This window comes from Novacetimonas maltaceti (assembly GCF_002906255.1).
Lineage (GTDB): Bacteria > Pseudomonadota > Alphaproteobacteria > Acetobacterales > Acetobacteraceae > Novacetimonas > Novacetimonas maltaceti.
The window spans coordinates 55006-112676 of sequence record NZ_POTC01000003.1 but is presented as its reverse complement, the minus strand read 5'-3'; the positions used below and the strand labels follow the sequence as shown (position 1 = coordinate 112676).

The 57671-nt window shown below is 63.7% G+C and carries 45 protein-coding genes (2 of these 45 only partly in view); 34 read left to right on the top strand and 11 right to left on the bottom strand.

Going from position 1 to position 57671, the window contains the following annotated elements; genetic code table 11:
- Together KMAL_RS02400 and KMAL_RS02395 are read left to right on the top strand one after the other, a co-directional pair.
- Window positions 1-677, top strand: partial view of a beta-N-acetylhexosaminidase gene (locus tag KMAL_RS02400; RefSeq protein WP_338043477.1) — the 3' end only. The gene continues 1537 nt to the left of window position 1, outside the view; the window shows 677 of its 2214 coding nt (coding positions 1538-2214); the start codon falls outside the window, past its left edge; it ends in the stop codon at window positions 675-677.
- A 24-nt stretch (window positions 678-701) separates the two neighbouring features.
- On the top strand, window positions 702-1985 hold the full coding sequence (locus KMAL_RS02395) for an exo-beta-N-acetylmuramidase NamZ family protein (protein WP_110094162.1): 1284 nt from the start codon (window positions 702-704) through the stop codon (window positions 1983-1985).
- A gap of 9 nt (window positions 1986-1994) precedes the next feature.
- On the opposite strand, the gene KMAL_RS02390 is transcribed toward KMAL_RS02395, so the two are convergent.
- Window positions 1995-3140: an ROK family transcriptional regulator gene (locus tag KMAL_RS02390; protein ID WP_110094161.1), complete on the bottom strand. Its 1146-nt coding sequence runs from the start codon at window positions 3138-3140 to the stop codon at window positions 1995-1997.
- Between the two features lie 187 nt (window positions 3141-3327).
- On the opposite strand from KMAL_RS02390, the gene KMAL_RS02385 reads away from it, so the two are divergent.
- The 8 genes from KMAL_RS02385 (at window position 3328) to KMAL_RS02350 (ending at window position 14679) form a co-directional block, all read left to right on the top strand.
- A complete protein-coding gene (locus KMAL_RS02385) occupies window positions 3328-4215 on the top strand; it encodes an ROK family protein (protein WP_167400087.1) in 888 nt (295 codons plus the stop codon).
- Window positions 4216-4667: 452 nt separating this feature from the next.
- Entirely contained in the window at window positions 4668-7034 is a 2367-nt protein-coding gene (locus KMAL_RS02380; RefSeq protein WP_239019904.1) for a TonB-dependent receptor, read from the top strand.
- 58 nt (window positions 7035-7092) lie between these two features.
- Complete coding sequence (gluP, locus tag KMAL_RS02375) at window positions 7093-8406, top strand: glucose/galactose MFS transporter (protein ID WP_110094159.1); 1314 nt, start codon at window positions 7093-7095, stop codon at window positions 8404-8406.
- Window positions 8403-9605, top strand: coding sequence for a hypothetical protein (locus tag KMAL_RS02370; RefSeq protein WP_146044135.1), 1203 nt, complete (start codon window positions 8403-8405; stop codon window positions 9603-9605). Before gluP ends, KMAL_RS02370 begins: the two co-directional genes overlap by 4 nt.
- Window positions 9606-9636: 31 nt before the next feature.
- Entirely contained in the window at window positions 9637-10428 is a 792-nt protein-coding gene (gene nagB / locus KMAL_RS02365) for a glucosamine-6-phosphate deaminase (RefSeq protein WP_110094185.1), read from the top strand.
- A gap of 30 nt (window positions 10429-10458) precedes the next feature.
- Window positions 10459-11427 (top strand): N-acetylglucosamine kinase, encoded by a 969-nt coding sequence (locus KMAL_RS02360; protein ID WP_110094157.1) that lies wholly within the window; start codon window positions 10459-10461, stop codon window positions 11425-11427.
- 49 nt (window positions 11428-11476) lie between these two features.
- Window positions 11477-12580, top strand: a complete 1104-nt coding sequence (gene nagA, locus KMAL_RS02355) for an N-acetylglucosamine-6-phosphate deacetylase (protein ID WP_110094156.1) — start codon at window positions 11477-11479, stop codon at window positions 12578-12580.
- Window positions 12581-12612: 32 nt separating this feature from the next.
- Window positions 12613-14679 (top strand): beta-N-acetylhexosaminidase, encoded by a 2067-nt coding sequence (locus KMAL_RS02350; RefSeq protein ID WP_239019903.1) that lies wholly within the window; start codon window positions 12613-12615, stop codon window positions 14677-14679.
- Here the strand turns inward: KMAL_RS02350 and KMAL_RS02345 are convergent.
- From KMAL_RS02345 to KMAL_RS02335, 3 genes are read right to left on the bottom strand one after another with little or no spacing between them, the layout of a single operon-like run.
- Window positions 14654-15412, bottom strand: coding sequence for a GntR family transcriptional regulator (locus KMAL_RS02345; RefSeq protein WP_239019902.1), 759 nt, complete (start codon window positions 15410-15412; stop codon window positions 14654-14656). The genes KMAL_RS02350 and KMAL_RS02345 overlap by 26 nt on opposite strands.
- A 5-nt stretch (window positions 15413-15417) precedes the next feature.
- Window positions 15418-16350, bottom strand: coding sequence for an N-acetylmuramic acid 6-phosphate etherase (locus KMAL_RS02340; RefSeq protein ID WP_110094154.1), 933 nt, complete (start codon window positions 16348-16350; stop codon window positions 15418-15420).
- A gap of 33 nt (window positions 16351-16383) precedes the next feature.
- Window positions 16384-17565, bottom strand: a complete 1182-nt coding sequence (locus KMAL_RS02335) for a serine hydrolase domain-containing protein (RefSeq protein ID WP_110094153.1) — start codon at window positions 17563-17565, stop codon at window positions 16384-16386.
- A gap of 288 nt (window positions 17566-17853) precedes the next feature.
- Here KMAL_RS02335 and KMAL_RS02330 point away from each other — a divergent pair, with 288 nt between their 5' ends.
- The 3 genes from KMAL_RS02330 to KMAL_RS02320 all read left to right on the top strand — a co-directional run bounded on the left by KMAL_RS02330 (window position 17854) and on the right by KMAL_RS02320 (window position 21224).
- A complete protein-coding gene (locus KMAL_RS02330; protein WP_110094152.1) occupies window positions 17854-19317 on the top strand; it encodes a sodium:solute symporter in 1464 nt (487 codons plus the stop codon).
- A 179-nt stretch (window positions 19318-19496) separates the two neighbouring features.
- Window positions 19497-20711 (top strand): NADP-dependent isocitrate dehydrogenase, encoded by a 1215-nt coding sequence (locus KMAL_RS02325; protein ID WP_110094151.1) that lies wholly within the window; start codon window positions 19497-19499, stop codon window positions 20709-20711.
- A gap of 282 nt (window positions 20712-20993) precedes the next feature.
- The gene (locus tag KMAL_RS02320) at window positions 20994-21224 is read left to right on the top strand and encodes a (2Fe-2S)-binding protein (RefSeq protein ID WP_110094183.1); all 231 of its coding nucleotides are present in this window, start codon (window positions 20994-20996) and stop codon (window positions 21222-21224) included.
- Between the two features lie 87 nt (window positions 21225-21311).
- On the opposite strand, the gene bfr is transcribed toward KMAL_RS02320, so the two are convergent.
- Window positions 21312-21794 carry a bacterioferritin gene (gene bfr, locus KMAL_RS02315; RefSeq protein ID WP_110094150.1) on the bottom strand — a complete coding sequence of 161 codons (483 nt, stop codon included), beginning with the start codon at window positions 21792-21794 and terminating at the stop codon, window positions 21312-21314.
- Between the two features lie 451 nt (window positions 21795-22245).
- Here bfr and ppdK point away from each other — a divergent pair, with 451 nt between their 5' ends.
- The 5 genes from ppdK to KMAL_RS02290 all read left to right on the top strand — a co-directional run bounded on the left by ppdK (window position 22246) and on the right by KMAL_RS02290 (window position 28701).
- Window positions 22246-24918, top strand: coding sequence for a pyruvate, phosphate dikinase (ppdK, locus tag KMAL_RS02310; RefSeq protein WP_110094149.1), 2673 nt, complete (start codon window positions 22246-22248; stop codon window positions 24916-24918).
- A gap of 57 nt (window positions 24919-24975) precedes the next feature.
- Window positions 24976-25878, top strand: a complete 903-nt coding sequence (locus tag KMAL_RS02305) for a pyruvate, water dikinase regulatory protein (RefSeq protein ID WP_110094148.1) — start codon at window positions 24976-24978, stop codon at window positions 25876-25878.
- Window positions 25879-26166: 288 nt separating this feature from the next.
- A complete protein-coding gene (locus KMAL_RS02300) occupies window positions 26167-26652 on the top strand; it encodes an RrF2 family transcriptional regulator (protein ID WP_110094147.1) in 486 nt (161 codons plus the stop codon).
- A 184-nt stretch (window positions 26653-26836) separates the two neighbouring features.
- A complete protein-coding gene (locus KMAL_RS02295) occupies window positions 26837-28093 on the top strand; it encodes a DUF763 domain-containing protein (protein ID WP_110094182.1) in 1257 nt (418 codons plus the stop codon).
- Entirely contained in the window at window positions 28090-28701 is a 612-nt protein-coding gene (locus KMAL_RS02290) for a DNA-3-methyladenine glycosylase I (protein ID WP_110094146.1), read from the top strand. The genes KMAL_RS02295 and KMAL_RS02290 overlap by 4 nt, the downstream gene beginning before the upstream one ends.
- Here the strand turns inward: KMAL_RS02290 and KMAL_RS02285 are convergent.
- Entirely contained in the window at window positions 28644-30782 is a 2139-nt protein-coding gene (locus tag KMAL_RS02285; protein ID WP_110094145.1) for an FUSC family protein, read from the bottom strand. The genes KMAL_RS02290 and KMAL_RS02285 overlap by 58 nt on opposite strands.
- Before the next feature lie 273 nt (window positions 30783-31055).
- Here KMAL_RS02285 and KMAL_RS02280 point away from each other — a divergent pair, with 273 nt between their 5' ends.
- The 8 genes from KMAL_RS02280 (at window position 31056) to KMAL_RS02245 (ending at window position 42541) form a co-directional block, all read left to right on the top strand.
- Window positions 31056-31592, top strand: coding sequence for a MarR family winged helix-turn-helix transcriptional regulator (locus tag KMAL_RS02280; RefSeq protein ID WP_239019901.1), 537 nt, complete (start codon window positions 31056-31058; stop codon window positions 31590-31592).
- Between the two features lie 241 nt (window positions 31593-31833).
- On the top strand, window positions 31834-32817 hold the full coding sequence (locus KMAL_RS02275; RefSeq protein ID WP_110094180.1) for an HlyD family secretion protein: 984 nt from the start codon (window positions 31834-31836) through the stop codon (window positions 32815-32817).
- A 2-nt stretch (window positions 32818-32819) separates the two neighbouring features.
- Complete coding sequence (rbbA, locus tag KMAL_RS02270) at window positions 32820-35555, top strand: ribosome-associated ATPase/putative transporter RbbA (RefSeq protein WP_110094179.1); 2736 nt, start codon at window positions 32820-32822, stop codon at window positions 35553-35555.
- A 7-nt stretch (window positions 35556-35562) separates the two neighbouring features.
- Window positions 35563-36690 carry an ABC transporter permease gene (locus KMAL_RS02265; RefSeq protein ID WP_110094144.1) on the top strand — a complete coding sequence of 376 codons (1128 nt, stop codon included), beginning with the start codon at window positions 35563-35565 and terminating at the stop codon, window positions 36688-36690.
- Window positions 36690-38168 (top strand): TolC family protein, encoded by a 1479-nt coding sequence (locus KMAL_RS02260; protein ID WP_110094143.1) that lies wholly within the window; start codon window positions 36690-36692, stop codon window positions 38166-38168. Before KMAL_RS02265 ends, KMAL_RS02260 begins: the two co-directional genes overlap by 1 nt.
- Window positions 38169-38199: 31 nt before the next feature.
- Complete coding sequence (locus tag KMAL_RS02255; RefSeq protein WP_110094142.1) at window positions 38200-39543, top strand: GntT/GntP/DsdX family permease; 1344 nt, start codon at window positions 38200-38202, stop codon at window positions 39541-39543.
- A 141-nt stretch (window positions 39544-39684) separates the two neighbouring features.
- Window positions 39685-41244: an ArnT family glycosyltransferase gene (locus tag KMAL_RS02250; RefSeq protein WP_110094141.1), complete on the top strand. Its 1560-nt coding sequence runs from the start codon at window positions 39685-39687 to the stop codon at window positions 41242-41244.
- 154 nt (window positions 41245-41398) lie between these two features.
- A complete protein-coding gene (locus KMAL_RS02245; RefSeq protein ID WP_180999720.1) occupies window positions 41399-42541 on the top strand; it encodes a glycosyltransferase in 1143 nt (380 codons plus the stop codon).
- 84 nt (window positions 42542-42625) lie between these two features.
- Here KMAL_RS02245 and KMAL_RS02240 read toward each other — a convergent pair whose 3' ends face one another.
- Together KMAL_RS02240 and alr are read right to left on the bottom strand one after the other, a co-directional pair.
- Complete coding sequence (locus tag KMAL_RS02240; RefSeq protein WP_110094139.1) at window positions 42626-43882, bottom strand: D-amino acid dehydrogenase; 1257 nt, start codon at window positions 43880-43882, stop codon at window positions 42626-42628.
- A 45-nt stretch (window positions 43883-43927) separates the two neighbouring features.
- The gene (gene alr / locus KMAL_RS02235) at window positions 43928-45070 is read right to left on the bottom strand and encodes an alanine racemase (RefSeq protein ID WP_167400085.1); all 1143 of its coding nucleotides are present in this window, start codon (window positions 45068-45070) and stop codon (window positions 43928-43930) included.
- A gap of 141 nt (window positions 45071-45211) precedes the next feature.
- Here alr and KMAL_RS02230 point away from each other — a divergent pair, with 141 nt between their 5' ends.
- Window positions 45212-45661 (top strand): Lrp/AsnC family transcriptional regulator, encoded by a 450-nt coding sequence (locus KMAL_RS02230; RefSeq protein WP_110094178.1) that lies wholly within the window; start codon window positions 45212-45214, stop codon window positions 45659-45661.
- A 47-nt stretch (window positions 45662-45708) separates the two neighbouring features.
- Here the strand turns inward: KMAL_RS02230 and KMAL_RS02225 are convergent, their stop codons facing one another.
- Window positions 45709-46560, bottom strand: a complete 852-nt coding sequence (locus tag KMAL_RS02225) for an MIP/aquaporin family protein (protein ID WP_110094137.1) — start codon at window positions 46558-46560, stop codon at window positions 45709-45711.
- 431 nt (window positions 46561-46991) lie between these two features.
- On the opposite strand from KMAL_RS02225, the gene glpD reads away from it, so the two are divergent.
- The 5 genes from glpD (at window position 46992) to KMAL_RS02200 (ending at window position 53224) form a co-directional block, all read left to right on the top strand.
- The gene (gene glpD / locus KMAL_RS02220; protein WP_110094136.1) at window positions 46992-48554 is read left to right on the top strand and encodes a glycerol-3-phosphate dehydrogenase; all 1563 of its coding nucleotides are present in this window, start codon (window positions 46992-46994) and stop codon (window positions 48552-48554) included.
- Between the two features lie 69 nt (window positions 48555-48623).
- Window positions 48624-50123: a glycerol kinase GlpK gene (gene glpK / locus KMAL_RS02215; protein WP_110094135.1), complete on the top strand. Its 1500-nt coding sequence runs from the start codon at window positions 48624-48626 to the stop codon at window positions 50121-50123.
- A 37-nt stretch (window positions 50124-50160) separates the two neighbouring features.
- Window positions 50161-51147, top strand: a complete 987-nt coding sequence (gene glpX / locus KMAL_RS02210; protein ID WP_110094134.1) for a class II fructose-bisphosphatase — start codon at window positions 50161-50163, stop codon at window positions 51145-51147.
- A 32-nt stretch (window positions 51148-51179) separates the two neighbouring features.
- Window positions 51180-52268, top strand: coding sequence for a class II fructose-bisphosphate aldolase (fbaA, locus tag KMAL_RS02205; protein ID WP_110094133.1), 1089 nt, complete (start codon window positions 51180-51182; stop codon window positions 52266-52268).
- A gap of 155 nt (window positions 52269-52423) precedes the next feature.
- Entirely contained in the window at window positions 52424-53224 is an 801-nt protein-coding gene (locus KMAL_RS02200) for a DeoR/GlpR family DNA-binding transcription regulator (protein WP_180999719.1), read from the top strand.
- Between the two features lie 180 nt (window positions 53225-53404).
- On the opposite strand, the gene KMAL_RS02195 is transcribed toward KMAL_RS02200, so the two are convergent.
- On the bottom strand, window positions 53405-53962 hold the full coding sequence (locus KMAL_RS02195; protein WP_110094132.1) for a hypothetical protein: 558 nt from the start codon (window positions 53960-53962) through the stop codon (window positions 53405-53407).
- A gap of 347 nt (window positions 53963-54309) precedes the next feature.
- On the opposite strand from KMAL_RS02195, the gene KMAL_RS02190 reads away from it, so the two are divergent.
- Window positions 54310-55590, top strand: a complete 1281-nt coding sequence (locus KMAL_RS02190; protein ID WP_110094131.1) for an NAD(P)/FAD-dependent oxidoreductase — start codon at window positions 54310-54312, stop codon at window positions 55588-55590.
- A gap of 67 nt (window positions 55591-55657) precedes the next feature.
- Entirely contained in the window at window positions 55658-56335 is a 678-nt protein-coding gene (locus tag KMAL_RS02185) for a FadR/GntR family transcriptional regulator (protein ID WP_239019900.1), read from the top strand.
- Window positions 56336-56412: 77 nt separating this feature from the next.
- Here the strand turns inward: KMAL_RS02185 and KMAL_RS02180 are convergent, their stop codons facing one another.
- On the bottom strand, window positions 56413-57671 hold the 3' portion of the coding sequence (locus KMAL_RS02180; RefSeq protein ID WP_239019899.1) for a glycosyltransferase family 9 protein. The gene runs 352 nt beyond the window's last position; 1259 of the gene's 1611 nt are visible here — the last part of the coding sequence; the start codon falls outside the window, past its right edge — the gene reads right to left on this strand; its stop codon occupies window positions 56413-56415.

The window sequence follows — 57671 nt, the reverse complement described above, 5'->3', positions numbered from 1 at the left end:
CGCGTTCGGCCGCGATTGCCGAACGGTTCTGGTCCGATGCCTCGGTGCGGGACGTGGCGGACATGGAAAAGCGCCTGCCCCTGATCCAGCATGAACTCGAGGCGACAGGCCTGCAGGCCAGCGCGCATGAGAACGCCATGATCGCGCGCCTGACGCCGGGCAATGTCGGCCCGCTGAAGGTGCTGACATCGGTGACAAGCCCCGTGCGCAATTACGCCATGAACCGGCTGGCATCGCACAGTGGCGACGCCATGCTGAACGCCCCGGGCGCCATTGCCGCCCCGGACAGTTTCGAGGCCAACAGGTTCAATGACATGGCCGCGCGTTATGTCGCCGGGGAAAAGGACCTTGCCGCCCCGCTGACGCAGATGCTGAAGCTGTATCTGGCCAATGATGCCGGATATGCCACGGTTGCGACGACGCCGCTGCTGCAGGATGCGCGGCCGGTGTCGCAGCAGCTTGCGGCCGTGGCGCGTGTCGGGCTGGAGGCGATCAGAAAGCATCGCAGCCATGGCCGTCACTGGCACAGGCGCGTCAACAGGCTGCTGGCCGCGCAGGACGCCACCTTTGCCGGGTGCGCGAATGCCGTCGCGTCCTATACGCATGACCAGCCTCCTTCGGGCCTGCTGATCGATATCCTGCCGGGCCTGCATGCACTGGTGGACCACGCACACTGATCACCCGATGAAAGGGGCGTTTTCATGAAGCTGACACGCAGGGCGGTCATGGGGGGCGGGATCGCCCTGTGTGGGGGGGCATTTGCGGGCGCCAGTGGTGCGTTTGCGAAAAATCCTGCCTGCGACGGCAATGTCGTGCATGCGGTCCGGACAGGGTTCGAGGGGCTGCGTGCCGATGGCTATGGGATGCTGCAGGGGCGCAAGGTCGGGCTGGTCGCCAACCCGACCAGCGTCGGGCGCAACCTGCATCATATCGCCGATATCATCCATGCCGATGCCAGCATCAACCTGCAGGCCATCTTCGGCCCCGAACACGGTTTCCGCGGCTCCGCCCCCGCGGGGGCATCCGAAGCAAAGGCCCGTGACGCGAATACCGGCGTCATGGTCTATGACATCTATAATGTTTCCGGATCGCGTCTGGATGCCATCATCCGCAGTTCCGGCATCGATACGATGGTCTTTGACATCCAGGACGTGGGGGCGCGGTTCTATACCTACATCTCCACCCTCCATGACACGATGGCAGCCTGCGCGCGTCTGGGGATCGACTATGTCGTGCTCGACCGTCCCAATCCCATATCGGGAACCCGCGTGGGCGGCCCGGTTCTCGACCCGCGCTTTGCCTCGTTCGTCGGGCGGCAGGCCATTCCCATCCAGCATGGCATGACGGTCTGTGAACTTGCCGGCCTGTTCAACGCATGTTTCATTCCTGCCGTGTCCGGTCGCCCCGTGCAACTGCGCCATGTCGGCATGAAGGGATGGACGCGCGACCTGTTCTTTGACCAGACGGACCTGCCATGGGTGCCCCCCAGCCCGAACATGCCGACAGTGCAGACGGCGATCGTCTATCCCGGGACGTGCCTGTTCGAAGGGACGGACCTGTCGGTTGGTCGTGGGACGGCGATGCCGTTCCTCTATCTTGGCGGTCCGCGCCTTGATGCGACGGCATGGCGTGACCGCATGGAACAGTCCGGGCTGCCCGGTGTCGCGTTCCGTGATGTCGCCTTTGCCCCTGTGGCCTTTGTGGACAAGGGGGCGATGGACCATGGATTGCAGGTTCTTGTTACGGATCGCGAACGATTTGACGCCGTGCGCACGGGGCTGACACTGCTGTCCACCCTGCGCGCCGTGACGGGGGCGGTGCCGTGGCGCGGAAAGGATGCACGGACGTTCGATATCCTTATGGGAACGGACACGGTCCGGCATCAGCTTGACCAGGGCATGGCACCTGATGCGATCATCCGGTCATGGCAGCCGGGACTTGCGAAGTTCATGGAAACGCGGAAGAAATATATGCTTTATTCCTGAAACGGCCCGTCATTCACTGAACAGGAACTGACGGGTCGCAATGCCTGCCGCCCCGGTGGCCCAGTCGGTATGCCGTGTTTCACGCAGGGTCAGGGTCGTTTCCCAGTCGGGGCGGGGCATGACGTTGGTTTCCATTGTCTGGCGCATCACCGCGCCAAACACGCCTTCGCGGAACGGTTCGTCCAGCAGCACGACCACCTGGCTCGGGTCGAACAGCTGTACCAACTGCGCCACGGCCAGTCCCATGGCCCCGCCCGCCGTATGAAGGATGCCAAGCGCGTCGGCATGTCCGTCGCGTGCCAGCATTTCCAGTTCCGCCGGTGATCCGGGCAATCCCCGCTGCTGCGCCATGGACCGTATGGCCTGCAGCGAGGATACGGTGTCCAGGCATCCCCGCTTGCCACAACTGCATGGACGGTCCGGTTCGCGTCCATCGGGCCAGAAAACGGTCGTGTGGGAAATTTCGCCCGCACCGCCGTGGAAGCCACGATGCAGTTTCCCATCGACGATATGCGCGCAGCCAATGCCCCCGTCGCCCACGATGATCATGCTGAAATCCGGGCAGTCGCGCAGGATGCCGAACAGATGTTCGCCCTGTACCAGGGCATTTGCATCATTTTCAGCAAAGACCGGTACTTTCATCCGGTCTTTCAGGGGCGTGACAATATCGACATTGCGCCATCCCAGCGCGGTGGAGCGCAGGCACACGCGCCTGTCGCGCGCGACAAAGCCGGGAATGGCGATGCCGATGCCACCCAGCGGGCCGGCCCTGTCGCCCGCCTGTACCAGAAGGTCGTGTATGCCGGTGGCGATCTGGTCCACGCACAGGTCGGGGTCGCATATGCGCGGCAGGTCCATCTGGACAAGGATTTCGCCATGCAGGTCCGTCAGCAGGATCTGCCCGGGGTCCGATTGCAGGGAAACCCCCGCAAAACAGGCGGAGACGGCGTTCAGCCCCAGCAGGATGGCGGGGCGTCCCTGCCCGAACACCAGTTCACGTTCGGACAGGATGTTGCGGTCAAGGAGTTCGCGCGTCAGGGTCGAGACCGTGGCCTTGCTCAGGCCCGTGATATCCACAAGCTGTGTCCTGCTGATATTGCCCATCGTGCTGATGGCGCGCAGCACCCGATATTGCCCTGAGGTAAACATCTGCATCCTGACTGGCTGTCCCGTTGGATTGTTTTTAATTGATACGAAGCCGGAAGACAATTAGTATGAATGTTGAACTTAGTGAGTTAGTTGAATGATTCCGGATGCTTTTCCGTGGGCACGGCCTGCCACCGATACAGGTTCTGCGTATCGAGATCAGCCCGTCATACATAACCATGCAGGAGAAGATCCGGTGATACTTTGCGCCGATATCGGTGGATCCTATATCGATTTTGCGGAAGCCGACCCCAGCCATCACCTGGCGCACCGGCAACGCCTGCCGACACCGACTTCTGACCTGGAGGGGTTTGTTTCGGCGCTGAATGTCATGACCGCCGGGTACGATCCCGCCATTCCCCTGCACATGGCGATTGCCGGCGTGTGCGCGCCCGATACGGGGCGGACGCGCACCGCCAACATTCCGTGCGTCAATGACGTGCCGATGCGTGAACTGCTGACCCGGCGTCTGGGGCGGCATGTGCTGGTGGCCAATGACGCGCACTGCTTTGCGCTGAGCGAGGCCATGCAGGGCGTGGGGAAGGGGCATGAAATCGTCTTCGGCGTCATCCTGGGAACGGGGGTCGGCGGTGGCCTCATCATCCATGGCCGCCCTGTCATCGGCCGTGGCGGCCTGGGTGGGGAATGGGGGCATGGCCCCTTCATCGCGCAGGCCACTGGCGCGGATGCCATCCCGTGCCTGCCGTGCCAGTGCGGGCAGCATGGTTGCCTCGATACGATTGGCGGCGCACGCGGGATCGAACGGCTGCATCGGCATCTGGGCAATGAGGCGCTGCATGCCCGCGACCTCCTTGCCAACTGGCAGTCAGGGGAGGCCGCGGCGCGGCGCACCGTCGATGTCTGGCTCGATCGCATGTCTGCCGGTCTGGCAATGGTCGCCAACGTAACGGGGGCTTCCATCATGCCGGTTGGCGGCGGCCTTGCGCATCAGGTGGAATTGATCGGCGCGCTGGACCGCATGGTGCGCGGGCGCATCCTGCGCCAGCAGGAAAGTGCGCTGGTTGTCCCGGCCAGCCTGCCTGCGGATTCCGGCCTGATCGGGGCGTCATGGCTCAGGGATTGAGGGCAGGGCGGCACTTTTCCTGATTGTCTGGAAACAGAATTAACGCAGGTCCGCTGTCTTTCTTGCCCCCATTGCAGGCACCCATAGGAATTGTGACAAAAATGCTACGATCCTGGGGGTGTGCCAGTCCCGATGTATTGGGAAAATAATACATCTAAAACAATGACTTGATAAGGTTCCGTAGTATTTTTGGACCATTTTCATGGCTGAAATGCACTGAAAAATACTCCATCCACTTTGTTTTCATTCCAAAACTATCATTGGACGGTTTCCGAACTATTGCTTTGGTTTCGATAGGTCTGTCATTATCCATTAACGGAACAAAACGTTTGTTTCGCCGCTTTTTCACCTGAATGCAGGGATTCACGTTCATGAACGTTTCGTATCGTAATCTATCCCTCTGTTGTACCGTATTGGCGAGCCTGGTTGTCGTTCCTGCATATGGGCAGGGCGTGGTCACGACACGCGAAGGGGGAGCGAACGCTTCGTTACGTTCTAAGGCAGGGCATGCGCCCGCAACGGCAAAGGCCGCACGGCCAGCACCGGCCGCAACCGATGCGCAGCCACATTCCAACGTGGAACAGATCCGTGTGACCAGTCACGGTATCACGACGTCCAACGGCGTGAACAACCTGACCCCGGGCGGGGGATTGATGCCGACGCAGACGGCCCCGCGTTCACAGAGCGGCGTGACACGTGACTTTATTGCAAAGCAGGCCCCGACAGCCAATATTTCGTCGCTTGTTGCTGAACTTCCGGGTGTCAATTACTCCAGCCAGGACCCGTTTGGCCTGACGGGTAACAACATGACCATGCGCGGCATGACGCAGGCGCAGATCGGTTACCTGTTCGAGGGCGCGCCGATGGCCGACCCGATCAATTACCAGCCCTATACCAGCATGATGGTGGATTCCGAAAACCTTGGTTCGGTAACCGTCTCCCAGGGATCGCCCGACATGGATGCGCCGCTGTACAACGCGGTCGGCGGGCAGATTTCGGCACAGGAAATCAACCCCTCCCACCATCAGGGCGGTTTCGTTGACCTTGCGGGCGGCACGCACAGCGCGAACAAGGAATTCATCCGTTATGAAACAGGCGATATCGGCAATACCGGTATCCGTGGCTTCGTCTCGTTCTCCCACACCAGCTACAATAACTGGCGTGGTCCCGGCGGACTGTTCCGGTATCATATCGACTCAAAGTTCGTGAAGGAATGGGGCGATGGCAACAGCATCTCCGCCATCTTCTCCTATAACCGCCAGCAGCAGACCGCATGGCGTTCGCCCAGCCTGAAGCAGTGGAAGCAGTATGGCGACAGCTTCAACTATGACGGTGATTTCACCCGTGGTGATTCCCTGTTCTATGGACTGGCGATTTCGAACCTGAATTCCCAGACCATCATCCTGCCGTCGCACTTCACGCTGGCGAAAAACCTCAAGCTGCATGTCACGCCCTATTACGAACATCAGTTCGGTCCCTCCAACGGTGGGGAAAACATCCCGACGACCGGTGGGTACATGGGAACACAGCAGTACAACAGCCTTGTCGGCATCCCCAAGGGGACCGGTTCGATCCTGACGGAAAGCATCGATCCGTGGAACCAGAAGAGTTCTTCGCTCAACATGTCGCTTGACTGGACGGCGGGACATAACAAGCTGTCGGTCGGTTACTGGTATAACTATACCACGCATGAAGAACTTTCGACCTTCAACCGTGTGTTCAACAACGGTTCGTATTCCAACAGCCCGATCGTGGTTGCTGATACCGGCCGGATCCTGACCGGGTATGACCTGAACTTCAAGCAGCAGGTCAATACGCTGTTCATTGCCGACACGCTGAAACTGCTGCATGACCGCCTGATCCTGAGTGCCGGTTTCCGCGCCGCGATGGTCAGCAGGACGGGCACCAACAACGTGCCGGGTGCTGATCCGTATTACAAGGCGGGCAACTATTTCGAGCCGCTGCCCCAGTTCTCCGCCAGTTACCGGATCACGAAGCACGACCAGATCTATATCAACGGCACCACGGCTTTCCGTGCGCCGGCATCGGTCGAGGCCTACAGCCAGATCTTCGATCCCAACGCATCGCATGCGGTCGAACAGCCCGGTTCGCTCAAGCCTGAATATTCCATTGGTGAAGAAATCGGGTTCCGTCACTCGGGTTTCTACAATGTTGCGTTCTCGCTGTTCAATCTGAACATGACCAACCACCAGGTTACGTCGCTGAACTATATCCCTGGCACCAACCAGCTGATTTCCGAACCGATCAACATCGGTGGGCAGACATCGCGTGGTGCGCAGATCGAATTCGGCCTGCGTCGCTGGCATCACATCAGCCCGTACCTGTCGGGACAGTACCTGCATGCGACGATGGACAACAACTTCAACGCCGGTGGCGGAAACTACCTGCCCACGGCTGGCAAGGTTGCGGTTGAATCGCCCCGCTTCACGGGTGCCATCGGGCTGAACTATGATGACGGCACGTTCTTCGGAAACTTCGCGCTGCGTTATGTTGACTCCCAGTACACGACCTTCATGAATGACGAGAAGATCCCCTCCTACATCACGTCGGACATTGCGCTGGGTTACCGCATGAAGAAGCTTGGCCCGGCCAAGGCGCCGCAGATCCAGCTCAACATCATGAACATCGGCGACAACCATTACCTGTCCGGTGGTTCGAGCTTCACCACCAACGCCCATCCGACCCGCACGGTCGCAGGCAACATGTACATGAGCAACGGCGTGGCGAAAACGTCTGCCCCTGTCTATCTTGTTGGTGGCGCATTCGCCGCGATGGTTTCCGTATCGGCCGGTTTCTGATAACTGCCTGTCGTGGCGGCAGCCATGCTGTCGCCGCTGTCGGGCCAAGGAGGATTCGTTGTCCGCACCACATCCCGAAAGCCCGGCTGGAGCCTATGGCTGGCGACCGATCATCGTCATTGCGTGTCTGTTTTTCATTATCGGGTTTGTGACGTGGCTTAATGGCCCCCTGATCACCTTTGTTCAGGTGGCGTTCAATCTGAGTACCGTCAGTGCGTTCCTCGTGCCGATGTGTTTCTATCTTTCCTACCTGCTGTTTCCGCTGCCCGCGACCCTGCTGGCGCAGAAGACCGGCCTGCGCAGCGGCCTTGTGGTGGCGCTGGTCATCATGGCCGTGGGAATTGCAATTTTTGGTGAATGCGTCAGCATGCGGTGGTATCCGGGCGCGCTGTCCGGACTGTTCGTGATCGGGGCGGGGCTGTCGCTGCTCCAGATCACGATCAATCCGTATGTGACCTTGCTCGGCCCCACGGAAAAGGCGGCGCAGCGGATCGCGATCATGGGGGTGGCGAACAAGCTGGCGGGCATTGCCGCCCCGATTGTCCTGGCCATGCTGGTGATGCGTAACATCAATGATATCGCATCACGGGTGAAGGCCGCGCCGGATGCCGCCGCGCGTGACCATATCCTTGATCAGTTCGCCCATGCGGTGCAGGTGCCCTACCTCGTCATGGCGGCCATCCTCCTTGTGACGGCGGTGGGGCTTGCGCGCTCTTCCCTGCCGGAGATCGATATTGCCGGGAGCACGCAGGCCGCGCCGCCGCCGCCGTCGGCAGGGCAGTCCGCGTCCCGTGGGCCGACCTACCTGTGGCTTGGTGTCGTGTGCATGTTTGTCTATGTCGGGACCGAGGTCATGGCCGGTGATGCCATCGGGGCGTACGGCGCAAGCCTCGGCCTGCCGCTGGACCAGACGAAGTTCTTTACCTCGCTGACGCTGGCGGCGATGATGGCGGGATACATACTGGGCATGTTCCTCGTGCCGCGTGTCTTTTCCCAGGAACGCTACCTCGGTCTGTCGGCAATCTGCGGCCTGGTGCTGTGCGTGCTGACATGGCTGACGCAGGGTTATGTCTCGGTCATGTGTGTCGCGCTGTTCGGTTTCGCCAATTCCATGATCCTGCCTTCGCTGTTTCCCATTGTCATCCGTGATGTGGAGGAACGCGGCGCGCAGGCGACAGCACTTCTGGTCATGGCGTTTTCGGGGGGGGCGGTCCTGCCGCAGCTGTTCGTGCAGTTCATGCCGGTGCTGGGGGTGCAGAGCGCCTTTGTCGTGCTGATGGCGCCGTCATATGGCCTGATCGTGCTGTATAATATCCTCATCCAGCGACGGAACCGGTCGCGCCCGGTCCCGGTGATGATGGTCGAGTCATGACGTCCGGTCACGGATTGTACATCTATCCGTGGGACATCATGGACCACGACGACCTGCCCGGTTTCGCCGCCGGGCTGAAGGCGCTCGGGATCGGCAGGCTGTGCATGGCCACGGCCTACCATACGGGAAAATTCCTGCGTCCCCACGGCAGGGACGCACGGGTATATTTTCCGCAGGACGGGGCTGTCTACGTACCGACCGATCCCGGCGGGTACGGGGCCATCAGGCCCATCATGGCCGAACGGATGCCGGCGGTGGACATGCTGCGGACATTGCATGACCATGGCCTGGCCATTTCGGCGTGGACGGTCCTGTTTCACAATACCGCCCTTGGCACGCGCCATCCGCAGGCTGCGTGCCATAATGCGTTCGGGGACTGCTATCCCTACAGCCTGTGTCCGTCGAACGCGGACGTGCGGGCCTATGGCGTTGCCCTGTGCCGCGATATCGCGGCGCACCCGTATGTTGATGACCTCATCCTCGAAACCCCGGGATGGCAGCCGTTCCATCACGGGTTCCACCATGAAATGAGCCTCCTGTCCCCCAACGCATGGCCTGATACGCTGCTGGGCCTGTGTTTCTGTGATGCGTGCATGGACGGGGCGACGCGTGCGGGCGTGGATGCGGCGGGATTGCGCCAGCGCGTGCGCGGGCACCTGTCTTCCTACATGGCGCGCGCGTGTGACGGGACGGCTGCGGAAGGAGGGGACAGGCTGGTGCACGCGGTGCTGGGGGATGATGCGCTGCGTGATTTCCTGCGCTGGCGCTGCGGGCAGGTGACGTCACTGGTGCGTGACATCCGTGATGCGGTCGCGGGTGATGCGACGCTCCATGTCATTGCGTCGGTGCAGGCCAACCCGGTCCGCTCCTGGGTCGAGGGCAGTGACCTTGAGGCCCTGTCGCATGTGTGTGACGGGCTGGAGGTCTGCCTGTATGGCCGCGATACGCAGGCCATACAGGCGCGTTTCGACGATGTCCGCGAAATCGTCCCCGCCGATCGCCCCCTGCGTCCGGTCCTGCGTCCGGCCCCGTGCGATTTCCCCGATGCCGGGGCCTTTGTTGCACAGGTCGACTCACTGTCGCGCCGTGGCGTGCGGGAGTTCGCCTTTTACAATTTCGGTCATCTGCGCCGGGAAAACCTCAACTGGATATATCGGGCACTCGATGGCCTGGCCGCCCCTTTTGCGGGGCGGGGATAGCGGCGCCCGCGCGCCGGAACTGGAGAATATCATGAAGGTTGTTATCTGTCCGACTGCCGAACGCGCCACCGCGCTGACAGCACGTGTCATTGAACAGGCCCTGCGTGCCAGGCCCGATATCGCGCTGGGGCTGGCGACCGGTCGCACGATGGAGGCGGTGTATGGCCATCTGGTGAAGGCGCATCGGGACGGTGGGCTGGATTTCTCGGCATGCCGGACGTTCAACCTCGATGAATATGTCGGCATCGCACCGACATCGCCGCGTTCGTACCGCACGTACATGAACACGCACCTGTTCTCCCGGGTGAATGTGCCGCTGGATGCCACGCATGTGCCCGACGGCATGGCCACCGACATGCAGGCGCAGTGCGCGGCGTATGAAAAGGCCATGCGCGACAGTGGCGGACTGGGGCTGCAGCTTCTTGGCCTGGGGGAGAATGGTCATATCGGCTTTAACGAACCCCTGTCCTCCCTGACGTCGCGCACCCGCCTCGTGACACTGGACCCCGCGACGCGGCGGCAGAACGTAGGCATGTTCGATGACGATCTGGAGCAGGTGCCCCATCACGCGGTGACGATGGGGGTGGGCACCATCGCCGACGCCCGGCGCACGCTGATGGTCGTGACCGGGGCGACCAAGGCCGGGATCCTCGCTCGCGTGATCGAGGGACCGGTGACGGCGGGCATCAGCGCGACCATCCTGCAGATGCATCCCGACTGCCTCGTGATCGTGGACGAGGCGGCGGCCGCCAACCTTTCCTGCCGCCCGTATATCGAATATCTGATGCAGCATGACCCTGAACTCAAGGCGCTGCTGTCCTGATGGGACGGGTCGGGACGATGCGGTATCTGCATGGGACGAGATGACGTGACGGACGAGGCAATTCTTGCGGTTGATGGTGGGGGCACCCGCACCCGCGCCGTCGTTGTCGCCCCGGATGGCCGCGTGCTGGAACGTCGCCATGCGGGCGGCAGCAACCCGTATGACAAGGCGGACTGGGCGCAGACGCTGACGGACCTGCTGCATGATGTCAGTCCGGTCCCCCTGCGTGCGGCGACCATCGGGCTTGCGGGCTACAGCGCCCTGCGCCCGTCCTCGCGCATACAGGATGAGGTCATTCGCGACGCCCTTGGCCCGGATGTGGGCATCGTGATGTGTTCGGATGTAGAGATCGCCTGCATCGGCGCGTTTGCCGACGGGCCGGGCATCCTTGCCCTTGCGGGGACCGGTTCTGTCATCTGGGCGGAGGACCGCCGCCATCCCCCCCTGCGGATCGGGGGATGGGGCTTCATGCTGGGCGATCAGGGAAGCGGCTACTGGATCGGGTGCGAGGCGCTGGGGAAGGTGGTGCATTACCTTGACACCCGCCATCCTGACGGGGCCGCGTTCGCGAACCTGATCCTGCGGGCGCTTGGTCTGCCTGTTGATCCCGAACTGGCCGGGGAGGCGCTGCTGGAATGGCAGCGCGTCCAGGACCATCCCCGTTCGGCCATCGCGGCACTGGCGCACGAGGTCAACCGCCTTGCCGATGAAGGCTGCGTCGATGCGGTGGAGATCCTGGAGCGCGCGGCCGGTTTCCTTGCCGCGCAGGTCCAGACCGCGCGCGCGCGCCTGGGGCAGCCCCTGCCGTGGAGCCATAGTGGCAGTGTATTCCTCAGCCGGACCGTGATCGGGACCGTGACCCGCCTGGTCGGGGAGGCGCCGTGCGCCCCACGGTTTTCCGCCATAGGGGGCGGGGCGATGCGTGCGGCGCGGCTTGCGGGGTGGAAGGTCGACGCGGCATGGCTGGAACGGCTGCGCACCGGCCTGTCGCAGGACTGACCCCGGCACGGAGCCAGAGACGGATGAGACTTATGATCGGACGTAACCCATGAATATCAGTGGCCAGCTTGTCCTTGCGGACCGGATCATCGGCGCGTCGATGTCCTTTGACGGCCTGATCGGCGAGATCACGCCCAGCGCGGATGCCCCCGAACGCTATATCCTGCCCGGCTTCATCGACGGCCATGTGCATGGCGGGGACGGGGCGGATACGATGGACGGCGTGGACGCCATCCACCGCCTGTCGCGCTTTCACATGGCGCATGGCACCACGACCATCCTGCCCACCACCATCACGCGCCCCTGGGCCGATGTGATGGAGGCCCTCAACGCCGTGGCGGAAGTCTGCCGCGAGGGGATCCCCGATGGTCCTGTCGTCCATGGCGCGCATCTGGAGGGGCCGTTCGTCAGTCCCCATCGCCTTGGCGCGCAGCCGCCCTTCGCGATCGCCCCCGACCCGGAGCATGTCGCGGACGCGATCGCCACCGGGGTGGTGCGGGTCGTGACCCTTGCCCCGGAACTGGAGCACGCGCAGACCGCGATGGAGGCCTTTGCCCGTGCCGGCGTGCGCGTCAGCCTGGGGCACACGGTCACCGATCATGATGGGGCGGAGCGTGCGATCTGCCGTATCTGCGCGGCGGGCGGGGTGGCTGGCGCCACGCACCTGTTCAACGCGATGGCCCCGATCGAAAGCCGCCGTCCCGGCCCGGTCACGGCGCTGATGTGCAGTGACGTTGCCTATGCCGAGATGATTTTCGACACCCATCATGTCCATCCCGCCACCTTCCGCCTGGCGCATCGCGTCATGGGATCGCGCCTGCTGTTCGTGACCGACGCCATGCGCGGGACCGGCGGTGGCGACGGGGTCAGCCAGTTGGGGGGGCAGACCGTGCATATCAGGGATGGCGTGGCGCGGCTGGATAACGGATCGCTGGCGGGCAGTGTCCTGACGCTCGACGCGGCCGTGCGCAACGCGGTCGGGGCGGGCATGTCCCTGCCCGATGCCGCCGCCCTCGTCAGCACCAACGCCGCGCGGTATCTGGGGCTGCATGACCGTGGCCATCTGGCAAGCGGGTACCGTGCGGACTTTGTGGTCATGAACAGTGCATTGCAGATCGAAGAGGTCTGGGTGGGCGGCCGGCGCCTGCACTGATCGGCGGGCCGCGCCGCATGGGGGAACGGATATTGGCTTTTTCGCATATGCGCCACGCACTCCTTGCCGCTGCGATGCTTGCAGCATCCGGTGTGGCCTCCGGCGTTGCGGCGGGGGCACCCGCGCTCATGCCGATGCCCGCATCCTATGTTCCTGGCGCCCGTCCCGTCGCGCTGACGGGGCGGGTGGAGGTCACATGGCAGGGCCAGCGTTCCCCGCTGCTCGATCATGCCGTGGAACGGTTTGAGAAGCGTCTGGAGGTGCTTTCGGGGCGGGCCTATGCCCCGGAATACGGCCCTGTCGCCCCGCTGCAGCTTCAGGTCGACTGCATGGCGCGTGACCCGCGCATGCTGTCGGTGGACATGCGGGAGCATTATCGCCTGCAGGTGGATGACACTGGCGTCCGGTTGTCGGCGGACGGCCCCGCAGGCGTGATCCGTGGTCTGGCCACGCTGCTGCAACTGGTGGACCATACGGCGGATGGCCCCGTGCTCGACGCCGCCGTGATTGATGACCGGCCACGTTTTGCGTGGCGTGGACTCCTGATCGATGTCAGCCGCCATTTCATGACGCCCGCGACGCTGGAGCGCCAGATCGACGCGATGGAGTTGGCCAGGCTCAATGTCCTGCACCTCCACCTTTCTGACGGGCAGTCATTCCGGGTGGAAAGCCATCGCTATCCGCGCATCCAGAAAGTGGCGGCGCGGGGGGAATATTACACGCAAAAGCAGATCCGCGCCCTTGTGGCCTATGCGGCGGAACGGGCGATCCGCGTCGTGCCCGAATTCGACACGCCGGGCCATTCCTTCGCCCTGCTGACGGCCTATCCGCAGTATGCGGCCCAGACGCCCGACGCAATGGATCAAAGGCAGGTCTATGTTGATGCGTTCGATCCGACCCGTCCCGAAACCTATGTTTTCCTGCGCCGCCTGTATCATGAAATGGCGGGCCTGTTCCCCGACGCCTATTTCCATGCGGGCGGGGACGAGGTGCGCGGGTGGCAATGGACGCAGAACCCCCGTATCGCCGCCTACATGAAGGCGCATGGCTATGCCGATCCGAAGGCGTTGCAGGCGGCGTTCACCGCGCGCATCGCCCGCATGCTGGAACATGATGGCAAGGTCATGATGGGCTGGGACGAAGTCAGCGAGGCCCCGGTGCCGCAAGGCGTGATGGTCGAGGCGTGGCGCGGGCCGAAATATGCGGCCTCCGCCGCGTCGGCGGGCCATCCTGTCGTGGTGTCGGCGGGTTATTACCTCGACCTGTTGCAACCCGCGGCGGAGCATTACCGCGTGGACCCGGCGGATACGCTGTCCGACAGCCAGAAAAGGCAGGTCATCGGGGCGGAGGCGGCGCTGTGGACCGAAACCGTGACGGAAGAAATGCTCGACGCCCGGCTATGGCCCCGCACGGCCGCGATTGCGGAGCGGTTCTGGTCCCCGCAGGACGTGCGCGATCCCGACAGCATGGAAGCGCGCCTGCCGGCCATCCAGAACGAACTGCAGGTTCTGGGCAACCGGGCGCAGGCGAACACGTACCGCATGGCTGCCCGCCTTGCCCCGGCCGATCCGCAACCGCTGCTGTCGCTGCTGTCGGTGACGGGGCCGGTGCGCAATTACGCCCGCAACCATCAGGCCTGGCAGTATCTGCACAAGGTGCCGATCACGCAGCAGCAGTTCGATACGCCCGCGGATATCGCCGCACCCGACAGTTTTGCCGCGCAGGCGTTCAATCGCGATGTCCGCGCCTACCTTGCGGGGCAGCATGCGCTGAAACCCGACCTGCGCGCACGCCTTGTGGCCTGGCGTGACAATGATGTGGCGATGGTGCGCCTGGTGGCGCAGTATCCGGTGCTGCAACCGCTGCTGCCGGTTTCGGCCGAACTGGCGGCACTCGCACGTGCGGGGCTTGCCGCGCTTGACGGGGGGGAGCATGGCTGGCGCGACAGTGCGCGCCATGCAATCGCGCTGGCCCGCCAGCAGGTCGCGGCCTCCGCCACGACAGGGGCGGCGCATACCCTGGCGCAGCCGCCTGCCGACCTCGTGCAGGAGATCGTCCCAGGGATCGAAGCCCTTATGGCGTCGGGTCGGAGGACCTGAGTTCCACGACGAAATCATACATGTCCGCGCGATAGGAGGAATATGTGACCTCCAGCACGCGACCATCGGCGAGGAATGCGCGACGTTCGATCTGCAGGATGGCCGCTGGCTGCTTCAGGTGCAGCCAGAGGGCTTCCTGCTGTGTCGCCAGTCCGGCGCGCAGGCGCTGCAGCGCGCGCACCGCCACGAGGCCGCGCGCCCGCAGCACGGCATAGAAGGAGTCCTGCACCAGATACGGATCAGGCAGGTCGCGCGCCGTCACGATGGCGGTTTCCACCGCCATGGGTTCGCCATTGGCGGTGCGGATGCGCTTGAGGCGGACAATGCGCGTGCCCGGCGCGACCCCAAGCGCCATGGCCTCGTCCGGGCCGGCCATGGCGTGCTGGCGGTCCAGCCAGTGCGAACCGGGGGTGAAGCCGCGGGCACGCATGTCCTGTGAAAAGCCGCTCAGTTCCGAAAGCGGCTGGCTGAAACGCCCCGACACGAACGTGCCGGCCCCGGTCTTCTGGACTACGAGGCCTTCATGCACCAGCTTGGCCATGGCCTTGCGCACGGTCACGCGCGAAACGCCGGTCATGCTGGCCAGTTCGCGCTCCGCCGGGATGGCGTCCCCACGCCGCAACTGGCTGCTTTCGATCATGTGCCGCAACCGTGCCTCCAACTGGAGGTAGAGCGGCATATGGCTGGCGGGATCAAGCCGCAGCGCATCCTCGAACCGTGCGTGATGCTCCACCCGGATCAATCCTCCCTGTTGCCCGTCGCATCCATCTGCGCCTGGATCGTGCGCAGGTTGCCGTCATGCGCCGCCAGCAGGGGATCGATCCGGTCCGCGGCAATGCCCCAGCGCAGCATGACCGCACGCTTGACGTTGAACCCCGTCGCCTTCAGCGCCTCCATGGCCTGTTCCGCCGTGCTGGTGGTCAGGCTTTGCACCATGCGGCAGGCCCGGCGGCGCAGCTTGTCATTGACGACGCGCATGTCCACCATCTGCCCGCGATAGGCGTGGCCCATGCGGATCATCAGCGTGGTGGAAATCAGGTTGAGGGTGGCCTTCTGCGCGGTCCCGGCCTTCAGGCGCGTGGAACCGGAAATGACCTCCGGCCCTGTCACGATCGAAATGCCGACCTCCGCCGCGCCCAGCAGCAGGCACGAGGGATTGCACGCAATGCCGATCGTCAGGCTGCCGGCCGCGCGCGCGGTCGCGATCGCGGCGCAGGTATAGGGGGTGGAACCACTGGCCGCGATGCCGATGACCACGTCGTTCGGCCCCGGATCATGGGCCAGGATTTCCGCGCGGGCGACATCCTCGCGATCTTCCGCGCCCTCGGCAGCCTGATAGATCGCATCGTTGCCCCCCGCCAGCAGCAGGACAAGGCGGTCGGGTTCCCATCCGAAGGTGGGCAGCAGTTCCACGCCGTCCTGCATGCCGATCCGGCCCGATGTCCCCGCGCCGACATAAAACAGCCGCCCCCCCGCCAGAAGGCGGGGCAGGGCGGCATTGACCGCGCGTTCCAGTTCCGGGACGGCGGCGCGCACGGCGGCGACCGCGCTCATCTGTGACTCCGCCAGCGCATCAAGGACCGAGGAGACGGGCCACAGGTCGACATCCGCATAACGCGGGTCCTGTCCTTCGGTCAGGATGGGCAGGGCGGAAGGGGAATTCGGGGTCATGGGCGCACAGGCTCCGGCGGAAGGTGGGAAAGGTCAGGACCGGGGAATGGAAAGGGCGGCGGCAGCGGCGGTTGCGACATCATGGCGCAGCCTGATGACATTGCCATGCCCGTCGGGATGGACACGGTTGGCCAGGATCAGGACATAGGTATTGCTGTCGGGGTCAAGCCACAGCGATGTCCCGGTAAAGCCGGTATGCCCGAATGAACCCACGGGAAACCGCTCGCCCCGGGGGGAGGAGTAGGGCGTGGAAATGTCCCAGCCCAGCCCGCGCAGGTCGGTCTTGCCCTGCGGTTGCTGCGGCGTGGTCATCATCATCAGCGTGCTGGTCTGCAGCGGGAATGCCGATGGCCTGCCCGCGCGCCGGTCGAGCAGCGCCTGCGCATAGACGCACATGTCATCCGCCGTGGAAAACAGCCCGGCATGTCCCGCGACCCCGCCCATGCGCCGGGCGGACGGGTCATGCACCTGCCCGCGCAGCATCTGGCCATTTTCATCGAACTGCGTCGGCGCGATCCGCGCACGCCATGATTCCGGCGGCAGGAAGCCTGACATGCGCATGTTGAGCGGCGTCAGGATATAACGGCTGGCATAGGCATCGAGCGTCATGCCCGACAGTTTTTCCACCAGGAATCCCAGCGTGATGAAGTTGATGTCGCTATAGACGAACCCGCTGCCCGGCGGATGGTCGGGAACGGTGTTCATCGCCAGCGCGAAGGCTGCGTCGCGGCCCTGCCACCTGTCCTGCAGGCCAAGGTCGGGCCGCAGGCCGGAATAATGGGTCAGCAGGTGGCGGATCGTGATGCCGGATTTTCCTTGCGCAGCAAATTGCGGCAGGTAACGGCAGACCGGGTCGTCAAGGTTGAAGCGCCCCTGTTCCCACAACTGCATCATGCATGGCGCGGTGATGACCGCCTTGGTGAGGGAGGCCATGTCGAACGCGGTATCCCATGTCATGGCCTCGCGGGTGGGCGTAATGGAACGCTGCCCTTGGACGGAACGGTACACAACCTTTCCCGCATGCCCGATGGCGCACACGACGCCCGGTGTCGCATGGGTTGCGACAGCCTGTTTGAGCAGGCGGTCCACTTCCGCCATCGGTCGTGTCGTGCGCTGTCCGTGGCCGGTGCGCGCGCATGCGCCAAGCGTGGCGGCCGTGGCGAGCAGCAGGGCATGGCGGCGACGCAGGTGTCGCGTGGCAGGGAATGCGTGCATGGTGCAGGGGGTCCGCTGGCTGAAGGGCGTTGCATTATCTGATACAGGAGTAATACCATTATGAAATCGCAATAACAATGGCATTTCATAATGTTCCCGGCGGACATCCTGACTTGCAGTGTGATGACATGATCGTGAATGTCGCGTTCAATGGCGGCATGAAGGGGGTTTGGCCCCTCATGTCATTGCGGTTGTGAAAGAAAACTGTTTCGGAACCAGATGATTCCCGGCTTTCCTGTGGTATTGCTTTGGTTATATGATCCGCCTCCCTGAAATGATGGAATTGGCATGTCTCCCATCGATCTCTCGATTATCTGCATATATTGCCTGACGCTGCCGTTCATTGCCTTTTCCCTGTCGGGGCGGCAGGATTCGGTATCTGCCTATGTCGGTGGGGGGCATGACCTGCCGTGGTGGGTGATCTGCCTGTCGCTGGTCGCGACCGAAACCTCCACCCTTACGGTCATCAGCATCCCCGGCATCGCCTATGGGAACGGACTGGTCTTTGTCGGGCTTGCGATCGGCTATGTCATCGGTCGCACGCTGGTCGCATGGCTGTTCCTGCCGCACTATTTCTCCGGGCAGTTCAGCAGTGTCTACCAGTACCTGGGGCAGCGTTTCGGCACGTCAATGGAACGTACGGTCTCCGTCACGTTCCTGCTGATGCGCGTCCTGGCCGAAGGGATAAGGATGTTCGCCGGGATGCTGCCGGTCGCGGCCATCCTGGCGGCCATGCATTTCCCGCTGCCGCATGCCGTGGTGATGCTGGCCATTGTCGGGCTGACGCTGTTCTATACGCTTTTTGGCGGCCTGCGCGCGGTGGTCTGGTCGGATGCGATCCAGCTTGCCGTCTATGTCACGGGGGCCGCAGCCTGTGTCCTCCTGCTGTACCATCACCAGACGGCAGGGCAGACGCATATGCTGGTGCATTCGTCGCGTTTCCACCTGTTCCAGAAATCCAGCCTGTTTTTCCTCAATCCCTATACGCCGTTCGCCGCCATCATCGGCGGGGCGATCATGTCCATGGCATCGCACGGGACCGACCAGTTGATGGTGCAGCGCATCCTCGCCGCGCGGAACCTGTCCGATGCGCGCAAGGCGCTGATCGGCAGCGGCTTCATGGTGGGGGGACTGTTTGCGCTGCTGTCGCTGGTGGGCATCCTGCTGTGGGCGCGCAATGGCGGACGCCCCTTGGCGGATGTCGGGTTGGGGGCATCGGACGAACTGTTTCCCGACTTCATCGTCCATGGCCTGCCCCACGGGTTGGCCGGGCTGCTGATCGCGGGGTTGCTGAGTGCGACCATGGGATCGCTGTCGGCCACGCTCAATTCCATGACCAGTGCGACGCTGCTTGATTTTTCAGCATTCTGCGCATGGGTGACCAGGCGCCTGCGCATCGGCCCGATGGCGTTCGCGCGACTGGTCACGCTGGCATGGGCCGCGATCCTTGTGCTCGCGGCGCTGGGTTTCTCCCACAGCCATGGGCCTGCGGTCGTGTTCGGCCTTTCGGTGGCGGCATGTTCCTATGGCGCGATGCTCGGGGCATTCGTGTTCGCCATGTTCGTGGCGCAGGCGGATGTGCGCGATGTCCTGCCAGCGTTCATCCTGACCCTTGTGGTGGTGTGCTGCGTGATGATGTTCGTCCATCCCTATGGCCATGTCATCGCCTTTTCATGGCTGGTGCCGTTTGGCGTGGCGCTGATGTTCGCATTCGGCATGATGTCGCGCCAGATCCGGCGCCTGCGGGCATGACCGGCGTATGGTGACACGAACGTGACCGCGACGTGCGCCATGCCGTCGTGCTGTCACGTTTGTGAAGGGGGAGTGTCGCTCTATCTCTTTATTCCGTGGTGGCGTGGCCTTTATGAATGTTCGCCCGAAGGAAACGTCCATGCCCGCATGGATGTAAAATAAAGAAGCGGACCCAATACATGGCCAAAATCAAGGTAAAGAATCCCGTCGTCGAAATGGACGGGGATGAAATGACCCGCATCATCTGGCATTTCATCAAGGATCGCCTGATACTGCCTTACCTGGACATCGACCTTAAATATTTCGACCTCGGGATTGTCCACCGCGACGAAACGGATGACCGCGTGACGGTGGAGGCCGCCGAAGCGGTCCGCAGGTATGGCGTGGGCGTCAAGTGCGCGACGATCACCCCTGATGAGGACCGGGTCAAGGAGTTCGGCCTGAAGAAGATGTGGCGTTCGCCCAACGGCACGATCCGCAACATCCTTGACGGCACGATCTTCCGCGAACCGATCATCTGCGCGAACGTGCCGCGACTGGTGCCCCACTGGACCAAGCCGATCGTCATCGGCCGCCATGCCTATGGCGACATCTATCGCGCCGCCGAAACCCGCATCCCCGGCCCCGGCAAGGTCACGCTGCGCTACCAGCCGGCTGACGGCGGGGAGGAGCAGGTGCTCGACGTGCATGATTTCAAGGGACCGGGCGTGGCGCTGGGCATGCACAATACCCGCGCCTCCATCGAAGGGTTCGCCCGTGCTTCCCTGTCCTACGGGCGTGACCGCAGGCTGCCGGTCTACCTGTCCACCAAGAACACCATCCTCAAGGCCTATGACGGGATGTTCAAGGATGTGTTCCAGGAAGTCTACGAGCGCGAATTCAAGGCGGAATTCGAGAAGCTGGGCCTGACCTACGAACATCGCCTGATCGACGACATGGTGGCCTGCGCGCTGAAGTGGCAGGGGGGATATGTCTGGGCATGCAAGAACTATGACGGGGACGTGGAAAGCGACATCGTCGCACAGGGCTTCGGCAGCCTTGGCCTGATGACGTCCGTGCTGCTCAACCCCACGGGCGACGTGGTGGAGGCCGAGGCCGCGCATGGCACGGTGACCCGCCACTTCCGCGAACACCAGAAGGGACGCCCCACGAGCACCAATCCCATTGCCTCCATCTTCGCATGGACGCGCGGTCTGGCCTATCGCGGGCGGTTCGATGATACGCCCGATGTCATCCACTTTGCCGAGGCGCTGGAGCGTGTCTGCATCGAGACGGTCGAAGGTGGCGAGATGACCAAGGACCTTGCGCTGCTGGTGGGCAAGGGGACGAAGTGGCTGGATACGCAGCCGTTCCTTGATGTCCTGGATGCCCGCCTGCGCAGGAAGCTGGCCTGACCCATCCATCCGCAGGCCCTGTGGTCCGGGCCTGTCGTGACTGCCGGTTCCTGACGCCGTCACCCTTTTCGGGTGGCGGCGTTTTTTTTGTGCCGCGCCGGCCTCCGTCATGGCCATCGGGACGGGAAGGGCGCGCCCCGGATCCGAATCGCAGGGCGGGTCAGGCAGGCCGTTCGCGCGGGTGTGTTTACGAACGGGGCAGAAAATCCTGTTTGCCCCATTGATATTGAGAATTGTTCTCATATATGGTGATGCGGACTCGCGGCAATGGATGGGTGTTTCATGTTTGTTTGTTCGTGCAACATGCTGACGGATACGGATGTAGATAACGCTGTAAGCAAGGGAGCCACCCACCCGCGGGAGGTCTATGCGGCAAAGGGATGCAAGGCGCAGTGCGGGAACTGTGTCCCCGGGGTCCTGTGCCTGCTGCGCCGTGCCCTGCGTCAGGCCCGCGAAGGACAGGGAGTGGCGCTCGACCTGTCAGGCGGGGAGGGGCGTTCCCTCATGGCATGACGGGCATGCCGGCACCGTCTTCTGGCCCGCCCGCGTGGGCGGGGCCATGCCAGCCACCCCGCCGGGACGGCTGGCGCGGAAGTGTCGTTACTCTTTCTCGGCCGAGGCGGAGTTGAGCTGGATGTAGCGTTCGATGCCGATCATCTTGATCAGGTCGAACTGGCGGTCGAGGAAGTCTTCGTGCTCTTCCTCGTTGTCGAGGATCTTGAGGAACAGATCGCGCGAGACATAGTCGCGCACGCTTTCGCAATAGGCGATGGCCTCACGCAGGTCCGCGATCGCCTTTTCCTCCAGCTTCAGGTCGCACTTGAGGATTTCCTCGACATTCTGGCCGATCAGGACCTGGTTGTAGCGCTGCACGTTGGGCAGGCCGCCAAGGAACAGGATGCGTTCGATCAGCCAGTCGGCGTGACGCATCTCTTCGATCGATTCTTCATATTCCTTCTTGCCCAGCAGGGTGACGCCCCAGTGGTTGAGCGTGCGGGCATGCAGGAAATACTGGTTGATGGCCGTCAACTCGTTGGTGAGCTGCGTGTTTAGATGTTCGATGATCTTGGGATCGCGGATCATGTTTCCTGTCCTCTGGTCGTTTATGGAGCAATCATGAAGGAATGCCGGAAGATGGCATAACGTTTCATGACGGGGGCGCGCAAAGCCGTACCGCCCTCATCAGGCTGGGCGTATCACCGATATCGCCCGAGGGGAAGGCTTTGCCCAAGTAGAAAAGCCGGGAGCAGGCATGTGAATTGCAAGGTAATGAAATAAACATGCTGCAATGCAGCACGATCCTCCGGAACATCTGTTCTTCTGGCGCCTGTTTGCGATATATTCGCATTGTTAATGTTTCGCGATTGCCATGATGCGAAAATATCTATTGCTGAAACCTTTAAACTCGCATAATTTTTCCTCCTGGCCCTACTAAAAACAACAATATGAAAAAATATGGCGGTGTGCCCTTGCATTCCTTGCGCCAGAACAGGATTCAAGGGCGCGATGCCATCGCAAGTGGGAACGAGCAGACATGACGAAGTGGGTATACAGTTTCGGAAACGGCCTGAATGAAGGGCGCGCGGAAATGCGCAACCTTCTGGGCGGCAAGGGCGCGAATCTGGCGGAAATGGCGTCGATCGGCCTGCCGGTGCCGCCAGGCTTCACCATAACGACCGAAGTCTGCTCGGCGTTCTATGACAACGGGCGCAAATATCCCGCGGACCTGCAGGCGCAGGTCGGTGCGGCCATGCAGCGCATCGAGGACGCCATGGGCCTGCGTTTCGGCGATGCCGACGCCCCGCTCCTCGTGTCCGTGCGCTCCGGCGCACGGGTCTCCATGCCGGGGATGATGGACACCGTCCTCAACCTTGGACTCAATGACCGGACGGTCGAAGGGCTGGCCCGCTCTTCCGGCGACGAACGCTTCGCATGGGACAGCTACCGCCGGTTCGTGCAGATGTACGGATCCGTCGTCATGGGCGTCGCCCATCACCATTTCGAGGATGTGCTCGACCAGTTCAAGCGCACGCTCGGCGTCATCGACGACACCGCGATTTCCGCCGCGCAGTGGCGCGAGGTCGTGAAGGCGTATCACGAGATCATCCGTGAACATACCGGGCAGGAATTCCCCTCCGACCCGCAGGCGCAGCTGTGGGGTGCGATCGGGGCCGTGTTCGGGTCATGGATGAACCCGCGCGCCAATACCTATCGCAGGCTGCATGACATCCCGGCCTCGTGGGGCACGGCGGTCAACGTGCAGTCGATGGTGTTCGGCAACATGGGCGATGACTGCGCCACGGGCGTGTGCTTCACGCGCGATCCCTCCACCGGGGAAAACGTGTTCTATGGCGAATACCTCGTCAATGCGCAGGGTGAGGACGTGGTGGCCGGGATCCGCACCCCGCAGCCCATGTCCTGCGCGCGGGCGGAGGAGGGGCAGCACCCGATGGAAACGGTGCTGCCGGATGCCTATGCCGAACTGCTGCGCGTGCGTTCCCTGCTGGAGCGTCACTATCGCGACATGCAGGACATCGAATTCACCGTGCAGCGCAACGTGCTGTACCTGCTGCAGACCCGCAACGGCAAGCGGACGGCCGCCGCGGCGCTGAAGATCGCCATCGACATGGCGCGTGAAGGGCTGATTTCCAAGGAAGACGCCATCTGCCGCGTCCCCGCGACATCGCTTGACCAGCTTCTTCACCCCGCGCTTGATCCCAAGGCGGAGCGTGTGCAGCTGACGCGTGGCCTGCCGGCATCGCCCGGCGCCGCATCTGGCGCGGTCGTCTTCACCGCCGAGGAGTGTGAGGCCCGCGCCGCGCGTGGGGAGGACGTGATCCTCGTGCGTGTCGAGACCTCGCCGGAGGATGTGCATGGCATGCATGCCGCGCGTGGCGTGCTGACGGCGCGTGGCGGCATGACGTCGCATGCCGCCGTGGTCGCGCGTGGCATGGGGCGTGTCTGCGTCGCGGGTGCGGGCAGCGTGCATATCGATTACGCGACGATGGTCATGACCATTGACGGCCATTCCATTGCCGAAGGTGACTGGATCACGCTCGATGGCAGCACGGGTGCGGTCTATCTTGGCCGGGTGGCGACCATTCCGCCCATCCTGTCGGACGATTTCAACACGCTGATGGGCTGGGCCGATTCCATCCGTCGCCTTGGCGTGCGGGCGAATGCCGAAACCCCCGACGATGCGAAGACCGCATGTCGCTTCGGGGCGGAAGGGATCGGCCTGGCGCGCACCGAACACATGTTCTTTGGCCCCGACCGCATCGGCCATGTGCGCCAGATGATCATCGCGGACGAGGAAACGGTGCGCCAGCGCGCGATCAATGCGCTTTTGGTGTTCCAGCGCGATGATTTCGTCAGCATCTTCCGCATCATGGCCGGCCTGCCGGTGACGGTGCGCCTGCTGGACCCGCCGCTGCATGAGTTCCTGCCGCATGCCGAGGCGGAATTCGCCGAAGTGGCCACGGCGCTGGGCAGGACGGTCGAGGAAATCCGTGCCCGCTGCGCCTCCCTGGCCGAAGCGAATCCGATGCTGGGCCATCGCGGCTGCCGCCTGGGCCTGACCAACCCGGAAATCTATGCGATGCAGGTCCGCGCCATCATCGAGGCCGCGCTGCAGGTTTCGGACGAGACGGGCAAGGGGATCGTGCCGGAAATCATGATCCCGCTGGTTGCCACCAAGGCGGAACTCGAAGTCGCGCGCCGCGCGGCAGAGGCGGAAATCACCGCCGTGCTGCAGGAACGCGGGGCGGCGCTTGATTATCGGATCGGTACGATGATCGAACTACCCCGTGCCGCGATCCAGGCGGGGGAAATCGCGCACCATGCCGATTTCTTCTCCTTCGGCACCAATGACCTGACGCAGACGACGTTCGGCCTGTCGCGCGATGATGCGGGGTCGTTCCTGCCGTTCTATGTCGATCACGGCCTCCTGCCCAAGGACCCGTTCGTCTCCATCGACCGCGAGGGCGTCGGCGCCCTGGTGCGCATGGGGGTCGAGCGGGGACGCGCCGCGCATCCCGGCCTGAAGCTGGGCATCTGTGGTGAACATGGCGGTGACCCGGACTCGATCGCGTTCTTTGACGAGGTCGGGCTGGATTATGTCTCGTGCTCGCCCTTCCGGGTGCCGGTGGCGCGTCTGGCCGCGGCACAGGCGGCACTGGCCCATCGCAAGGAAAACGCGGCAGCATAACGCGCAGAGGCAGGCGGTGCCGCTGCCTGTGCGGCGGCACCGTACCTGTAGGGTCCCATGAATACTCGGCCGATTGTCCTGCATCTGGTGTCGGAGGCCACGGGCCAGACACTCGAAGCGGTTGTGCGTGCCTGTGGCGCGCAATTTCGGGATTCATCCTTTATCCCGCGCAACTGGAACCTTGTACGCTCCCAGATACAGGTGGGGCGTGTGCTGGCGGGGATCGCTGCGGAACCGGGGCCGGTGCTGTCCTCGCTGACGACGCCAAGCCTGCGTGACGCGCTGCGTGCGGGGTGCCGCGGCATGGGGGTGCAGGTTGAAAACATCCTCGACAGCACGATCTATTTTCTGGAACGGGAAACCGGCACCCGAGCCGAGCGTCATCCCGGCGGCCAGTATGTCATGGATGACGAATACCGCCGGCGGATCGACGCCATGCAGTATGTCGTCGGCCATGATGACGGACAGCGTGTCAAATCGCTGGAGGACGCGGATGTCGTCCTGGTGGGGGTGTCGCGGACGTCAAAGACCCCGACCTGCTTCTATCTGGCAAATCGCGGGATACGTGCGGCAAATGTCCCGCTGGTGCAGGGCGTGCCCCTGCCTGACGGGCTGCTGGATTACAGGGGAACGGTGGTCGGCCTGATGATCGATCCGCATACCCTTGTGGAAATCCGCCGCTCCCGCGTGGGGATGATGCTGCCGGGGCGCAAGTTTGCCCGGCGCAGGGTTTCCGATGAGTCCATGCGCCCCTATGTCGATCCGATGCGGGTGCAGGAAGAACTGGTCTGGGCGCGGCGGCTATGCGCGCAGCATGGCTGGCCGGTCATCAATGTGACGCATCGTTCGGTGGAGGAAACCGCCGCCGCGATCATCGACATGATGTCCCATCCGCCATTACGCAGGATGGCATATGGCGCGGACATGGAAAACATACGCGCCATTCCTGAAAAAGACTGATCCGGCCGCGGTCACCTGCAACTGCCATTGAGGCGGCGGCAGGTGACCGCGCTGTCCCGGCGCAGGCATGTGCGATTCGGATATCGTGTTGTCAGGGCGTCATAAGTGACCAGTCGCATTGTTTTATCACAAATCTGTGATGTCTGATGGTTTGTTTCCGTTACGATCCCGAATGGCGCGGATGACAGGCGGAAATGAAGAATTTGAAGTTATTTTCACAAACATAGATAAAACTAGTATCTTTTGTTTTCCCTTTTTCACGCATGATGCCAATGTTATGACGTGCGCATGCGGATGACCTTACATACTGACTACGCCTTGCGGACATTATTTTACGTAGGGCTTCATACGGATCGCAGGGTTTCCATCCGCGAAGTGGCAAATGCCTATGGCATTTCCGAAAACCATCTGGTCAAGGTCATACACAAACTCGGGCGCGGCGGGTTCATCCAGACGATGCGCGGGCGCGGCGGCGGCATGACGCTGGCCCGTGCGGCGGATGAAATACGCATTGGCGATGTCGTCCGTTACACGGAGGAGGACATGAACCTTGTCGCGTGTGAATCCACGACCACCGATGGCCGGTCCTGCGTGCTGGCACGGCAGTGCAGCCTGCGGGGACTGCTGGGGCAGGCGCTGGCGGCCTTCATGTCCGTACTCGACGATGCCACGCTGGGCAGCCTGCTGACGGACGAGGAATGTATTGTCCTGCGCCAGATATTTGCCGTGGCGCAGGTGACGGATACCCGCGGCGCAGCGCCCGTCACGCAGTAATGCCCGACAGACGTTCCCGGCAGGGAACTTCAAGAAATCTTCCGCGAACACGTGGTTTTTCAAAAAATGCAGCCTGCGGCAATGTTGGAAATACCGTTTTCCATGCAGGCCCCCTGATGTCTGGCCTGTGGGGCCGGCCATGTGCTACAGGACATGTTTACGGAATGTTCTGGGGATGTGGGGCATGGCACGACGGGCAGGCAGCGCGGATATGCCGCTTCATGGCGGGCGGGTGCCGCAATGGCTGGGGCAGCGTATGGCCCGCCTTGGCGGTATCATCGCGCAGGCAATCATCCATCATTACGGGCGCGACGAATTCCTCCGTCGCCTTGCCCATCCTTTCTGGTTCCAGTCCCTTGGCGCCGTGATCGGCATGGACTGGCATTCCTCCGGCATCACGACAAGCGTGATCGGCGCGCTCAAGCGTGGCCTTGCCCCGGTTTCGCATGAACTTGGCCTGCATGTCTGTGGCGGCAGGGGACGACATTCGCGTCGCACCCCTGATGAACTGCTGTCGGTGGCGGAGAGGACCGGCGGCGACGCCACCGCATGGATACGCGCCAGCAGGCTGGTGGCAAAGGTGGACAGCGCGGCGGTGCAGGACGGGTTCGACCTGTACCTGCATGGCTTCTTCGTCACGGATGACGGGCGCTGGACGGTCGTGCAGCAGGGCATGAACGGCACGCAGCGCCTTGCCCGGCGCTATCACTGGCTGTCGGAAGGGTTGCGCAGTTTTGTCGAAACCCCGCATGCCGCCATCGAGGGACGCCAGCAGGGGGCGATCGTCAACCTGACGGACCAGCGCGCGGCACCTTCGCGCCAGGGGCAACTCGAACTTCTTGGCGACCTTGGGCCTGACCGTATCGTGCATGAGGTCTCACGCCTGCGCGGGGGCAGGACGCCGCTCGTTACGGACACGCCATTCCTGCCGCATCTGGTCATGCCCGAACACCATGACGTGCGCCCCGCCGATGTGGTGCTGCGTCGCCTGCATGGGGCGCTGGCGGCGGCGGCGCAGTGCGGTCCGCAGGATTTTGCCGACCTGCTTCTGGTGCCCGGTGTCGGCGCGCGCACCGTGCTGTCGCTGGCGCAGGTGGCGGAGGTCGTGCATGGCGCGCCCTGCCGGTTTTCCGACCCGGCGCGCTTTTCGCTGGCCCATGGGGGCAAGGATCGCCAGCCCTATCCCGTGCCGGTTGCCGTCTATGACCGCACGATCTCGGTCATGAAGGCGGCGGTTGCGGCGGCGAAGCTGGGGAACGAGGAGCGCCTCGACGCCATACGCCGCCTCGACCGGCAGGCCCGGCGTCTGGAACGCCATGCCACCGGTCCCGCCCTGCCCGACTTCATCGCGCAGGAACGGCGCAGGTCCCATGAATATGGGGGCCGCTCCATCTTCGGCCATGAACCGCCGCCCACGCTGGAGATGGAGCGTGAGGGATGAACGATGGCCTGTCGTCGCGCCGCTGTGCGTGGGTGGGGGACAATGAACTGCTGGCGTCCTACCACGATCTGGAATGGGGCCGGCCCGTCCATGAGGGTCGCGCCCTGTGGGAAGGCCTGATGCTGGAGGGATTCCAGGCCGGCCTGTCATGGCTGACGGTCCTGAAGCGGCGGGAGGGATTCCGCCGTGCGTTTGCCGGTTTCGACCCGGTGCGCGTCGCGGCGTTCGATGACCATGATGTCGCGCGCCTGATGGCCGATCCCGGCATCATCCGGGCACGCCGCAAGATCGAGGCCACGATCGGCAATGCCCGCGCCGTGCTGCGCATGCACGAACGTGGCGAGGATTTCGCAACATTTGCATGGAGCCTGACGCCCGATGGCCCTGTCCACAACCTTACCGGGCAGGTCATGGCGCAATCCCCGCTGTCGCAGGCCATGTCGGCGGCGCTGCGGGCGCGTGGGTTCCGTTTTGTCGGGCCGGTCATCGTCCAGGCCTGGATGCAGGCGATGGGGATGATTGTCGATCACGACCCAGGCTGCCTCCATTATCAGGGCGCGGGCGCGCCAGATTGCGCAGCGGACAGGAATTCACGCGCACGGGGATAATCATCGGACCACTGGATCGGGCCATTGCGATCCAGGAAGTTGGGAATGTCCGCGATGATCCGTTCCGCCTGTTCCATGCAGGCGACGGCCTCCATCCGTCGTGGCGGCAGGGTGGTCAGGGCCTGCCCGCCGCCTGCCCGCGCGCAGATGTCGCGCAGGGCCTGCGCGGTCGCCAGCGGGTTGCGCGTCAGGCTGCCGAATGCCGCGAGCGCCGCCGCCACGTCCCGGCGTTCCGGCGCGGGCGTGTCGGCTGAATTCGCCAGTCGGCGCAGGCGTTCCACCAGTCGCCCCAGTGAGATGGCCGCCAGCGCCGCATCGACATAAAGGTTCCTGACCGGTGCGGGCGCACAGAACGACAGGCGCATGGCCAGGCGTGCGACTTTCTGCAGTTGCAGGTTTTCCCATATGATCCACTGCCCCTGAAAGGACGCACGCCCAAGGGCGAGGCGCTGCACGCTGCGCGACAGGGAGGCGACAAGCCGCGCACCATCCAGCCGGTGGTTGGGCGGCAGGATGACGCGGAACGACAGGACCAGCATGCAGCAGCCCATCAGGATCGCCATCCATTCGTTCATGAGCGAGATGTCGTTGTAGTGAATGGGATTGTTGATCTGCAGCATGATGGTGGAAAAGACGGAATACCCGAATGCCCCGATCCCCAGTCGCGGATTGAATTGCAGCCATATCCCCGGCAGCAGGAACAGCCCAAGGCTGAGGCACAGCAGCGGGTACCCGTCGATCCGGGGCAGCACGAACAGGTGGCACAACAGCCCCGCAGGCACGCCAAGCGCGGTCCCGCCCGCCAGCAGTCCCGACGCGCGTGACGCCGATGGCGCGGTGGACAGCAGGCTGGAGGCCGCGACGACATAGAGCATCATCATCGGTCCCGCCGTCCAGTGCAGGACATACCATGTCAGCCCCGCCAGCAGCGTCGTCAGCGCACCGCGCGCGCCGTTGCGCAGGGCCGTGGGCCATTCCATGAACGGCCGCAGGCGCAGGCTGCGGTCATTGCCGCCGCGATGGGCCAGGTCGCGCAGCGCATGTTCCAGCCGTGACAGCAGGTCACGCGCATCGTCAAGGAACAGCAGTTGCCGGGGGGAGGGTGTGCCCTCCGCCCGTTCCAGCAGGGCCTCGCGCGTCTGCGCGATCCGCAGGCAGCCATCCGCGCATCCCTCGGCAAGGGGCATTGCCTCGACCCGCTGCAGCAGCGCGCGCATCAGGTCCGCGATCAGTCCGTCGGCGGGGGGATCGTCCAGCGGCGATGCCGACCCATGCGCCGGGCCACAGGCAATGACCGCATGGGGATGGTAGGACGCGACAATGCCCGACAGGCGCGCAAGGCCCGCGCGGATTTCGCGATGGCGGACGCTGATGTCGTAATTGTCGGTTGCGGCATATTCCACCGCATCGGACAGGCTCCCGATCCGCGCCAGCAGCCCCGCACGCCGGGCATGGAACGTGGCGTCCGTCATGGCCGTGGCCTCCCCGTCATGGCGCGACAGCACATAACGGACGGTATCGCCGAACATGGTGCGGATCTGTTCAAGCAGCGGGTCGGAGCGGCGTGGTGACGTGACCATGAATACCGCCGCCGTGGTCACGATGCCCACCACGACGGCGGACAGGCGTGAAAGCGCGCTGAGGAACACCCCATCGGGATCGCCAAAGGCGGGGGCTGCGATGATGACGATGGTATAGCCCGTCAGCACCGCGGCATAGGCGCGGAACAGCCGCAGGAAGGTTGCCGCCATGCACGCCAGCCCCACCGTGACCGACAGCGCCATGATGTAGAGGATGGGCGACTGCACGAAGGCCGCCATCAGCGCCACGCTGATGATCGCGCCGATGACCGTGCCGATCATGCGCCAGATGCTTTTGGACACCAGCGCGCCGACCGCCGGGTTGGCGACAATCATGACGGTGGTTACGGAACTCATCGGGGACTGCAACTGGAAACTGAAGGCCAGGAACAGCGCGATGCTCATTGAAACCAGGACGCGCGCGCTGAACGCCGCCGTGGCCATGAAGGCCCGCCACTGCGTATCGTCGCGAAAGATGTCGCGCAGGTGCGACAGGCCCATTACCGGCACACGCCCCCGGTCCGGGCGCGACGATGAGGGCAGGGGGACGGACGGGACGGGGGCATGGGCAGTCTTCCACAGGGGCGCCCGGATAGTGGGGGCGGCATATTCATTTCATAACAATCATTGCCATGTCAATGTTATGCGTGCATTGGAAACTGTCGCCGCAATCCCTGCGCCGGGCATGCGGGGATGCCGTGCAGAATTCCGGCACCCCCGGCATCTTCCTTCGTGATATCGAAGGCCCACCCGCGACAGACACGTTGGAGCCCCATGTCAGCACGCCCCCCCATGCCCGATATCGAAGGAAGCGGTTTCCAGGACATGCGCATGACGTTCCTGACGATGCGCCTGTCCAATACGTGGCGTCTGGTGCTGGATCGCGCCATCCGCCCCGAGGGGATGAGCATGGCGATGATGCGCCCGCTGGCCTACCTGATGATGATGCCCGATGGCGTGTCGCAGCGTGACCTGGCGCAGGCGATGAATACCGACAGTTCCGCGCTGGTGCGCGTGCTCGACCTGCTGGAAAGGGAAGGCCTGGTGGAGCGGCGTCCCGACCCGGTGGACCGGCGGGTCAAGAGCCTGTTCCTGACGGTCGGGGGGCGGCGCAGGTGCGCCCGCCTGCATGAAATCTGCGCCGAGGTGGAAGGACGCCTGCTGCGCGATGTCCCGGCGGAAATGATGGGGCAGACGGTGCAGGCCCTGTCACGCATCCTGCGGCAGGCGGAAGCACTGGCGCAGGAGGAGGAGGACGCCCGCCCCGGTGGCGCCGTGTCGCGGGGTGTCCCATCCGGTGGCGCGGAGTGAGGCCGGCCGCCGTCCTGCGCGGGGCGTGCTGTATATGCCATCGCCTGCTGGCCGGTTGACATTAATCAATGTGAGATGTGATCGCCTGTTGCCCAATCCCCTTTCGACCCTGTAATGCCGTTGTAACGCCGCCAGCCAGATGGACGACATCATGGTCGGGCCTGCGTAAAAGATGAAGGGGAGCAGGATATTTGTCGCGTATTTGCACGAAAAATCCGCGCACAGGCACCGGATGGTGCGCGTGAATACCCGTGACCTGCTGATTGGAGCCGGGCTTGCGGTCGCGATTGCCGGTGGCGGGGCGGCATGGTTCTACGTCACGCATCATGATGTACTGCCTGCGGGTATTGCACGGGCGAACGGACGGCTTGAACTCACACGCCTTGACATCGCGGTGAAATATCCTGGCCGTGTCACCGACCTTGCCTTTGCCGAAGGCGATGAGGTCACGGCAGGGCAGGTCCTCGCCCACGAAGACGATGCCGAGGCCCGGGCGCAGTTGGACGCCGGGCGCGCGCAGATGCGCGAGGCCCGTGAAACGGGACAGCGCGCACGCGCCGAACGTGATGCGCAGCAGGTCGCCCTTCACCTCGCGCAGCTTGAACTCGACCATGCGCATGTGATGGCGCGCCAGCACCTTGTCTCCGACATGGAGGTGCAGCAGCGGCAGGCCGATTACGACGCCCATGACGCGGCGGAGCAGGCGGCGGAACATGCGGTCGCGGCGGCGGATGCGCAGGTACAGGCGGCGCAGGCGCAGGCGGACCGGGCCGGGACGGTCGTCAGCGACATGGTGATCCACGCCCCCGTGTCCGGGCGGATCGAATACCGCATCGTGGAAAAGGGCGCCGTGGTGCCCGGCGGCGGCCGGATCGGTTCCATGCTGGACCCGTCCGACATGTATCTTACGGTCTTCTACCCGGCGGAGGTCGCAGGCGCCCTGCATGTGGGGGACCAGGCGCGCATCGTGCTCGACGCGCTGCACCGGCAGGTCATTCCAGCCACGGTGTCCTTCGTCGCGCCCGAAGCGCAGTTCACCCCGAAATATGTCGAGACGACGACCGAGCGTGAAAAGCTGGTCTATCGCGTGAAACTGCAGGTCGCGCCAGAGACGGCGAAGCAGTACGGGACGATGCTGAAATCCGGCATGACGGGCGATGGCTATGTCCGTGCCGATCCCACCATCCGGTGGCCCGACAGCCTGTTCCTTGCCAATGCGAAGTGATGATGGGCGCGGGTACGCAACATGATGCCGGGATCGTCATAAAGGGGCTGTCGCACCGTTATGGCCCGGTAAAGGCGCTTGACGACATTTCGCTGTCGCTACCGGCGGGGACGACCATCGGCCTTGTCGGGCCGGACGGGGTGGGGAAGTCCACGCTGCTTGGCCTGATTGCGGGCGTGCGCCGCATGCAGGCGGGGCAGCTTGACGTGCTGGGCACCGACATGGGCGACCGTGCGCAGCGCGAGGCCTTCCTGCCGCGTGTCGCGTTCATGCCGCAGGGCCTGGGCCGCAACCTGTATCCGACCCTGTCGGTGTGGGAAAACGTGGATTTCTTCGCCCGCCTGTTCGGCCTTGCGGCGGACGAGCGTGAAAAACGCATCACCCGCCTGCTTGAGGCCACCGGCCTTGCCCCGTTTCCTGACCGTCCGGCGGGGCACCTGTCGGGGGGCATGAAGCAGAAGGTCAGCCTGTGCTGCGCGCTGGTGCATGACCCGGACCTGCTGATCCTTGACGAACCCACCACCGGGGTGGACCCGCTGTCGCGCCAGCAGTTCTGGACGCTGGTGGGGCAGTTGCGCAGCGAACGCCCCAACATGACGGTCCTCGTCTCCACCGCCTACATGGACGAGGCGGAGCGCTTCGCCTACCTCGTCGCGATGGATGCGGGGCATGTGCTGATCGCGGACCGGACGGCCAACGTGCTGGCGCGCACGCACACCACATCGCTGGAGCAGGCGTACATCTCCCTCCTGCCGGAGGAAAAGCGCGCCAACGCCACCGGCTTTACCATCCCGCCCTACCACGATCCCGGCGGCGCGCCCGCCATCATGGCGCAGAACCTGACCAAGCGGTTCGGCAGTTTCGTCGCGGTGGACGATGTCAGCTTCCGCATCGGGCGTGGGGAGATCTTCGGCTTCCTCGGCTCCAACGGCTGTGGCAAGTCCACGACCATGAAGATGCTGACCGGACTGCTGGATGCCACCAGCGGGACGGCGGAACTGTTCGGTCGCGTCATCACGCCGGGCGACATGTCCACGCGCATGCGCATCGGCTACATGTCGCAGTCCTTTTCGCTGTACGAGGAACTGACCGTCCGGCAGAACCTGCGGCTGCAGGCGCGGCTTTACCGCATCGCGGCGCGCGATGCCGCGCAGCGCGTGAACCAGGCGCTGTCGGATTTCGAACTCGATGGCGTGGCCGATGTCCGGCCGTCGGCCCTGCCGCTGGGCATCCGCCAGCGCCTGCAGCTTGCGGCGGCGTGCATCAACAATCCCGAAATCCTGATCCTTGACGAACCGACCTCCGGCGTGGACCCGGCGGCGCGCGACATGTTCTGGCGGCACCTGATCAAGCTGTCGCGGCAGGACCATGTGACGATCTTCGTCTCCACCCATTTCATGAACGAGGCGGCGCGCTGCGACCGGATCTCGCTGATGCACCGGGGGCGTGTGCTGGCGGTGGGAACGCCTGCCGAACTGGTCCGCAGGCGTGGGGCGAAGGACCTGGAGGCGGCGTTCATCGCCTATCTCAAGGAAGCGGAGGCGGAGCCTGCGGGTGCGTCCGCCGCCGCGCCGGCCCGCCACCGGCGTGGCTGGGCGTGGAAGGGATGGGGTGGCGGGACGTGGCTGCCGCGCGCCTGGGCCTTTGCCCGGCGCGAGGCGGTGGAGTTGCTGCGTGACCGCATGCGCCTGACCTTTGCCATCATCGGCCCGGTCGTGCTGCTGCTGATTGCCGCGTCGAGCATTTCCTTCGACGTCAATGGCGTGTCCTTTACCGTGTGCGACCATGACCGCACCAGCATCAGCCATGACCTGATCGACAGTTTCCGCGGATCGCCCTATTTCGTCGAAACCGCGCCCTCCGCCGACCCGGCGCAGATGGACCGTGCCCTGCATGACGGGCGTGTGCAACTGGGCCTTGATATCCCGCCCGGCTTCGCCCGCGACATGGAGGCCGGGCGCCGTCCCGCCATCGGCGTGGTCATTGATGGCGCGGTGCCGTTCCTTGCTGCCGACGTGCGCGCCTATGTCGAAGGAGTGCTGGCGCAGTATGCGGTAACGCTGGGCCGTGAACTGCCGCAGGCGGCCAGCATGCCCGTCGGGCTGGAGCCCCGCTTCATCTACAATCAGGAATTCCGCAGCATCTATGCCATGACGCCGGGGATGGTGATGCTGGCGCTGATCCTCATTCCCACCATGCTGACAGCACTTGGGGTCGTGCGGGAAAAGGAAATCGGCTCCATCGTCAACCTCTATGCCTCGCCCGCCACGGTGGGGCAGTACCTGGTGGGCAAGCAGGCCCCCTATGTCGCGCTGGCGACGTGCAGCTATGTCGTGCTGGTGGTGCTGTCGGTCCTTGTGCTGGGTGTTCCGCTGAAGGGGTCGTTCGTGGCGCTGAGCATCGGCGCGCTTTTGTTCATACTGGGCGCGACGGGGCTGGGGATGCTGATTTCCACCTTCGTCAATTCGCAGGTCGCGGCCATTTTCGGCACCGCCATCATCTGCCTGATCCCGGCGGTGAATTTCTCCGGCATGCTATATCCGTCATCCACGCTGACGGGGCTGAGCCGGCTTGTCGGGTTCGGGTTTCCCGCCTCGTGGTTCCAGTTGATCAGCCTCGGCAGCTTCACCAAGGGGATGGGGGTGTTCGCCTTCGTGCGGATGTATGCGGCGCTTGCGGGGTTTGCGGCGTTCTACATGCTGGGCGCGCGCCTGCTGCTGAAGAAGCAGGAAGCATAGGCCGCCCATGGGACGCTGGATCATCAATGTCGGCCTGCTGTGCGGCAAGGAATTCCGCAGCCTGTTCAATGACGCCATCCTGCTCGGGCTGATTGTCTTCGCCTTTACGGCCGGGGTGCTGCTGGTGGCGAACGGGGTGCGCACCGATGTCTCCAACGCCACGATCGCCTTTGTGGACGAGGATCATTCCGCCCTGTCACGGCGCCTGCAGGATGCGGTGCTGCCGCCCTATTTCAAGCCGCCCGCCCTGATCGCGCGCGAGGATGCCTCACGCCTGATGGACCGGGGGGATTACATCTTCGTCGTCGATATCCCCCCCCGGTTCGAGGCCGACGTGCTGGCCGGGCGCGCGCCCGCGCTGCAGATCCTGGTGGATGCCACGGCCATGACGCAGGCGGGCCTTGGCACGACGTACCTGAACGGGATCTTCATGGGGGAGGTCGAATCCGTCCTGCATGCGGGGCACCTGGCGGACGCCATTCCCTTTCGCGCCGAAAGCCGCATCCGCTTCAACCCCAACGGGGAATCGCAGTGGTTCACGTCCGTGATGCAGATCGTCACGAACATCACCATCCTGTCGATCATCCTGGTGGGGGCGGCGGTGATCCGCGAACGTGAACATGGCACGATCGAACACCTGCTGGTCATGCCTGTCTCCGCCAGCGAGATCGCGATTTCCAAGATCGTGACCAACGGGTTCGTGATCTTTGTCGCCACCATGCTGTCGCTGTGGCTGGTGGTGCACGGGTGGCTTGGCGTGCCGCTGGCGGGGTCCGTGGCGCTGTTTGCGGGATGCGCGCTGATCTACCTGTTTTCGGTGACCTCGCTGGGGATCATGCTGGCGACGGTGGCGCCGACCATGCCGCAGTTCGGGCTGCTGGCGGTGCCGGTCTATGCCGTGGCCTACCTGCTGTCAGGGGCGGCGACGCCGGTGGAAAACATGCCCACCGTGATCCGCATGCTTGTGCGGTTCCTGCCGACGACGCAGTTCGTGAACCTGTCGCAGGCCATCCTCTATCGCGGCGCGGGACTGGGGACGATCATGCCCCCGCTGCTGACGATCGTCGTGACCGGGGTGGTCTTCCTGTTCTGTGCGCTCATGCGCTTCCGCTCCATGCTGGCAAGGCAGGGATAATGAAAAAGAAACTTTCGCGCATCATCTGCCTTGCGGCCATCGCCACGCTGGGCGCGTGCTCTCCGTTCCATACGCGCACGCCGCCGTCGCGTGTCACGGTCCCGTCGCGTTTCGCGCAGGCCCCGGCGCCGGCCGGTCAGGCGACCGACCCGGCAACGGACCTGACGACCTGGTGGCGGTCATGGAACGACCCGGCCCTGACCCGCTTTGTCGAGGCGGCGCTGGCGGCCAATCCCGATATCCGCATCGCCCGCGACAATGTGCTGCAGGCGCGCGCGGCGCATGTGATCGCGCGTTCGACGCTGTATCCCACGGTGGGGGCGACGGGCAACATTGGCGGCGGCGGGATGAGTTGGCGCAATCCCGCCGGCCTGTCGCAGCTTTCGGACGGGGACCCCGCCACCGATGCCCACCTTGCCGGTATCGGCGCATCGTGGGAACCGGACCTGTTTGGCGGCCGTCATGCCGACAGTCGCGCCGCGCGTGCGCTGATGCTGGGGCAGCAGGCCGAATATCACGGCATGCAGATGCTGGTCGCGGCCGATGCGGCGGAAAACTACCTTCGCGCGCAGGGGATACAGCGGCAGATCGACCTGCTCGACCGCAGTATCGGGATACTACAGCGCCTGCGCACCTATACACAGGCGCGTTTCGTGGCCGGGCAGGCGGTTTCGGCGGATGTGCGGGCAGTGGACGAGAAACTCTCGATCCAGCGTGCGCGCCGCCCGCTTCTGGTGGAGGAATATGACCTGCACCGCCGCCGTCTGGCCATCCTGTCGGGGCAGGCGCCCGAAAATGCACCGTCGCTGCCCGCCCCCGGTACGTTCTTCGTCCCCGCGGCACCCGCAGGGGAAATGCCCGATACCGTGCTGGAACGCCGTCCCGATGTGCTGGCCCGGCGCGACCAGGTGGAGGCGGCGCTCCAGCGACTCAAGAGTGCGAAGACCGACCTGCTGCCGCGCTTCGGGCTGGAATTCTTCGGCGGGGACGGACGGCTGCGCTTTGATGGCATTCCCGGCCTTTCGGGCACGGGGGGGCTGATCGCCCTGACGACCTACCTGCCGATCTTCACCGCCGGGCGGGTGCATGCGCGCATCCATGCCGCCCATGCGCGGCTCGATGCTGCGGTTGCGGGATATGACCGCACCGTGCTCAACGCCCTTGGCGAGGTCGAGGACGCGTATGAGGCCCGCACCAGTGCCGATGCCCGCGCCCATGACCTTGCCGCCGCCGTATCGCAGGCAGGGCGCAACGTATCCGACGTGACGGGCCTGTATGAAGGGGGGCAGCGCATGATGCAGGACATCCTGCGTGCCCGCCTCGATGAACTTGACGCGCGTGAAGAAGTGCTGCGCAACGAGGACATGCAGACGCTGGCAAGCATCCATCTGGCGCGCGCGCTGGGCGGTGGGTGGAAGCACGAGGCCGATGACGCCCCGCCGCTGCCGTCGCGCACGGCGGCCCGCAGGCACGGGTAACGCGCCCGCACGAAGGGGAGGGTAAAGGCCGATGTCGGTTTCACTGGCGTTCCTGACCGTCACGGTCTCCATCATCATGGCGGTGGTGCTGATCCAGCGGTGCCGGCTGCATCCGTTCATCGCCCTGTTCCTGACATCGCTGTTCCTTGGCCTGTGCGCGGGAATGTCGCCCGCGCATGTCATCGCCGCCTTTGAAACCGGTGCGGGACAGGTGCTGGGACAGATCGCGTCGGTCATCGCCCTTGGCGCGATGCTGGGAAAGATGCTGGAGGCATCTGGCGGCGCGGACCAGATCGCGCTGACGGTCGTGCGGCTGTCGGGGCGACGGCACATGGGATGGGCCATGATGCTGATCGGGCTGCTGGTCGGGATCTCGGTCTTCTTTACGGTCGGTTTCGTCATTCTCGTGCCGCTGGCGATGTCGGTCGCGCGCCAGACGCGGCTGCCGATGCTGCGCGTGGCGCTGCCGATGACGGCGGCGCTGTCGGTGGTGCAGGGACTGGTTCCGCCACATCCGGGGGCGATGTTCGCGCAGGCGGCCTATCATGCCGATGTGGGGCGCCTGATCGTGCTGGGCATTGCGGTCAGCATTCCCATCGCCATCATTTCCGGCCCGCTTTATGCGGATTTCATCGTGCCGCGACTGGCCCCCAACCCGCACGACATGGCCCCGGCCGCGCCACCGACCGCCAACCGGCAATCCATGCCGTCCTTCGGCATCACGCTGCTGACGATCCTGGCGCCTGTCATGCTGATGCTGGCGGGGTCCGTTGCGCGACTGGCCTGCGCGCCGGGCAGCGTGACGGGCACGGTCCTGCGCTTCGTGGGGGATCCGAACGTGGGGCTGGTGCTGTCGGTGCTGCTGTCCTTCTACACGCTTGGCGCGCGACAGGGCCTGTCGCGGCAGGACATGCTGCGGCTGAGTGGTGACAGCCTTGGCCCGCTGGCGTCGCTGTTCCTGATGATCGGGGCCGGGGGCGGGTTCGGGCAGGAACTGATGGACAGCAACCTGTCCCGCACCATCACCGGGGCCGCGATCGGCATGCACATTCCGGTACTGCTGCTGGCATGGCTGATTGCGGCGGCACTGCGCCTTGCGGTGGGATCGGCCACGGTGGCGATGGGGACGACGGCGGGCGTTGTCGGCCCCATCGTGCTGCAGGCGCATGGGGCATCGCCCGAACTGATGGTGCTGGCGACCGGGGCAGGGGCCGTGATGTTCGGGCCGCTGAATGATTCCGGCTTCTGGCAGGTCAAGGAAGCGCTGGGCCTGAGCGTGCCGCAGACGATCGCCACATGGTCCGTGATCGAAACCCTGATCGGGGTGGGGGGCCTGATCCTGTGCGCCGTGCTGTCGTGGGCGGGGCTGTCCTAGCGTACGTCGTCCATCAAGCCTGATGGCCTGACCCGCCCCCTTTATTTCATGGAGGGTCGTTCCATGCTCTCGTGCTGCTGGTTCCTGACGCGCGGATCGTTTATATCGTCGGCTCCGATCGATGAATGAACTGTGGGATCCATGCCAGCGCATACCGGGTCATCCGGCTTTGGAGGTCTGTTCAGGCCTGCCCTTCTTGTTATCGCCGTTTCTGTTCTGATTCTCTTTGCCGCACCGGTCCTTGGGCTGCGCGCACCGATCCCGCTGGATTACAACGAAGGATGGAACGCCTATGCGTCCATGCGGGCGCTTGGGCTGGGGGGAGGGCCACTCTATCCTGCACCGGGAGGGCTGATTACAAACAACTACCCGCCGCTTTCCTTTTTTATCACCGGTTGCCTCGGCTGGTGGTTCGGCGACATGATTGTTGCGGGGCGTGTCATCGCTTTGGTGTCGCTTCTGGCATCTGCAGGCCTGGCAGGTGCGATCGCCCGGCGCTGTGGGGCACGGGGCCCGGCAATCGCGGCGACTGTCCTGCTGCTCCTGCTTTATGTGGGGGCCTTCAGCCATGATTACGTGGCGATGGATGATCCCCAGTGGCTTGGCATCGCGATCATGCTGACCGCCGTGCTGGTCTTCGTTTCAGGGCCGCCGCAGCCGGATGATGCGCGAGGTCTGACGCCAGCGCGAATTGTCGTGACTGCCGCCCTGATGGTGACAGCAGGCATGGTGAAGCACAATGTCCTGACATGGCCTGCGGCAGTGACGCTGGAACTCGCAATGGCGGTCATCCCACGATCAGGCAGCGGGCGATGGAGCGGAAAGGGGCTTCGCAACCTGGGAATCTGGCTGGTGAGCGGGGTTGGCTTCGCTGCACTTGCCGTCGGGTTGTGTGTCGCCCTGTTCGGACCGGTTTTTCTGACGGACATGCTCCACCACCCTCGCATCATCGATTTTTCGCGGATCCTGGGTGGGGCGCGGCGGACTTCGGAGATCCTGGCCATGGCACTGGTGGCGATGACACTTGTCGGGAGTGGGAAACGGATACCGCACGGCCGCCTGCTGGTGCTGGCTGCCGGATGTTCGATAGTCTGGACGCTGATCCAAAGGGCAGGCGAAGGCGTGGCAATGAACGCCTGGTTCGAGCCGCTGACCATATTGTCCATTCTGACGGGGGTGGCGCTTTCTGTCGCGGCCTGTCGGCGGACAGGCGATTCCGTCAGGGGGCCTGCGCGGATTGCATCCCGCCTGGGCGCGGGCGGGTTGCTGTTTATAGCCTTCGTGCCGTATCTGCTCAGCGCCAGGGTCGTGTTGCCACGCGCCCTGTATCATGCGGTTCATGTCAGGGCGGAAGCCCGGGACTGGCGTGCTTTTGTGGATAAGGTAAGGCAGCAGCACGGAGATGTTGGCTGCTCAATGGCTTCCATCTGTTATTGGGCGGGAAAGCATAATGTGATCGATGTGTTCAACTACACCGAATATGTCGCGACCGGAGGCGATCGGGGAGCGTTCGGTCAGCTTCTTGCCCGCCATGAATTTTCCGGGTTTGTTCTTCCGGACAATTTTGCAAAGGGCGATTCCGGCGACAGGGATCGGGAACATATCCGCCAGAAGGAATTGCTGCAGTCCGTCATTGACCATAGCCGTCCGGGACCGATATCGCCTGATGGAAAGCTGCGGCTTTATCTTTTCGACCGGTAAGGCAGGAAACGTCATGAGAACGAGGCAGGCCCGGTGCCGGTTTCCCTGATGCCTTGGAATTCCCATCTGGAACAAGGCTGCATCGGTCCTTGCCGAATGGAGATCCCCCTGATGTTCCAGACGTTCCTATTTATACAGAAAGATGTGCCCGCATATGTCCCTGTCGCCTGACGAACCGGTTGTGACCGCCATCAGCGTCGAAGAGCGCGTCGGTTCTCCCGACATCACTGTCGTCGTGCCCTGCTATCGGGAGGTCGATAATGTCGAACCTCTTGTTTGTGCGCTGGAAGATGCCCTGACCGGCAGGGACTGGGAAGTGATTTTCGTTGATGACAACTCCCCGGATGGCACGATCGACGTCATCCGGCGACTTGCCCGGACAAACTGGCGGGTCCGTGGCATCTGCCGCATTGGCAGGAAGGGACTTTCCAGCGCGGTCATTGAAGGGATCCTGGCCTCCTCGGCCCGGTTTGTCGCCGTCATGGATGGTGACCTCCAGCACGATCAGACCCGTCTTGGCGACATGATCGACGCGCTTGCACGGAATCGCTGCGATATCGCCATTGGCAGCCGTCATGTGGAAGGGGGGGACAATGCAGGGTTGGCCAATGCGTGGCGACATGCGCTTTCCAATGGCGGAATCCGTCTCGCACAGATGATGCTGCCGGTTCATGTGGGCGACCCGATGAGCGGTTTCTTCGCATTGAAACGTGACCTGTTTGTGCGGACCGCCCCGCGCCTGTCCGGGCAGGGATTCAAAATCCTGATGGATATTATTCTGTCGGCACCTGAAAAATTACGGGTTGAGGAAATCCCCTGCACGTTTCATCCCCGTAATGCAGGTGAAAGCAAGCTTGATGCTGTCGTGCTGCTTCAGTTTGTCGGGCTTATTCTTGAAAAGTTGTTTCGCGGCTGGCTGCCACTGCGGTTTATCGGCTTCGCAACGGTCGGCCTTACGGGCGTCGGCGTGAATCTGATTGTCATGATGCTGCTACGCTCCGTCGGGATGGATTTCGGCCTGGCACAGGAGGTCAGCACGCTCGTCGCGATCTCCAGCAATTTCTGGCTGGACAATAAACTGGTCTACAGTGACCGCCGTTTACGTGGGATGCGCCTGCTGGGTGGCTTTCTCGTCTTTCTTCTGGTTTGCGCTGTAGGGGCCTGGGCGAATATCGGTATCGTGCAGCTTTTTCGCGCAAAGGGGGAAGGCCTGGGACAGGCCAGCGCGGCGGGTGCGATGATCGGTGTGGTCTGGAACTACGCCGTTTCTTCCACCCTGATCTGGAAAGCGCGATAATGATGATATCATTCTTCGCATCCCGCCAAAGTCATGCTGGTTGTCGGAACCGGCCGTCACGTCATGTCGGCCGGTTCCAGAAGGTCAGCGCCCGTAGCGTACGAGGCCGAGATCCTCGAACGGGATTTCAGGCATGCGCCCCGACATCAGGTCCGCCAGCACACGCCCCGACCCGCAGGCCATGGTCCAGCCCAGCGTGCCATGACCGGTGTTGAGGAACAGGTTGTCATACTGCGTGCGGCCGATGATGGGCGTGCCGTCCGGCGTCATGGGGCGCAGTCCGGTCCAGAACGTGGCGTCCGACAGGTTGTTGCCGCCGGGGAACAGGTCCGTCAGGGAATGTTCCAGCGTTTCGCGCCGGGGCTTGCGCAGGCGTGTGCTGAACCCGGCCAGTTCGGCGGTCCCGCCCACGCGGGTGCGGTTGCCAAGGCGGGTGATCCCGATCTTGAACGTCTCGTCCATCACGGTGGAGACCGGGGCGCGCTCCTCATTGATGATCGGCGTGGTGATGGAGTAGCCCTTGACCGGGTAGATCGGCAGGTTCAGCCCCAGTGAGCGTACCATCGCCGGGGAATAGCTGCCCAGTGACAGGACATAGGAATCCGCGCTGAGCAGGCCGCGACTGGTCTGCACGCCGGTGATCCTGCCGCCTTCGTTGTGCAGGGCGCGGATCTTCGTATCATACAGGAACGTCACCCCGGCCTTCTGCGCCATGGCGGCAAGGTTCTGGGTGAATTTGAACGCATCGCCCGTCTGGTCGCCTGGCAGGCGCAGGCCACCGACGATCTTGTCGCGCGCGCTGGCCAGTCCGGGTTCCGCCGCAATGCACCCGGCGGCGTCCAGCACCTCATATTTCACACCGTACTGTTGCAGCACGCGGATATCGCCCGCGGCGGCGTCCACCTGCTTTTGCGTGCGGAACACCTGCAGCGTGCCCTGCTGCCGGTCGTCATAGGTGATGCCCGTGCTGGCGCGCAGGTCATCAAGCACGTCGCGGCTGTATTCCGCCAGGCGTACCATGCGTCCCTTGTTGCGGTCATAGGCCGACGTCGTGCAGTTTTCGAGCATCTGCACCAGCCACGACCACAGATGCGGGTCCGGCATGGGCCAGAACACGAACGGGCGGTATTTCATCAGCAGCCACTTGATGGATTTCAGCGGCACGCCCGGTCCTGCCCACGGGGCGGAATAGCCGGGGGAAACCTGCCCCGCGTTGGCGAAGCTGGTTTCCAGCCCAGCGCCGGGCTGGCGGTCCACGACCGTGACCTCATGCCCGGCCTGCGCCAGGTACCACGCCGATGTGACGCCGACGACACCGCTGCCCAGAACGATGATTTTCATTGCGCTTGTGCTTTCGTGCAAAAGGGTAAAGGTGGGAGGAAAAAATCAGCCCCCGGCCACGTAGGTGCGGTGATAGCGATGGCCAAGGGAGGTCAGGATCTCATAGCCGATCGTGCCTGCGGCACGGGCCGCCGCATCAACGTCGTGCTGCGGGCCCAGCAGGTCCACCGCCATGTCCGGCCCCAACTGTCCCGCCGGGACATCGGTGATGTCGATGGTGATGGAATCCATGGAAATGCGGCCAAGGATCGGCAGGCGCGTCGTCCCGAACCACGCCGCCCCTTGGCTGGCGCCCTGCCGCAGGCAGCCATCGGCATAGCCTGCCCCGATCGTCGCGATGCGGCGTGGACCGGGCGCGCGATAGGTCAGGCCATAGCCCACCCCGTCGCCTGCCGCGATGTCGCGGACCTGCAGGATGCGCGCGCTGAGCCGGACAACCGGGCGCAGGGGATTGGGGGCATCTTCGTTCGGGGCGATGCCATAAAGTGCCGCGCCGGGACGGACCATGTCGAAATGATATTCCGGCCCGAGGAAAATGCCGGAGGATGCCGAAAGCGCCAGCGGGGCGGCAGGCAGCAGGGCCGCCATCTCCAGCAGGCGCGCGCGCTGCCGTGCATTGGCCGGGTTGTGCGGCGTATCCGCGCAGGCAAGGTGGCTGATGACCAGGGTGGGTTCGATTCCCGCCAGCAGGTCGGCATCATCGGCGATGGCGCGCACGTCATCCATCGACAGCCCGAAGCGCGACATGCCCGTATCAAGCTGCACGACGGCGGGCAGCACCTTCTCCTGCTGCCGGGCCAGTGCGCGCCAGCCCGCGATCTGTTCGGCGGAATTGAGGACGGGCGTCAGGCCATGCGCCACAAATTCCTCCTCCGTGCCGGGCAGGGGGCCATGCAGCACGAAGATCCGCGTCGTGGCGGTGACGTGCGGGCGCAGGGCAATCCCTTCTTCGAGGTGCGCGACATAGAAATGGTCCGCGCCCGCGCGCTGCAGCGCCGGGGCCACCTGCGCCAGACCCAGCCCATAGGCATCGGCCTTGACCACGGCGGCGCAGGTCGTGCGGGGACCGACCCTGTCGCGCACAAGGCGGTAATTCGCCGCGATCGCGTCGAGGTCGATCCGCAGGGTCGCGCCGGCGCGGTGGCGCGGCCAGTGCGAGGAAATGGCAGGGGTAGGGGAAGGCGACACGGGCACGGATTCCGGCACTGGAGAAGTCAGGGAAAATCCTATGCCGGATCAAAACGAAATGTCCTGCCATTTAATGGCATGATTTGCTAAGATATCGTCCATGCGTGCATGAAAATGCGAATAATGGCGGAATATGTTATCATGATCGTGGACCGGGTGAATGACGCCATCCTGCGTCATCTGTCTCATGACGGGCGCATGACGAATGCAGACCTTGCGCAGAAGGTCGGGCTGTCGCCCTCGGCATGTCTGCGGCGGGTCAGGATGCTGGAAAAACAGGGGGTTATCTGCGGGTATCGCGCCATGATCGACGAACGTTCGGTCCATGGCATGACCACCGTGATCGTGCATATCACGCTGGAGCGGCAGACCGATGAATGCCAGCGCCGGTTCGAGGCGCGGGTCCGCGACTGTCCCGATGTGCGCGAATGTTACCTGATGACCGGGGATGCGGATTATCTGTTGCGGGTGGAAGTGCGCGATACTGCCGATTACGAACGCATCCACAAGGAAGAACTGTCGCGCATGCCCGGCGTCGCCCGTATCCAGAGCAACTTTGCCATCCGCACCGTCCTTCGTAAATCGTCGTGAAACCATCAGGCCGGGCAGCGTTCCCGCTGCCCGGCCCGTGCATGTATTCAGGACATGCGCAGGATGTCTTCGCGCTCGGCCGCCGGAACCACCGTCACCTCGACCGCGACGGCGGGACGGGGAATGAACGGGCGCACCAGGAACTGGTAGGCGCCAGCGCCGATCACCCCGCCACACAGCGGCCCGACAATGGGAATCCACCAGAAATTGTCCGGCCCCGGCAGCGCGGAATATTTCCATCCCCCAAGGAAGCAGAACAGGCGCGGCCCGAAATCGCGTGCGGGATTGATGGCCCATCCCTCCAGATAGCCTGCGCAGGCGCCGATGGAGGCGACGAGCAGGCCGATGATCAGGGCGCTGGAGTTCGCCTGCGGGGCCTGGGTATTATATTCGCACGTCACGGCGAAGATACCGAACAGCAGCAGCGCCGTCAGGATGATCTCATCGAGGAAGGCGTGCATGGGCGTGACGAATTCCCCCGGATGGGTGAAGAACACGCCCGCCGCGCCGCCATCGATGGCCCGGTCAAGGTGATGCGCCAGGTTGTAATGGTCGATCACCGGTTGATACAGCGTATAGACCAGCACCGCGCCGATCATCCCGCCCACGACCTGCGCCATGCAGTAGGGCAGCACCTTGCGCCACGAAAACCCGCGATAGAGCGCAAGCGCCAGGGTGACCGCCGGGTTGGCGTGCGTGCCCGATACGCTGCCGGTGATGTAGATGGCGATCGTCACACCCAGCCCCCAGACGATGCACACCCCCCAGTAGGACAGTTTGTAGGGGCTGGGATCATACAATGTGTACATGGCTGCAACGGAATCGCCGATCAGCACGATAATCATGACGGCGAGACATTCGGAGATCAGTTCCCCGAAGAATTGTCGGTTTGTGAACATCGGACCTGCTTTGTTCTTTTATTATTCGGTCAATGGGCGAGGGCCGCTCCGGACCGCCGCCCGACGATCCTTGTGATCAAGAATGTTCTTAAACGAACATCCCTGCCTTCAAAATGATTATTTTCATCTCCTAAGGAAATGTGATGGAAAATGTATAAAAAATTTTATGTCCCAAGAAGTGAATTCCCGTAACATGCTCTTCACAAGTATTTTGTGCAGCGCACAATTGTAGAGTTCTGTTTCGGGAAATGCGCGATACCGCGCATTTTGGCCCACGGAATGCCTCCATGCCCGATTTGTGAAAGAAAAGGTTCATACGGGATGGATTTTCTGAAATTCCGCGCTTGACGCAGATCAATGAAATAAGTGCGGAACTCATGTTGATAACCCCTCAATGTTCGTTTACGAACATGCCAGGAGGAATTACGCACATGCTGTCCATGGATGAAACGTCCCAGTCATCGCCCCAGGTGCCCCGCGACAACGGCACGAGCGTCGATATGCTGATTGTGGGTGGGGGGATCAACGGTGCCGGCATCGCACGCGATGCCGTGGGCCGCGGTGCCTCCGTCCTTCTGGTGGAGCAGGATGACTTCGCAAGTCATACCTCGTCCGCCAGCACGAAGCTGATTCACGGCGGCCTGCGCTATCTGGAATATTATGAATTCCGCCTGGTGCGCGAGGCCCTGATCGAACGTGAACGGCTGCTGCGCATTGCGCCGCACATCATCTGGCCGATGCGTTTCATCCTGCCCTACACGCCACAGGCGCGTCCGGCATGGATGCTGCGTCTGGGGCTGTTCCTGTACGACCATCTGGCAGGTCGCCAGATGACGCTGCCGAAGTCGAAATCGATCAATTTCACGACCAACCCGGTGGGCGTCCCGCTCAACGGCGCCTGCGCCAAGGGATTTTCCTATTCCGACGGCTGGGTGCAGGACAGCCGCCTTGTCGTGCTCAACGCCATGGACGCTGCGGCGCGCGGGGCGGACGTGCGCACCCGCACGCGCATGCTCGGCGCCAAGCGCGTCAATGGCATGTGGGAAGCCGTGATCGAGAACACCCGTGACGGCACGCGTGAAATCGTGCGCGCGCGCATCATGGTCAATGCCGGCGGCCCGTGGGTGAGCGAGATCCTGCGCGAACGCGCCTGCATCCAGACCGACAAGCAGGTGCGCCTCGTCAAGGGGAGCCACATCGTCGTGCCGCGCATGTTCGAAGGCGACCAGGCCTATATCCTGCAGAACCCGGACAAGCGCATCGTCTTCGCCATCCCGTACGAGCAGAAATTCACCCTGATCGGCACCACCGACGTCCCGTGGACGCAGGCGCCGGGCAAGGTCGAGATCTCGGCCGAGGAAATCCGCTACCTGTGCGAAAGCGTCAGCCGCTATTTCAGGAAGCCGGTGACACCCGACGACGTGGTCTGGAGCTATGCCGGCGTGCGGCCGCTGTATGACGATGCGTCGAAGAACGCATCGGCCGTGACGCGCGATTACGTGCTTGATATCGATGCCGCCAACGGGCAGGCGCCGCTGCTGTCGATCTTTGGCGGCAAGATCACGACCTATCGCCGCCTTGCCGAACATGCGATCGAGAAGCTGCAGCCCTTCCTGCCGGTGCTGTCCGCATCGGGATGGACGGCGGACCGGGTCCTGCCTGGCGGCGACCTTGGCGAAGGCGGGTTCGAGGGCGCGCTGGCGCGCTTTGCGCAGGCGACGCCGTTCCTTGATGCGAACCAGCACTGGCGCCTTGTGCGCAATTACGGGTCGCGTGCGATGGAGATCGTCGGGGATGCGAAATCGGCGGCGGATATGGGGGAAAGCTTTGGCGGTGGCCTGACGGCGCGCGAAATCGATTACCTGATGACGCATGAACGCGCCGAAACGGCGGAAGACATCCTGTGGCGGCGTTCGCGCATGGGCCTGCATGTCACGGATGAAGACGCGGCGCGTCTTGACACCTATGTTCAGAAGAAGCGCGCGGCGCGTTGACATATTTCATCGCGGTGTGAACCTGCCGCACTTTGTGACATCTGGATCCCGATGGGACAGGAAACGACAATGAACAAGAAGAACAAGATTCTCGCCATTGACCAGGGCACGACATCGACACGCAGCATCGTGTTCAATCGTGAGATCGCGGCGCTGGCCACGGCACGGGTGGAATTCCAGCAGCATTACCCGAACCATGGCTGGGTGGAGCATGATCCCATCGAAATCTGGGGCAATGTCGTCTCCACCGCGCGCGAAGCCATGGACCAGGTCGGTGGCGCGGAACAGATCGCGGCCATCGGGATCACCAACCAGCGCGAGACCATCGTGGTCTGGGACCGTAGGACGGGTGAGCCGATCCATCGCGCCATTGTCTGGCAGGATCGCCGCACCACGGCGCAGTGCGCGCACATGCGCCAGGAAGGTCACGAGGCCCTGGTGCGCGAGCGCACGGGCCTGCTGCTCGACCCTTATTTTTCGGCCACCAAGCTGGCCTGGATCCTCGATAACGTCCCCGGCGCCCGCCATCGCGCGGAAGCCGGGGAGCTTGCCTGCGGCACCATCGACAGCTTCCTGCTGTGGCGGCTGACGGCGGGGAAGGTGCATGCGACGGACATCACCAATGCGTCGCGCACGCTGCTGTGCAACATCCATACCGGCGAATGGGATGACGACCTGCTGCGCCTGTTCCATATCCCGCGCGCGATCCTGCCGGTCATCAAGGGCAACAGCGAGGCGTTCGGCGAAACCGATCCCGCCCTGTTCGGCCATCCGATCATGGTGGCCGGCATGGCGGGCGACCAGAACGCGGCGCTGGTGGGGCAGGCCTGCTTCGAGCCGGGCATGGTCAAGGCGACCTATGGCACGGGCTGCTTTGCGCTGCTCAACACCGGCAACCGTCCGGTCATGTCGAACAACCGCATGCTCACCACCATCGGTTACCGCATTGGCGATGACATCACCTATGCCCTCGAAGGATCTATTTTCGTCGCGGGGGCCGCGATCCGCTGGCTGCGCGACGGGCTGAACCTGATCACCCATGCCTCGCAGACCGATGACATGGCAACCCGGGTCCCGCACAGCCACGGCGTCTACATGGTGCCGGGGTTCGTGGGGCTGGGCGCGCCGCACTGGGATCCCGATGCGCGTGGCCTGATCTGCGGGCTGACGCTGGACGCCACGGCGGCGCATATCGCGCGTGCGGCGCTGGAATCTGTGGCGTACCAGACGCTCGACCTTGTGGGCGCCATGTTCGAGGATGGCGGCGGGAAGCTCAGCGCCCTGCGCGTCGATGGCGGAATGTCGGTCAATGACTGGTTCTGCCAGTTCCTCGCCGATATGCTTCAGACTCCGGTGCAGCGCCCGCGGCAGGTGGAAACGACGGCGCTGGGGGCAGCGTTCCTTGCGGGGCTTGCCGTGGGGGTGTGGGACAGCATTCCCGAACTGGCCGGAACCTGGACGCAGGGCCGCCTGTTCCAGCCCCTGATGCCGGCGGAACAGCGCGAGGAGCTGGTCCGTGGGTGGCATCAGGCCGTCAAGCGTACCCTGACCAGCACTGTCGCATCGTAAGCGACTGCAAGAAAATCACACAGGAAGGACCGTTTTAATGACCGTCACGCCGAACCCCTATCAGGTTACTGACCGAAACCTCGCCCTTGAACTGGTGCGCGTGACGGAGGCGGCGGCGGTCGCCGCCTCCGCGTGGACCGGGCGCGGCAAGAAGAACGAGGCCGATGGCGCGGCGGTGGAAGCCATGCGCCGCGCCTTTGACACGGTGGCCATCAACGGGACGGTCGTCATTGGCGAAGGCGAGATGGACGAGGCCCCGATGCTGTTCATCGGCGAGCATGTCGGCGCGGGCGGTCCCGCGATGGATATCGCCGTCGACCCGCTGGAGGGGACAAACCTGTGCGCCAAGAACCTGCCCAACGCCCTGACGGTGGTGGCCCTGGCGGAGGAAGGCCACTTCCTGCACGCGCCCGACATTTACATGGACAAGATCGTGGTGGGGCCGAACCTGCCGGAGAACGTCGTTGACCTCGACGCCAGCGTGGAAGCCAACCTGAAGGCGCTGGCCGCGGCAAAGGGCAAGGATATCCGCGAACTGATGCTGTGCACGCTGGACCGTCCCCGCCATGAGGAGATCATCGGGCGCGCCCGTTCCATGGGCGCGCGCGTGACCCTGCTCAGCGATGGTGACGTTGCCGCCGCGATCGCCGCATGCCTTGAGAATAACGAGGTCGACATCTATCTCGGCTCCGGCGGGGCGCCCGAGGGCGTGCTGGCTGCCGCCGCCGTGCGCTGCGTGCATGGGCAGATGCAGGGGCGCCTCCTGTTCGAGGACGAAACCCAGCTGGAGCGCGCGAAGAAGATGAACCCCGGCGCCGACCCGTCGCGCAAGCTCGACCTGACGGATATCGCCAGCGGCGACGTGCTGTTTTCCGCAACCGGTGTCACCGGCGGCACGTTGCTGCGTGGGATCACGCAGAACAACGGATGGACGATCACCCATTCGCTGGTCATGCGTTCGAAGTCCGGCACGCTGCGGTTTGTCGAAGGGCATCACGACTTCACCACCAAGACCTGGCGATAAAATAACAAGAACAACGAAAGGCTGGTTTGACCATGGCTCATTCCGCACGTCCGTCCCTGCCTCCGGGGGTTGTCACGGGGGAAAACTACCGCAGGCTGGTCGCGACCTGCTGCAGCGAGGGATATGCCCTGCCTGCGGTCAACGTCGTCGGCACCGACAGCATCAATGCCGTGCTGGAGGCTGCCGCGCGCAACCGCTCCGACGTCATCATCCAGATGTCGAACGGTGGCGCGCGTTTTTATGCGGGCGAGGGGATGAAGGACCAGCATCGCGCCCGTGTGCTGGGCGCGGTGGCTGCGGCGCGGCATGTCCACACGCTGGCGGCGGCCTATGGCGTGTGCGTCATCCTGCATACCGACCATGCGGACCGCAAGCTGCTGCCGTGGGTGTCGGACCTGATCGACGAGAGCGCGGCCGCGGTCCGTGAAACGGGGCAGCCGCTGTTTTCGTCGCACATGATCGACCTTTCGGCCGAACCCCTCGAAGACAACATCGCCGAATGCGCGCGTTTCCTGCGCCGTATGGCCCCGCTGGGGATCGGCCTGGAAATCGAGCTTGGCGTCACGGGGGGCGAGGAGGACGGCATCGGGCATGACCTCGATGACGGGGCGGACAATGCCCATCTCTATACCCAGCCGGCCGATGTGCTGCGTGCGTATAACGAACTGTCGCCGCTGGGCTTTGTCACGATTGCCGCATCGTTTGGCAATGTGCATGGCGTCTACGCGCCGGGCAACGTGAAGCTGCGGCCCGAAATCCTGCTCCATTCGCAGCAGGCCGTGTCGGAGGCGACAGGGCAGGGGGAACGTCCGCTGGCGCTGGTCTTCCATGGCGGGTCCGGTTCTGAAAAGCACCAGATTGCCGAAGCCGTGTCTTACGGCGTGTTCAAGATGAACATCGATACCGACATCCAGTTCGCCTTTGCCGAAGGCGTGGGTGGCTATGTGCTGGAAAATCCGGAGGCGTTCCGCCATCAGATCTCCCCCACCACGGGCAAGCCGCTGAAGAAGCTCTATGACCCGCGCAAGTGGCTGCGCGTGGGCGAATGTAGCGTCGTCTCCCGCCTGGAGCAGACATTCGCTGACCTCGGCGCGACCGGCAAGACGGTCGCGGCCTCCTGATCCGGTGACGTGATGCCGGGGCCGGCCTGTCGGGATGTCATTCCTGTCAGGCCGGCCCGTGGTTTTGCATGTTCCTGAATTGCTATAGATTACGGATGATGTCCGCCCGCCGGTCCGGGGGGCGGTGAAGCGTGGCAAGGACGGGATTCAGGTTTATGGCCAGCATATCGGCGGGGGAACGGCATCGCGAGATCATGGAGCTCGTGCGCCTTCAGGGATATGTGTCCAATGAGGATCTGGCCCAGCGCCTGAACGTGGCGGTCCAGACCATCCGTCGTGATGTCAACACCCTTGCGCGACAGGGACTGGTGGCGCGTCACCATGGCGGGGCGGGGCTTGCTTCCTCGGTTGAAAATATTGCCTATGCCGAACGCCAGGTCCTGAACCGTAACGCCAAGGAGGCGATCGGGCAGATCGCCGCGCGCGCCATTCCCGACAATTCCTCCCTTTTCATAAGCATCGGCACCACGACAGAGGCATTTGCGCAGGCATTGCGCCAGCACAAGGCCCTGCGGGTCATCACCAACAACCTGCATGTTGCCTCCACCCTGTCGTCACGCACCGATTTTCAGGTGATCGTCACGGGCGGGCAGGTGCGGTTTTCCGATGGCGGCATCACCGGTTCCACCGCCAGCACGTCCATCGACCAGTACAGGACGGATTTCGCGGTCATAGGCATCAGCGGGATCGAGGAAGATGGCACCCTGCTCGATTTCGATGCGGACGAGATCAACATCGCCCAGGCGATGATGCGCAATGCGCGCAAGGTCTTCCTCCTTGCCGATCAGGACAAGTTCGGGCGTCGTCCGATGGGACGGCTGGGGCATCTGTCGAACATCCACGGCTTTTTTACCGATCGCCCCCCGCCGGCGCGTATCCGGCAGATCCTGAAGGAAAATGGGGTGCAGCTGCATATCGCACAGGATGCCGGTGCGAAAACGGCGCAGCGTTCGTGAAATATCCTCGCACAGGCCGGAATTTCTGAGGGGCACCTTGTTCCTGGGAGAGGCGTTCCTCAGGAGTTTTTGCAAAAAACCTTCACCACAAGCCTTTTGGCGATGGCGGTTTTTGACGTGGGCGTGCGGATTTTCGTGTGGGCGGCGTTTGTTATTATCGCACGTTAATATGATATTGTATCAGGAGTCTGATGTCGCCATGGCGCGTATCTGGCCCAGCATGCGATGCCTGATGAGGCCGCTGACAGGACGGATGGCGTACCAGTAGGGGGCAAAACGGCGGTATGACGTGGCGTCCGGGCAATCCACGCGGGTCTGTGTCATGACCGTTGCGTGCCCGGTGTCCTGATCTGCGGTGATGCGAAATCCCATCGCCAGGCGGCACAGGCCGGTGCGCCTGCAGGACGTGAAGGCATGGGGCGATGCAATCGGCACAAGGCCGTAATCAGGCTTCCAGAACGCGCCCATCAGGCCGAAGACGATTTCAGTATCCCCGTCCTGTCCCAGGATGCCGAAATCATCAAGGTCGAGCATCCGCCCCGCCCTGTATCCCAGCAGGCGCGCAGGCAGTTCGCGCATCCCGATCGCAATGCGGACCAGCAGGTCATGCCTGGTGCGGTAGGCACGGATGCACGCCATGATGCGCGCGGGTGTGGCGCGGATCGAGATGTGGTGTGTCTCGACAAACCGGTAGCATGGCAGGATCGTGTCGAGCAGTCCTGTATATGGCGTGGTCATTCCAGCAATGTTCCATGTGGGGGCCGTCACGTCATGCTACTGGCAGGGGGACGGTCCTGTCGCGCACGCATGGTCATAAAGATATTGTGCGCATCATGTGACCGGGTGTGCGTATTGGCGGGAACTTTGCCAATGCCGGGCCATTGGGCCGCAAAAGCGCGCCGTTTTTTGATTTTGGTCATGGGTAATGGGGTATAGGTTTGGCCCAACCCCGGCATATGGCATTGTCCCTGGCGTGTATTTGACTAAGGTACGAAGGCTCATGCCTGATGGATTGGGGGCGGGAAAGGCGGTGGGCGCCGTGCTGGCGTCGGGCCGATCGTGCGAACGGGTTGGAGCAGAGTGAGATGGCGCAGAAGTTTCGGATCGTGATTGTTGGTGGCGGGGTCGCCGGGCTTGCGCTGGCCACCCGTCTTGGCAAGTCGGTCGGGAAATCCGGGCGCGCGGAAATCACGCTGGTCGATAAAAGCTTTGCCCATGTGTGGAAGCCGATGCTGCACTGTTTCGCCGCCGGCACGGCCGCGAACGAGAACGACCGCATCAGTTTCATGTCACAGGCCAGCCGCCATCATTTCGAGTTCTGGCCCGGCGAGATCTCCGGCATGGACCGCAAGGCGAAGACCATTACCCTTGCCCCCGTGATCGACACCAACGGGGAGACGATCCTTGATGAACGCAGCCTTGAATATGACGCCGTCATCCTGTCGATCGGCAGCCGCGCCAACGATTTCGGCACACCCGGCGTGGCGCAGCACTGCATGTTCATTGACAACCTTGTCGATGCCAACGGCTTCAATGACCGCTTCCGCAAGGAACTGCTCAAGGCGTTTGCCTATCACCGTGAACTTGACATCGCCATCGTCGGCGGCGGTGCCACCGGGACGCAGTTGGCCGCGGAACTGCACAAGGCGCTGGGCCTTGCGGCACTCTACAGCTTCGGGCAGAAGCCGCCGGAACTGAAGATCACCCTGCTTGAGGCCGGGCCGCGCATCCTGCCCGCCTTCCCCGAAGCCGTGTCCGAGGCCGCGATGAAGCAGCTTGAGGCGATCGGCGTGAGCGTCAGGACCTCCGCCATGGTCAGTGGCGCGGACGAAAATGGCTTCATGCTCAAGGACGGGACGCGCATTCCGGCCACCCTGCGTGTCTGGGCGGCGGGCGTGAAGGCGCCGGACGTGACGCGGAAATTCGGCGATATCAAGCTGTCGCGTTCGGGACAGCTTGAGGTGCGCCCGACGCTGCAGCTTCTGGAGGATGACAGCGTCTTCGCCATGGGCGACTGCGCCTTCATCGCGGACAAGCCGGTGGCCCCCACGGCGCAGGCCGCGCGCCAGCAGGCGCATCATCTGGCGCGGCACCTGCCCGCATGGATCAATGGCCGCCCGCTGCCGCCATTTGTATTCAACAACAAGGGCGCGGTGGTTGCCCTTGGCGACTATAACGGCTGGGGCACGTTCCCCGGTGGCACGGTCTTTGGCGGGGGATGGCTGCACGGACTGTCCGCGCGCATGGTCCACCTGATGCTGTATCGCCAGCACCAGTTCGAACTTTATGGCCCGTTCCGTGGCATGGTGTCCTGCCTTGTGGACTGGCTGGATGTCTTTGTCCGGCCTTCGGTGCGGCTTGACTGAACATGTGGCGGTGCATTCGCTGGCGTGACCCTGTTGCGCATGCGGACTTTGGGATATGAAACGGCCCATGTCTTCTTTTCCCCCGCTTCCCCGACACTCGCTTGTGGAACAGGCCATTGCCGTCATGCGTGAACGCGTGACGCAGGGGGAATGGGCGCTGGGGGAACGTATCCCCAAGGAAACGGAACTGGCGCAACTGCTGCAGGTCGGGCGCAACACCGTGCGTGAGGCCGTGCGCGTCCTGTCGCATGCCGGCATGCTGGAGGTGCGGCAGGGGGACGGGACCTATGTCCGTTCCTGCACGGACCCTGCCGATGTCATCCATCGCATCAGCCGCTCCGGCCTGCGGGATCATTTCGAACTGCGCGTCGTGCTGGAGGCGGAGGCCGCCCGCCTTGCCGCCCTGCGCCGGACGGAACGTGACCTGAAGCATCTGGAAAAGCTGTTGCAGGCGCGTGGGGAAAAGGCGCCCGGCATGGACATGGAGGCCTTCGTCGCCCGTGACACGGCCTTTCACCTGGCCATCGCGCAGGCATCGCACAATACGGCGTTGAGCGAACTCTACCGCTATTTCGTATCGGAAGTGCGGCGCGGCACCCATACGGCCGTGGCGGAACCGACCCTGCCGGAGCCCGATCTTGCGGCACACCGGCGTATCCTCGATGCGATCCGCAGGCAGGATGCGCCCGGCGCGGAACAGGCCGCCCGCGCGGCCGTGGAAGGGCTGATTACCGCGATGTCGTGATGGTGCGATAATCCTGAAACATTTTCCGGTGCAGGATCTTTTCCAAAGGAGCTTCACCAGAAATTTCTGTTTTCAGGTCATGGGTTATCGGGCCTGGCAGGCAGCAGCATGTCGCGCACGCGCGCGACAACCCCGTCCCATGCGCCGGGCCGGTCCTGCCGCACGATGCGCAGGCCGGGATACCACTGGCTGTCGCTGCGCCCGGACTGCCACCGCCAGCAGTTGTCATACCGGTCCATCATGATGACAGGCCGGCCCAATGCCCCGGCAAGATGCACGATCGAGGTATCGACCGACACGACGAGATCGAGGTTCATGATGATCGCGGCGGTATCGTCCATGTCGCGCACGTCATCCATGGGATCATACAGTTGCATGCCTTCGGGAATGTCGATCATCTGCCGCGCATGCTGTCCGCGCTGGAGGTTGATGAGGTACAGGCCCGGAACCGTCGCAAGCGGGGCGAGTTGCGCAAGGTTCATCGAACGCTTGCGGTCGATGGCCTGCGCCTGCGCGACGCCCGGCCTGCTGGCCCCGCCCCAGACCAGTCCGACGCGCAGGCCGGGGCGGGGCGGCATGTAGTCCTCCCACACCAGGACCTTGTGCGGGTCGGCATGGAGGTAAGGGATGGGCGCGCCGATGATATCGGATGTCTGCCCCAGCACGCGCGGCAGGCTGCCGAAGGGGCAGTGCCAGTCATGGGCGGGAACCGGGCGCAGCGGGTCGATCACGCGTTCCACCCCGTAAATCCGTGCCGCAAGGGGCAGGATCTCACGCGGGACCTGAAGCGTCACGCGCGCGCCGCGCCGCACCAGCGCCGGGACGAAGCGCAGGTACATCAGCATGTCGCCCAGTCCCGCTTCCGACAGGATCAGGATGCGCTGCCCGCTCAGGTCGCTGTCCTGCCGCAGGGTGGGTAGCAGGCGTTCGGCCGGGTATTTCAGGCGGCCGGGTATGCGCAGGCGCCATTCATATTCGGGCCACCCCTGCGCATGCCGTCCCGCCTTCAGCAGGGTCATTGCGTGGTTGAGGTGGATGTGCGGGTCGTCAGGACGCAGTTCGAGTGCCCGCGCATGATGGTGCAGGGCCTCGTCCATCCTGTTGTCGACTGTCAGGATATGCGCAAGGTTCGCATGCGTCATCGCACTTTGCGGGTGGTACGACAGCAGGTGGCGCAGCAGCGCCTGCGCCTTTTGTGCCTCGCCGGTCTCGTTCTGGGTCACCGCCAGCAGGTTTCCCGTCCGCAGGGCGGAGGGATGGCGCCTGCATCCTTCGATCAGGACCTCTATGGCCTCATCCGTGCGGCCATGCAGCAGCAGGAATTCCCCCAACTGGT

Excerpts from the sequence above, each read along its gene's own strand:
- KMAL_RS02295 (WP_110094182.1), top strand. The coding sequence starts at position 26,837 with ATGGCACGACGGGCAGGCAGCGCGGATATGCCGCTTCATGGCGGGCGG.
- KMAL_RS02265 (WP_110094144.1), top strand. The coding sequence starts at position 35,563 with ATGGGACGCTGGATCATCAATGTCGGCCTGCTGTGCGGCAAGGAATTC.
- bfr (WP_110094150.1), bottom strand. The coding sequence starts at position 21,794 with ATGATCCGCGATCCCAAGATCATCGAACATCTAAACACGCAGCTCACC.
- KMAL_RS02240 (WP_110094139.1), bottom strand. The coding sequence starts at position 43,882 with ATGAAAATCATCGTTCTGGGCAGCGGTGTCGTCGGCGTCACATCGGCG.
- KMAL_RS02370 (WP_146044135.1), top strand. The coding sequence starts at position 8,403 with ATGACGTCCGGTCACGGATTGTACATCTATCCGTGGGACATCATGGAC.
- nagB (WP_110094185.1), top strand. The coding sequence starts at position 9,637 with ATGAAGGTTGTTATCTGTCCGACTGCCGAACGCGCCACCGCGCTGACA.
- rbbA (WP_110094179.1), top strand. The coding sequence starts at position 32,820 with ATGGGCGCGGGTACGCAACATGATGCCGGGATCGTCATAAAGGGGCTG.
- KMAL_RS02260 (WP_110094143.1), top strand. The coding sequence starts at position 36,690 with ATGAAAAAGAAACTTTCGCGCATCATCTGCCTTGCGGCCATCGCCACG.
- KMAL_RS02250 (WP_110094141.1), top strand. The coding sequence starts at position 39,685 with ATGCCAGCGCATACCGGGTCATCCGGCTTTGGAGGTCTGTTCAGGCCT.
- KMAL_RS02395 (WP_110094162.1), top strand. The coding sequence starts at position 702 with ATGAAGCTGACACGCAGGGCGGTCATGGGGGGCGGGATCGCCCTGTGT.
- KMAL_RS02300 (WP_110094147.1), top strand. The coding sequence starts at position 26,167 with ATGCGGATGACCTTACATACTGACTACGCCTTGCGGACATTATTTTAC.
- KMAL_RS02285 (WP_110094145.1), bottom strand. The coding sequence starts at position 30,782 with ATGGGCCTGTCGCACCTGCGCGACATCTTTCGCGACGATACGCAGTGG.
- KMAL_RS02330 (WP_110094152.1), top strand. The coding sequence starts at position 17,854 with ATGTCTCCCATCGATCTCTCGATTATCTGCATATATTGCCTGACGCTG.
- KMAL_RS02255 (WP_110094142.1), top strand. The coding sequence starts at position 38,200 with ATGTCGGTTTCACTGGCGTTCCTGACCGTCACGGTCTCCATCATCATG.
- KMAL_RS02305 (WP_110094148.1), top strand. The coding sequence starts at position 24,976 with ATGAATACTCGGCCGATTGTCCTGCATCTGGTGTCGGAGGCCACGGGC.
- KMAL_RS02195 (WP_110094132.1), bottom strand. The coding sequence starts at position 53,962 with ATGACCACGCCATATACAGGACTGCTCGACACGATCCTGCCATGCTAC.
- glpX (WP_110094134.1), top strand. The coding sequence starts at position 50,161 with ATGACCGTCACGCCGAACCCCTATCAGGTTACTGACCGAAACCTCGCC.
- KMAL_RS02390 (WP_110094161.1), bottom strand. The coding sequence starts at position 3,140 with ATGCAGATGTTTACCTCAGGGCAATATCGGGTGCTGCGCGCCATCAGC.
- KMAL_RS02190 (WP_110094131.1), top strand. The coding sequence starts at position 54,310 with ATGGCGCAGAAGTTTCGGATCGTGATTGTTGGTGGCGGGGTCGCCGGG.
- KMAL_RS02325 (WP_110094151.1), top strand. The coding sequence starts at position 19,497 with ATGGCCAAAATCAAGGTAAAGAATCCCGTCGTCGAAATGGACGGGGAT.
- KMAL_RS02225 (WP_110094137.1), bottom strand. The coding sequence starts at position 46,560 with ATGTTCACAAACCGACAATTCTTCGGGGAACTGATCTCCGAATGTCTC.
- KMAL_RS02245 (WP_180999720.1), top strand. The coding sequence starts at position 41,399 with ATGTCCCTGTCGCCTGACGAACCGGTTGTGACCGCCATCAGCGTCGAA.
- KMAL_RS02280 (WP_239019901.1), top strand. The coding sequence starts at position 31,056 with ATGTCAGCACGCCCCCCCATGCCCGATATCGAAGGAAGCGGTTTCCAG.
- KMAL_RS02360 (WP_110094157.1), top strand. The coding sequence starts at position 10,459 with ATGGGACGAGATGACGTGACGGACGAGGCAATTCTTGCGGTTGATGGT.
- ppdK (WP_110094149.1), top strand. The coding sequence starts at position 22,246 with ATGACGAAGTGGGTATACAGTTTCGGAAACGGCCTGAATGAAGGGCGC.
- KMAL_RS02335 (WP_110094153.1), bottom strand. The coding sequence starts at position 17,565 with ATGCACGCATTCCCTGCCACGCGACACCTGCGTCGCCGCCATGCCCTG.
- KMAL_RS02230 (WP_110094178.1), top strand. The coding sequence starts at position 45,212 with ATGATCGTGGACCGGGTGAATGACGCCATCCTGCGTCATCTGTCTCAT.
- KMAL_RS02340 (WP_110094154.1), bottom strand. The coding sequence starts at position 16,350 with ATGACCCCGAATTCCCCTTCCGCCCTGCCCATCCTGACCGAAGGACAG.
- KMAL_RS02185 (WP_239019900.1), top strand. The coding sequence starts at position 55,658 with ATGTCTTCTTTTCCCCCGCTTCCCCGACACTCGCTTGTGGAACAGGCC.
- KMAL_RS02320 (WP_110094183.1), top strand. The coding sequence starts at position 20,994 with ATGTTTGTTTGTTCGTGCAACATGCTGACGGATACGGATGTAGATAAC.
- KMAL_RS02290 (WP_110094146.1), top strand. The coding sequence starts at position 28,090 with ATGAACGATGGCCTGTCGTCGCGCCGCTGTGCGTGGGTGGGGGACAAT.
- nagA (WP_110094156.1), top strand. The coding sequence starts at position 11,477 with ATGAATATCAGTGGCCAGCTTGTCCTTGCGGACCGGATCATCGGCGCG.
- KMAL_RS02200 (WP_180999719.1), top strand. The coding sequence starts at position 52,424 with ATGGCCAGCATATCGGCGGGGGAACGGCATCGCGAGATCATGGAGCTC.
- glpD (WP_110094136.1), top strand. The coding sequence starts at position 46,992 with ATGCTGTCCATGGATGAAACGTCCCAGTCATCGCCCCAGGTGCCCCGC.
- glpK (WP_110094135.1), top strand. The coding sequence starts at position 48,624 with ATGAACAAGAAGAACAAGATTCTCGCCATTGACCAGGGCACGACATCG.
- fbaA (WP_110094133.1), top strand. The coding sequence starts at position 51,180 with ATGGCTCATTCCGCACGTCCGTCCCTGCCTCCGGGGGTTGTCACGGGG.